At 67.7% G+C, this 46735-nt stretch carries 45 protein-coding genes and 1 tRNA gene (1 of these 46 only partly in view); 26 read left to right on the top strand and 20 right to left on the bottom strand.

All coding sequences use genetic code 11. The features are described from left to right. Positions 1-46: 46 nt before the first annotated feature. The 3 genes from ACYVI5_RS14070 to ACYVI5_RS14060 all read right to left on the bottom strand — a co-directional run bounded on the left by ACYVI5_RS14070 (position 47) and on the right by ACYVI5_RS14060 (position 3791). On the bottom strand, positions 47-1183 hold the full coding sequence (locus tag ACYVI5_RS14070) for a DUF222 domain-containing protein (protein WP_460580747.1): 1137 nt from the start codon (positions 1181-1183) through the stop codon (positions 47-49). A gap of 140 nt (positions 1184-1323) precedes the next feature. Further along, entirely contained in the window at positions 1324-2148 is an 825-nt protein-coding gene (locus ACYVI5_RS14065) for a hypothetical protein (protein WP_460580746.1), read from the bottom strand. A 14-nt stretch (positions 2149-2162) separates the two neighbouring features. Next, entirely contained in the window at positions 2163-3791 is a 1629-nt protein-coding gene (locus tag ACYVI5_RS14060; protein WP_460580745.1) for a PspC domain-containing protein, read from the bottom strand. Positions 3792-3905: 114 nt separating this feature from the next. Here ACYVI5_RS14060 and ACYVI5_RS14055 point away from each other — a divergent pair, with 114 nt between their 5' ends. From ACYVI5_RS14055 to ACYVI5_RS14020, 8 genes are all read left to right on the top strand, one after another. Continuing rightward, the gene (locus ACYVI5_RS14055) at positions 3906-5129 is read left to right on the top strand and encodes a PspC domain-containing protein (protein WP_460580744.1); all 1224 of its coding nucleotides are present in this window, start codon (positions 3906-3908) and stop codon (positions 5127-5129) included. Then, entirely contained in the window at positions 5126-5809 is a 684-nt protein-coding gene (locus ACYVI5_RS14050) for a transcriptional regulator (RefSeq protein ID WP_460580743.1), read from the top strand. Before ACYVI5_RS14055 ends, ACYVI5_RS14050 begins: the two co-directional genes overlap by 4 nt. Before the next feature lie 125 nt (positions 5810-5934). Beyond that, a tRNA-Trp gene (locus tag ACYVI5_RS14045) sits at positions 5935-6007 on the top strand. A 39-nt stretch (positions 6008-6046) separates the two neighbouring features. Then, the gene (secE, locus tag ACYVI5_RS14040) at positions 6047-6322 is read left to right on the top strand and encodes a preprotein translocase subunit SecE (protein WP_440294999.1); all 276 of its coding nucleotides are present in this window, start codon (positions 6047-6049) and stop codon (positions 6320-6322) included. 93 nt (positions 6323-6415) lie between these two features. Further along, complete coding sequence (gene nusG, locus ACYVI5_RS14035) at positions 6416-7429, top strand: transcription termination/antitermination protein NusG (RefSeq protein ID WP_460580742.1); 1014 nt, start codon at positions 6416-6418, stop codon at positions 7427-7429. A 140-nt stretch (positions 7430-7569) separates the two neighbouring features. After that, the gene (rplK, locus tag ACYVI5_RS14030; protein ID WP_440296397.1) at positions 7570-7998 is read left to right on the top strand and encodes a 50S ribosomal protein L11; all 429 of its coding nucleotides are present in this window, start codon (positions 7570-7572) and stop codon (positions 7996-7998) included. An 18-nt stretch (positions 7999-8016) separates the two neighbouring features. Continuing rightward, positions 8017-8706, top strand: a complete 690-nt coding sequence (rplA, locus tag ACYVI5_RS14025; protein WP_460534400.1) for a 50S ribosomal protein L1 — start codon at positions 8017-8019, stop codon at positions 8704-8706. A gap of 138 nt (positions 8707-8844) precedes the next feature. After that, positions 8845-10851 carry a S53 family peptidase gene (locus tag ACYVI5_RS14020; RefSeq protein WP_460580741.1) on the top strand — a complete coding sequence of 669 codons (2007 nt, stop codon included), beginning with the start codon at positions 8845-8847 and terminating at the stop codon, positions 10849-10851. 79 nt (positions 10852-10930) lie between these two features. Here ACYVI5_RS14020 and ACYVI5_RS14015 read toward each other — a convergent pair whose 3' ends face one another. Beyond that, positions 10931-11734 carry an alpha/beta fold hydrolase gene (locus ACYVI5_RS14015; RefSeq protein ID WP_460580740.1) on the bottom strand — a complete coding sequence of 268 codons (804 nt, stop codon included), beginning with the start codon at positions 11732-11734 and terminating at the stop codon, positions 10931-10933. Positions 11735-11783: 49 nt separating this feature from the next. Here ACYVI5_RS14015 and ACYVI5_RS14010 point away from each other — a divergent pair, with 49 nt between their 5' ends. After that, positions 11784-12221 (top strand): MarR family winged helix-turn-helix transcriptional regulator, encoded by a 438-nt coding sequence (locus ACYVI5_RS14010; RefSeq protein WP_460580739.1) that lies wholly within the window; start codon positions 11784-11786, stop codon positions 12219-12221. A 2-nt stretch (positions 12222-12223) separates the two neighbouring features. On the opposite strand, the gene ACYVI5_RS14005 is transcribed toward ACYVI5_RS14010, so the two are convergent. Genes ACYVI5_RS14005 through ACYVI5_RS13995 form a run of 3 tightly spaced genes read right to left on the bottom strand, consistent with a single transcriptional unit; the run spans position 12224 to position 13193 of the window. After that, positions 12224-12520, bottom strand: coding sequence for a DUF503 domain-containing protein (locus ACYVI5_RS14005; RefSeq protein WP_460580738.1), 297 nt, complete (start codon positions 12518-12520; stop codon positions 12224-12226). A gap of 23 nt (positions 12521-12543) precedes the next feature. After that, the gene (locus tag ACYVI5_RS14000) at positions 12544-12930 is read right to left on the bottom strand and encodes a type II toxin-antitoxin system VapC family toxin (protein ID WP_460534390.1); all 387 of its coding nucleotides are present in this window, start codon (positions 12928-12930) and stop codon (positions 12544-12546) included. Further along, complete coding sequence (locus ACYVI5_RS13995) at positions 12927-13193, bottom strand: type II toxin-antitoxin system Phd/YefM family antitoxin (protein WP_460580737.1); 267 nt, start codon at positions 13191-13193, stop codon at positions 12927-12929. The genes ACYVI5_RS14000 and ACYVI5_RS13995 overlap by 4 nt, the downstream gene beginning before the upstream one ends. 125 nt (positions 13194-13318) lie before the next feature. Here ACYVI5_RS13995 and ACYVI5_RS13990 point away from each other — a divergent pair, with 125 nt between their 5' ends. Beyond that, positions 13319-14074: a class I SAM-dependent methyltransferase gene (locus tag ACYVI5_RS13990; protein ID WP_460580736.1), complete on the top strand. Its 756-nt coding sequence runs from the start codon at positions 13319-13321 to the stop codon at positions 14072-14074. A 48-nt stretch (positions 14075-14122) separates the two neighbouring features. Here ACYVI5_RS13990 and ACYVI5_RS13985 read toward each other — a convergent pair whose 3' ends face one another. Together ACYVI5_RS13985 and ACYVI5_RS13980 are read right to left on the bottom strand one after the other, a co-directional pair. Continuing rightward, positions 14123-15490 (bottom strand): NAD-dependent succinate-semialdehyde dehydrogenase, encoded by a 1368-nt coding sequence (locus tag ACYVI5_RS13985; RefSeq protein WP_460580735.1) that lies wholly within the window; start codon positions 15488-15490, stop codon positions 14123-14125. Positions 15491-15610: 120 nt separating this feature from the next. Beyond that, positions 15611-17140 (bottom strand): helix-turn-helix domain-containing protein, encoded by a 1530-nt coding sequence (locus ACYVI5_RS13980; protein ID WP_460534384.1) that lies wholly within the window; start codon positions 17138-17140, stop codon positions 15611-15613. A gap of 235 nt (positions 17141-17375) precedes the next feature. Between ACYVI5_RS13980 and aceA the strand changes: the two genes are divergently transcribed. The 3 genes from aceA to ACYVI5_RS13965 all read left to right on the top strand — a co-directional run bounded on the left by aceA (position 17376) and on the right by ACYVI5_RS13965 (position 21195). Then, positions 17376-18743, top strand: a complete 1368-nt coding sequence (aceA, locus tag ACYVI5_RS13975) for an isocitrate lyase family protein (RefSeq protein ID WP_460580734.1) — start codon at positions 17376-17378, stop codon at positions 18741-18743. A 19-nt stretch (positions 18744-18762) separates the two neighbouring features. Then, positions 18763-20436, top strand: a complete 1674-nt coding sequence (gene aceB, locus ACYVI5_RS13970) for a malate synthase (protein WP_460580733.1) — start codon at positions 18763-18765, stop codon at positions 20434-20436. A gap of 162 nt (positions 20437-20598) precedes the next feature. After that, positions 20599-21195, top strand: a complete 597-nt coding sequence (locus ACYVI5_RS13965; RefSeq protein WP_460580732.1) for a GNAT family N-acetyltransferase — start codon at positions 20599-20601, stop codon at positions 21193-21195. On the opposite strand, the gene ACYVI5_RS13960 is transcribed toward ACYVI5_RS13965, so the two are convergent. Together ACYVI5_RS13960 and ACYVI5_RS13955 are read right to left on the bottom strand one after the other, a co-directional pair. Next, a complete protein-coding gene (locus ACYVI5_RS13960; protein WP_460580731.1) occupies positions 21192-21863 on the bottom strand; it encodes a YqaJ viral recombinase family protein in 672 nt (223 codons plus the stop codon). The two genes, ACYVI5_RS13965 and ACYVI5_RS13960, sit on opposite strands and share 4 nt — an antisense overlap. A gap of 116 nt (positions 21864-21979) precedes the next feature. Beyond that, complete coding sequence (locus ACYVI5_RS13955) at positions 21980-23167, bottom strand: ROK family protein (protein ID WP_460580730.1); 1188 nt, start codon at positions 23165-23167, stop codon at positions 21980-21982. Positions 23168-23328: 161 nt separating this feature from the next. Here ACYVI5_RS13955 and ACYVI5_RS13950 point away from each other — a divergent pair, with 161 nt between their 5' ends. The 3 genes from ACYVI5_RS13950 to ACYVI5_RS13940 are packed head-to-tail and all read left to right on the top strand — an operon-like array spanning position 23329 to position 26320. Further along, positions 23329-24078 (top strand): sugar phosphate isomerase/epimerase family protein, encoded by a 750-nt coding sequence (locus ACYVI5_RS13950; RefSeq protein ID WP_460580729.1) that lies wholly within the window; start codon positions 23329-23331, stop codon positions 24076-24078. Further along, entirely contained in the window at positions 24075-25214 is a 1140-nt protein-coding gene (locus ACYVI5_RS13945) for a Gfo/Idh/MocA family protein (protein WP_460580728.1), read from the top strand. Before ACYVI5_RS13950 ends, ACYVI5_RS13945 begins: the two co-directional genes overlap by 4 nt. Beyond that, positions 25214-26320 (top strand): Gfo/Idh/MocA family protein, encoded by a 1107-nt coding sequence (locus ACYVI5_RS13940; RefSeq protein ID WP_460580727.1) that lies wholly within the window; start codon positions 25214-25216, stop codon positions 26318-26320. The genes ACYVI5_RS13945 and ACYVI5_RS13940 overlap by 1 nt, the downstream gene beginning before the upstream one ends. Before the next feature lie 5 nt (positions 26321-26325). Here the strand turns inward: ACYVI5_RS13940 and ACYVI5_RS13935 are convergent, their stop codons facing one another. The 3 genes from ACYVI5_RS13935 to ACYVI5_RS13925 are packed head-to-tail and all read right to left on the bottom strand — an operon-like array spanning position 26326 to position 28925. Further along, entirely contained in the window at positions 26326-26580 is a 255-nt protein-coding gene (locus tag ACYVI5_RS13935; RefSeq protein ID WP_460580726.1) for a Smr/MutS family protein, read from the bottom strand. Between the two features lie 55 nt (positions 26581-26635). Beyond that, the gene (locus ACYVI5_RS13930; protein WP_460534358.1) at positions 26636-27307 is read right to left on the bottom strand and encodes an ABC transporter ATP-binding protein; all 672 of its coding nucleotides are present in this window, start codon (positions 27305-27307) and stop codon (positions 26636-26638) included. Between the two features lie 58 nt (positions 27308-27365). Then, positions 27366-28925 (bottom strand): ABC transporter permease, encoded by a 1560-nt coding sequence (locus ACYVI5_RS13925; RefSeq protein ID WP_460580725.1) that lies wholly within the window; start codon positions 28923-28925, stop codon positions 27366-27368. Positions 28926-29152: 227 nt separating this feature from the next. Here ACYVI5_RS13925 and ACYVI5_RS13920 point away from each other — a divergent pair, with 227 nt between their 5' ends. Together ACYVI5_RS13920 and ACYVI5_RS13915 are read left to right on the top strand one after the other, a co-directional pair. Then, positions 29153-29917 (top strand): response regulator transcription factor, encoded by a 765-nt coding sequence (locus ACYVI5_RS13920; protein WP_460534354.1) that lies wholly within the window; start codon positions 29153-29155, stop codon positions 29915-29917. 35 nt (positions 29918-29952) lie between these two features. Next, a complete protein-coding gene (locus ACYVI5_RS13915; RefSeq protein ID WP_460580724.1) occupies positions 29953-31755 on the top strand; it encodes a sensor histidine kinase in 1803 nt (600 codons plus the stop codon). 53 nt (positions 31756-31808) lie between these two features. On the opposite strand, the gene ACYVI5_RS13910 is transcribed toward ACYVI5_RS13915, so the two are convergent. Then, positions 31809-33470 (bottom strand): HNH endonuclease signature motif containing protein, encoded by a 1662-nt coding sequence (locus ACYVI5_RS13910; RefSeq protein ID WP_460580723.1) that lies wholly within the window; start codon positions 33468-33470, stop codon positions 31809-31811. A 252-nt stretch (positions 33471-33722) separates the two neighbouring features. Here ACYVI5_RS13910 and ACYVI5_RS13905 point away from each other — a divergent pair, with 252 nt between their 5' ends. Further along, positions 33723-34568, top strand: coding sequence for an NAD-dependent epimerase/dehydratase family protein (locus tag ACYVI5_RS13905; protein WP_460580722.1), 846 nt, complete (start codon positions 33723-33725; stop codon positions 34566-34568). Positions 34569-34608: 40 nt separating this feature from the next. Here the strand turns inward: ACYVI5_RS13905 and ACYVI5_RS13900 are convergent, their stop codons facing one another. Beyond that, positions 34609-35226 (bottom strand): TetR/AcrR family transcriptional regulator, encoded by a 618-nt coding sequence (locus ACYVI5_RS13900; protein WP_460580721.1) that lies wholly within the window; start codon positions 35224-35226, stop codon positions 34609-34611. A 105-nt stretch (positions 35227-35331) separates the two neighbouring features. On the opposite strand from ACYVI5_RS13900, the gene pdhA reads away from it, so the two are divergent. Genes pdhA through ACYVI5_RS13885 form a run of 3 tightly spaced genes read left to right on the top strand, consistent with a single transcriptional unit; the run spans position 35332 to position 38949 of the window. Continuing rightward, entirely contained in the window at positions 35332-36501 is a 1170-nt protein-coding gene (gene pdhA, locus ACYVI5_RS13895; RefSeq protein WP_460534319.1) for a thiamine pyrophosphate-dependent enzyme, read from the top strand. Next, positions 36498-37493 (top strand): alpha-ketoacid dehydrogenase subunit beta, encoded by a 996-nt coding sequence (locus ACYVI5_RS13890; RefSeq protein WP_460580720.1) that lies wholly within the window; start codon positions 36498-36500, stop codon positions 37491-37493. Before pdhA ends, ACYVI5_RS13890 begins: the two co-directional genes overlap by 4 nt. Before the next feature lie 25 nt (positions 37494-37518). Beyond that, positions 37519-38949, top strand: a complete 1431-nt coding sequence (locus ACYVI5_RS13885) for a dihydrolipoamide acetyltransferase family protein (protein WP_460580719.1) — start codon at positions 37519-37521, stop codon at positions 38947-38949. A 97-nt stretch (positions 38950-39046) separates the two neighbouring features. On the opposite strand, the gene ACYVI5_RS13880 is transcribed toward ACYVI5_RS13885, so the two are convergent. Continuing rightward, the gene (locus tag ACYVI5_RS13880; protein ID WP_460534313.1) at positions 39047-39529 is read right to left on the bottom strand and encodes a MarR family winged helix-turn-helix transcriptional regulator; all 483 of its coding nucleotides are present in this window, start codon (positions 39527-39529) and stop codon (positions 39047-39049) included. A 29-nt stretch (positions 39530-39558) separates the two neighbouring features. Further along, the gene (locus tag ACYVI5_RS13875; protein WP_460580718.1) at positions 39559-41340 is read right to left on the bottom strand and encodes an MDR family MFS transporter; all 1782 of its coding nucleotides are present in this window, start codon (positions 41338-41340) and stop codon (positions 39559-39561) included. Between the two features lie 343 nt (positions 41341-41683). Here ACYVI5_RS13875 and rplJ point away from each other — a divergent pair, with 343 nt between their 5' ends. From rplJ to ACYVI5_RS13855, 4 genes are all read left to right on the top strand, one after another. Continuing rightward, positions 41684-42199: a 50S ribosomal protein L10 gene (gene rplJ, locus ACYVI5_RS13870; RefSeq protein ID WP_460534309.1), complete on the top strand. Its 516-nt coding sequence runs from the start codon at positions 41684-41686 to the stop codon at positions 42197-42199. Positions 42200-42269: 70 nt separating this feature from the next. Continuing rightward, positions 42270-42662, top strand: a complete 393-nt coding sequence (gene rplL, locus ACYVI5_RS13865) for a 50S ribosomal protein L7/L12 (protein ID WP_440294071.1) — start codon at positions 42270-42272, stop codon at positions 42660-42662. Positions 42663-42876: 214 nt separating this feature from the next. Further along, entirely contained in the window at positions 42877-43386 is a 510-nt protein-coding gene (locus ACYVI5_RS13860) for a MarR family winged helix-turn-helix transcriptional regulator (protein ID WP_460580717.1), read from the top strand. A gap of 122 nt (positions 43387-43508) precedes the next feature. After that, entirely contained in the window at positions 43509-44711 is a 1203-nt protein-coding gene (locus ACYVI5_RS13855; protein WP_460580753.1) for an MFS transporter, read from the top strand. Positions 44712-44848: 137 nt separating this feature from the next. On the opposite strand, the gene ACYVI5_RS13850 is transcribed toward ACYVI5_RS13855, so the two are convergent. Beyond that, positions 44849-45964: a LacI family DNA-binding transcriptional regulator gene (locus tag ACYVI5_RS13850; protein ID WP_460580716.1), complete on the bottom strand. Its 1116-nt coding sequence runs from the start codon at positions 45962-45964 to the stop codon at positions 44849-44851. 4 nt (positions 45965-45968) lie between these two features. After that, positions 45969-46735, bottom strand: the 3' portion of a protein-coding gene (locus ACYVI5_RS13845; protein ID WP_460534303.1) for a carbohydrate ABC transporter permease. Its footprint extends 67 nt past the window's final position; only the last 767 of its 834 coding nucleotides appear in the window; the start codon falls outside the window, past its right edge; it ends in the stop codon at positions 45969-45971.

The following is a 46735-nucleotide window of genomic DNA, read 5'->3' as shown; positions in this document are numbered from 1 at the left end:
GACCATCATGAACCAAGCCCTGGCCCTCGCGGCCTAACCGAAACTGTCACCCATCCGTGCAGCAGTCCCCGGCGATCGCTTTGCGTTGTTGGGGGGTGAAGCAGCGTTGCGGTGACCACAACGACACGATCCGCCCCTCACGGATCAGGAGTTTTTGGATGCCGCCGGCGCAGGCGAACTGGGTGACCGCGGTCATCGGGATCGGCTCCTGAACCCCGTCGATCCACCCGGCACCACGACCCTCCCGGAGGTCGTGTTCGTCCACCGTGACCAGCACCGTGGGTGCAGCACCCCCCATCGACGCAACCTCCGCACTGCGAGCGGCGGCATCGATCAGGGACGCGAACGCGTCATGCCGCCGCTGCGGCGACGTACGGTCATCCAGGCCAGCCTCTGTCAGCTGGTCGCCGTTGAGGAAGGTGGGTTTCGATTTCGGGGACACCACGGCGGCGATGGCTTGTTCCAGTTTCCCGGAGATCTCCGGCATCAACTCCATCCGATACCTGATCAGCCCACCCCTCGTGCCCAGCCGGGTCAGCGCACGATGCCGCATCGCCTCCTCCGCATCCCCCTCCACCCCGTCCGGATCCAACGCGACCCGCCACACCGTCGCCTGCACCCGGGTCTGATCCGCCGTGAACCCCTCACCCAAGGCGGAAGCGACCAGGTCACGCTCGGCGGCGGCCCAGTCCTCCGGATCAGCACGATGCTCCACACCAGTCAGGGTGTTGACGATGATGCGGGCGGCATCCTCACCCAGATCCCCGGTAGCGACCGCTTCGGCGACGGCGGGGAACTTCGGCGGCAACAACCCACCGGTGACCGAACCCCGCACCGCCACCGCCTGCCCGAGCGCAGCACGCCGGGCAGCGGTCGCCTCCGACACCCCGGTCAACCGTGCCGTCAACTCCGCGGGGGTGCGGCACCCATTACGGGCGGAGAGGCGTTCCGCACCGAGACCCTTCGGGGAGCGTTCCAGAATCTCCCCAGCACAATGCGCACGCAACGCATCCACCTTCCGGCCCAGGGCCTCCACCGCACGGGTCGCGGTCAGCAGCACCTCGTCCTCGAGACCGTGCACACCCGTCGCGGGCAGCACGTCATCCAGCGCTGCGGTGAGCGCGTCGAACGCATCCGACAGTGCCGCCGTGGAGGCGGCGACCGGTGCGTTCGAGCTGTTCATACAACCAAGTCGAGCAGCACCCACCGACATTCCGAACCGACCCCTGACCAGGCGTTTCACCTGTGGACAACCCGGCCGAACGCGCGTCTGTGGACGGAAAGTGGAGCATGGAGCGTCCCGCAACCAGGGCCGCCCTGACGCTACCCGCGATCTCGGGTCTGAACTCTGCGCTGGGCGCCGCGAATCGCCGATGTACCCGCGATCAGCAGCACGGCGACGCCGAGCGCCACGACCTCGATCACCGCCCATGCAACAGGTGTGAGGGATGCCTGCCACGCGTCGAACGCGTACCTCGCGTCGGGAGAGGCGGAGACCACGATCACTGCGGCGGCGAATGCCATGACGAGAACGCCCCACACGATCGCTCCGACACGCACTCGCGGTCGCGCGGAGACCGCGGGACCCCAGGAAGCCGTCCCAGAGAAAGCGGGCCCGGAGAAAGCGCCGTAGGGAACCTCCGACGAACTCCCGGTTTGTGGGGAAGTTCGGTTTTGAGCAGTCGGAGTAGTTGGGCCGTACGAGCCAGATGGGTCCGCAGAACCGTGCGTGGCGTCTGTGAAGCCGTACCCGGAGACCGCAGGGATGCCGAGTACCGAATCGATCGAATCCGTCGGCACTGTGGCTGTCTCGGCAGCACTCGTGCTCATTGCCTCATCCGCGGGCTCGATGACCTCGGTCGGATTCGTGACGTCGGTGCTCTCGCCTGAACGGGCGGACTCAGCGCGTTCGGCCGTGCGGCCGGTGCCGCCGCTGTCAGCGGCGCTCGTCCCGTCGGCGGTATCTGTCTTGTCGGCGGTGCCTGTCTTGTCGGCGGTGCCTGTCTTGTCGGCGGTATCTGTCCCGTTGCCCGTGTCCGTCTTGTCGCCCGCGTCGGCGCTGCCGGCCGCATCCATCGTCTCGGCCGCATCCATCGTCTCGGTCGCGTCCGCCGCGACGTCTTCGGGCTTGTCGTCGTGTTGTGGCATCGCCGTCTCCTCGTTCATCGCTGGGCCGCCGGGTAGTAGTAGACGTTCACGTCGCCGGCGATCTGGTCGATCTGTAGATCGACCGTCGGAGTCGAGTGTCCGAACACGTAGGTGTGCGTCAGCCCCGAACCGCTCGACGGTGCGACCTCGTGCGTGTCGCCCTGGCCATCGAACCGGGCGGCGCTCACGGAGCTACCCGCCGTGTGCTGAACGACCACGACGCGCGCGCTGACGCCGTTCTGCAGCCGCACGGCGACATCGCCCGCGCCCTGCACGACATCCGCCGTCCTGGTGCCCGATGTGTCGTAGTTCAGCTCGAGCGATCCGACCGGCTGATAGATCGAGACATGCTGCGGGTTCCAGTACGTGGCGCGAGGCAGCAGCATCAGTTCGTGTCCGTGTGGCGGCACAGTCGCACCGAAGGTGGCCAGAACCAGCACGATCGACACGAACGTGAGGAAGCCGCTGCGGCGACGCAGGATGCCGGCCGTCACGATCGCGAGCCCGATCACGCCGGTCGCCACAGCGAGCGCGATCGCGAGCGCGTAGTCCGAGGCAGCGCCGACGAGTGCGATGGCGGCAGCGATCCCGCCCGCCACCAGAGCGACCCCGAGGGCGATGAAGACGTATGCGGCGCTCGTGCGCGGGTTCGCCGCCCGGCGACGTCTGCGGGCCTCCTCCGCCTCGGCTGCGAGCACCTGCGACTGCGCCCGCAGCTCGGCCGAGCGCTGCTGACGGATCGCCCTGGCATCGTCGCGCTGCGTCGTCCAGGCCGCGTAGTCCGCCTTCCACGCGTCCTGCCGGGCACGCCAGTCGGCGAGGTCGCCTTGGTCAGGGGCCGTGGCCGCCGAGGCCGAGCTCGCTGCTGTCGCATCCGTGCTGCGCGTTCCATACACGGTGCTGCCCGGCGCGGTGGAAGAGCCCGGCGCGGTGGAAGAGCCTGGCGCGGTGGAAGAGCCCGGCGCGGTGGCCCATGCCGGGGCAGCGTTCGCAGAGGCCGAATGTGCGGCGCCGGCACCGGCATCCGTCGGTGAGGTCGAGGGTGAGCTCGGTGAGGCAGAAGACGAGCCAGAAGAGTAGGGAGGACGTGAATCCGGAGCCGCCGACGGCATCCGGCCGTTGCGCACGGCCCAGATGATCACGCCAACGATGAGGGCGATCACGAGCAGTGTCCACAGCACCCGGCCGACCGACGAGAACCAGCTCAGCCCGCTCCAGAACTGAGCGCCCGCCCACCAGAAGCCCTGCGCGAACGGCAGGAACGAGAACAGCGCGATGACGATGATCGCGATGATCGGCGGGTCGAAGTGCCCCTTGATCAGGCGCTGCAGGTGGATGTCGCCCTGCGCATCAGGCAACATCAGCCACGCCGCTGCGTAGAGCAGGAACGCGGGGCCGCCGAGCACGGCCACCACCACGGCGATGCCGCGCACGATGATCGGATCGATGCCGAGTCGTGCGGCGACTCCGCCGCAGACCCCGCCGATCCATCCGTTCTGGCGCACGACCCCGAGGGATCGGAGCCAGCCGAAGAATCGCTCGCCCCCGCTGCCCTGGGCGCCGTTCTGTTGTGAGTACGCGGCGCCGTAGGAGTGCGCTCCGCCCGCTGCGTGGTCGTCGTGCTGACGGGGATGTTCAGACATGCTTCGATCGTGCCCGAGCCGCCGCTCGCTCCGCGATGGGGGATGCCCCTGATCGGTCCCTGAGATCCGTCGCCAGGGCGTACCCCGATTCCGCTCGGATGGTTGGATGCCAGTATGTCCACCCCCTCGAGCGGAGCCGGCCTGCGGCCGCCGCTTCTCCGGCCGCGCGAGTGCGCCCTGGGTGGAGTGTGCGTCGCCGTCGCCCGGCATCTCCGGTGGAGCGTGCGGACGACCCGATGGCTCGCGGTCGGGCTCGCACTGTGCGGAGGCGCGGGCATCCTGCTCTATGCGTGGCTGTGGGCGCTGACGCCGCTCGAGCCGGCCGAGACGGACGCGCACGGTCTCGTGCATCGCCGTGTTTCGGTGCCGTGGGTGCTGTTCGCGATCGCAGCCGCGCTGACCCTTCTCATGTTCGGTCTCGGCGGCTCGTTCCGTGCCGGGCTCACGGACCCGGCCGTGCTGTTCCCGATGATCATCGGCGTCATCGGGTGCGGCGTGGGCGCGGTGGCGTGGGACCAGCTCGTGGATGCCTCCGCTCCCCGTAACGAGGCCACCGCCCGCTGGCTGCGCACCGCGAGTGGCGTGCTGCTGCTGGCCGCCGGCATCCTCGGCATGCTCATCTGGGGTGGGGGAGCGCCCGGCTGGGCATGGATGCTTTTCCTTGCGGCCGTTCTCGCCGGTGTCGCGGTTCTGGCCGGAGCGTGGGCTCTGCGACTCTGGCGCGAGCTGATCGCCGAACGCACCAAGCGGGTGCGCGAGGAGGAGCGTGCCGAGATGGCAGCGCATCTGCACGACTCCGTGCTGCAGACGTTGGCGCTCATCCAGACCAGGGCGGGAGCTTCCAGCGAGGTCGCCAGGCTCGCGCGGGCCCAGGAGCGTGAGCTGCGCGAGTGGTTGTACTCCGGCGAGCGGCGGGACGACAGCGATCTGGTCACCGACCTGCGCGACACGGCGGCGGCACTCGAACTCGACTACCCGGTGCGGTTCGATCTGGTGGCCGTCGGCGAGACCGCCGAACGCTCCAGCGGCGAGGTTGCCGCGGCGGCGCGGGAGGCCATGCTGAACGCCGCCCGTCACGCAGGCGGCGACGTCAGTGTGTACGTCGAGGGCACGCCGCACTCGGTCGACGTCTTCGTGCGCGACCGAGGCTCTGGTTTCGACCTCCGTGACGTGCCTTCCGACCGCATGGGTGTTCGGGAGTCGATCGTGGGCAGGATGCGCAGGGCAGGCGGGCAGGCATCCGTGCGTCCGGGCGCGGGGAGTGTGGGGACCGAGGTGCGCATCCATCTCGAGTACGGCGCGGAACAGGGCGCCGAGTCCGGAGAGGAGCAGCAGTGACCGAGCCAAGCGGCCCATCGAGCGGGTCGGATGACATCACCGTGGTCATCGTCGACGACCATTCCATCTTCCGGTCGGGGCTGCGCGCCGACCTTGGAGCGGGCATCCGTGTCATCGGCGAGGCTGGAGACGTGGACTCCGCCGTGGAGACGGTCGCCGCGCTGCGGCCCGACGTCGTGCTGCTCGACGTGCACCTGCCAGGTGGTGAGGCGGGAGGCGGGGCCGAGGTAGCGCGACGGGCCGCACCTCGAGCGCAGTCGACGAGGTTTCTGGCGTTGAGCGTGTCGGACTCGGCCGAAGACGTGGTCGCCGTCATCCGCGCGGGCGCCCGGGGATACATCACGAAGGGCAGCTCCGGTGCCGAGGTGACGCGCGCCGTGCAGGCCGTCGCCGGCGGCGACGCGGTCTTCTCGCCACGGCTGGCCGGGTTCGTGCTGGATGCGTTCGGCACGGCATCCGGAGAGCAGGCGGAGAGCGTCGACGAGCTGGACCGCCTGACGGCCCGTGAACGCGAGGTGATGCGGCTCATCGCCCGCGGATACGCGTATAAAGAGGTGGCCGGTGAACTGTTCATTTCTGTGAAAACGGTGGAGACCCACGTCTCCGCCGTATTGCGCAAGCTCCAGTTGTCGTCGCGTCATGAGCTGACCGCGTGGGCCCTCGCGAGGCGTCTGCTGTGAGGCGATCGTCGCTTTGCGCTACCGTGCACCGCTCGCCTACACTTGACCGAGGTTGTTGAAGTCAGCCAAGCTTTTCTGCGCCCATTTTCGAATCGTTCGGAAGCGGTCACGACTTCGGCACGTAAAGGGCGGTGGCTCAATTGGTAGAGCAGCGGTCTCCAAAACCGCAGGTTGCAGGTTCGAGTCCTGTCCGCCCTGCAAGTCGGTGCTCGTGCACCGGCCCACGAAAGGTATGAGGTGGCCCGAAAAGTCATCGACGAGCCCAGCGAGGATGTCGTCGCGAACGCCAAGAAGGAGCGGGAAGCCAAGCGCAACCCCTTCTCTCGGATCGCACTGTTCATCCGGCAGGTCTTCGGCGAGCTGCGCAAGGTCGTCACACCGACGCGCGGAGAGCTGCTGAGCTACACAGGCGTCGTGCTGGTCTTCGTGATCATCATGATGGGCATCGTGTTCGGTCTCGACCAGCTCTTCGGGTGGCTCGTCATCCTCGTCTTCGGTGGCTCATCGTCCTGACGGCCGACACGGCCGCTGGGCGGGACGGCCTGGATGAATCGGCGGCGCGGGCCGTGACCTGCGCGACAACAGGAATGGATTGGTAAGAGCGAAGTGTCTGAACGAGAGCGCGACGACGTCGATTGGGCGACGACTGCCGAGCAGTCCGCCGAGGACGACGAGGCGCAGGAAGGCAACCAGCTGAAGTCCGCAGAGGACTCGTCGGATTCCGCCGAGCGGAGGGCACTGCACGTGACCGGCACCGACGGCAACGACATCGACCTCGATGCCGTGCTCGATGCGATCGCCGAGACCGCCGACCCCGAGGCCGACGCCCTCGTGGACGACGCGCTGGAGATCGACGACGCCGACGAGGCGGAGGCCGCGTTCGAGGCGATCGAGGACGAAGAAGAGGTGGACGGCGCTGACGATGCCGGCGAGGCCGCTGCGTCCGAGGAGTCCGACGACGCTTCGGCCGAGGAAGTCGAGGAGGCCGAAGAGGCAGAGGTCGACCCATACGAGGAGTTCAAGCGCGAGCTGCGCTACCTGCCCGGCAAGTGGTACGTCATCCACTCCTACGCCGGCTTCGAGCGCCGCGTGAAGCAGAACCTGGCCAACCGCACGGCATCCATGGGCATGGAGGACTACATCTTCCAGACCGAGGTGCCGATGGAAGACGTGGTCGAGATCAAGAACGGCCAGCGCAAGATGGTCAACCGTGTGCGCATCCCGGGTTACGTGCTCGTGCGTATGGATCTCAACGAGGACAGCTGGTCCGTCGTGCGCCACACCCCCGGTGTCACCGGCTTCGTGGGCAACGCGCACAACCCCACGCCGCTGCGCTTCGACGAGGCCTTCAACATGCTGAAGTCGCTCGTGCAGGTGGAGCCGGTCTCCACGGGCAAGGCCGCGGCGGGCAAGGGCACCAAGGCCGCTACGCGCGTCGCCCCGATCGAGGTCGACTTCGAGATCGGCGAGACCATCACCATCAAGGAAGGCTCGTTCGCGGGCCTGCCGGGCTCCATCAGCGAGATCAAGCCGGAGAGCGGAAAGCTCACCGTGCTCGTCTCCCTGTTCGAGCGCGAGACTCCCGTCGAGCTCAGCTTCGATCAGGTCACCAAGCAGTAGAACCCGCGGCGAGAGCACAGCCACGCATCGAGTAAGATTGCATGGTTTGCGCTCGCGCGCATTCGACACCACCATCCGGACAGTCCGGGTGCGTGGGAGAGCGGATGCTTACATGCATCCGTTCGTAGAAAGGACAATCAATGGCACCGAAGAAGAAGGTCACGGGTCTGATCAAGCTTCAGATCAAGGCCGGCGCCGCCAACCCCGCCCCGCCGATCGGTCCGGCGCTGGGTCAGCACGGCGTCAACATCATGGAGTTCTGCAAGGCGTACAACGCTGCGACCGAGTCGCAGCGCGGCAACGTCATCCCGGTGGAGATCACCGTCTACGAGGACCGTTCCTTCACGTTCATCCTCAAGACGCCGCCGGCCGCCGAGCTCATCAAGAAGGCCGCGGGCGTGGCCAAGGGTTCCGGTGTTCCGCACACCACCAAGGTGGGCAAGCTCACCGCCGCACAGGTTCGTGAGATCGCCGAGCAGAAGCTCGTCGACCTGAACGCGAACGACCTGGATGCGGCATCCAAGATCATCGCCGGCACCGCCCGTTCCATGGGCATCACGGTCGAGTAAGAAAGGTAGGTCAGAACCATGGCACAGAAGTCCAAGGCCTACCGGGCCGCCGCCGCCAAGATCGAAGACGGCAAGTACTACACCCCCGACGAGGCCGTTGCGCTCGCACGCGAGACCGGTTCGGCCAAGTTCAACTCCACGGTCGAGGTCGCGCTGAAGCTCGGCGTCGACCCCCGCAAGGCGGACCAGATGGTGCGTGGCACGGTCATCCTGCCGCACGGCACCGGCAAGACCGCTCGCGTCATCGTGTTCGCGACCGGCCCGGCTGCCGAGGCGGCCATCGCTGCCGGCGCCGACGAGGTCGGCGGCGACGAGCTCATCGAGCGCGTGGCCGGCGGCTGGACCGACTTCGACTCCGCCGTGTCTACGCCGGAGCTGATGGGCAAGGTCGGTCGTCTCGGAAAGGTGCTCGGCCCGCGTGGCCTCATGCCGAACCCGAAGACGGGAACCGTCACGCCCGACGTGGCCAAGGCCGTCTCCGACATCAAGGGCGGAAAGATCGAGTTCCGCGTCGACAAGCACGCCAACGTGCACTTCGTCGTGGGCAAGGCCGGATTCACCCCGGAGCAGCTCTCCGACAACATCAAGGTCGCGCTTGAAGAGGTCGTGCGGCTCAAGCCGTCGGCCGCCAAGGGTCGTTACATCCAGAAGGGCGCCGTGTCGACCACGTTCGGTCCGGGCATCCCGCTGGACGTGAACGCGATCTGATCGACTGAAGCACTCGTACAAAGGGCTCCGCATTGCGGGGCCCTTTGTCGTGTCCCCCTTGTGAGGCACATATGCGCGGGCATAGTGTCCGATTCGTGCGCGCCGATGGGGATGCGCACACCGATCGGAAGGAATGGGATGACGACACGAGCAAGTCGCCGCATGCTCACGAGGCGTGCGACGGCGATCCTCGCAGCTGGCGCAAGCATCATTGCGCTGTCAGCGACAGGCATTTCCGCGGCGGACGCCGCAACCACCGTCGACTACGCCGGCTCGGTTCCGAACTGGGCGACGAGTGCGAACGACAGCGGGACTCCCGCGGCCGACACGAGCGTGGAGGGCGAGCTCTACCTCAAGCTCCGCGATCAGCAGGGCGCATCGAACCTGGCGATGGCGGTCTCCACGCCTGGCACCAGGCAGTACCGGCACTGGCTGAGCCCGCAGGCGTGGATCGCGCGTTTCTCTCCGACGCAGAGAACCTACGACGCGACGTTGGCGTATCTCACGTCGAAGGGGCTCACCATCACGGGCACCCCTGACAGCAGGCAGTACATCGTCTACCGGGGAACACCGGAGGAGATGAAGGCCGCGTTCGGCACCACCCTCCACACGTACTCACACGACGGGCGGCAGCTCATCGCGCCGTCCACCGCGCCGTCGCTGCCATCGCAGATCGGGGCATCCGTGAGCGCGGTGAGCCTCGACCAGTCGCGCACCCTCACCCGGCCCGACTCGATCAAGCAGGGCGACATCCCGTCGACAAGCGGACCGAGCACGCCGAAGCCGCGGATGTTCGCCGGCACTGCCCCCGTGGTGAATGCTCCGTGCTCCACCTACTGGGGTCAGAACACTGCGACAGTGCCCGCCGCGTACAACGGCCAGACGCAGTACCCGACGAACATCTGCGGGTACGTGCCGAAGCAGTTGCGCTCCGCCTACAACCTGGACACCTGGTCGAGGTGGGGAGTGGACGGCTCCGGGCAGACCGTGGCCATCATCGACGCGTATGCGTCGCCGAGCATCCAGTCGGACGTGAACCAGTACTCGGCGCAGAACGGCGAGCCGCAGCTCGCCCCCGGTCAGTACCAGCAGATCGTGCCGGATCCGAGCGAGTTCGTCGACACGGCTCTCTGCCAGGAACCGAGCGGATGGCAGGGCGAGCAGACCCTCGACGTCGAGGCAGTGCACGCCATCGCCCCGAAGGCGAACGTGCTGTACGTGGGCGGGTTCGACTGCGAGGGCGGGCTGGACATCGCCATGTCGAAGATCCTCGACCACAAGCTCGCGAACATCGTGAGCAACAGCTGGGGCGACGTCGGTGAGGATGTTCCCGCCGACGTGATCGCGGGGCAGCAGAACCTGCACATCCAGGCGGCAGGTGAGGGCATCGGGCTGTACTTCTCCAGCGGCGACAACGGAGACGAGGCGGCGAACCTGGGTTACCCGTCGCCGGACTTCCCGGCATCCTCTCCGTACGTCACGTCGGTAGGCGGCACATCGATCGGAGTGGACCAGAAGGGCAAGCTGGTCATGGAGGTCGGCTGGGGCGTTCAGGCCGATGTCATCAAAAAGGATGCCGACGGCAACCTCTCCTACACCGATCCGCTTCCCGGCTCGCTCTTCGCGGGCGGCGCAGGCGGTGGCGTGAGTGCGGTGAACGCGGAGCCCGCATACCAGAAGGGCGTCGTGCCGGACGCGCTGTCGAAGGGCAAGCGCGTCTCGCCCGACCTGGCGGCGCTCGCCGACCCGTACACCGGGTTCGAGATCGGCATCTCGCCGATCGTCGATGACAGCACGCTCGCCACGGGTGACTACATCAACGAGACCTACGGCGGAACTTCGCTCGCGTCTCCGTTGACGGCGGCGCAGGTCGCGTTGGCGCAGCAGCTGACGCACTCGACGATCGGGTTCGCCAACCCGACGTTGTACGGGCTCGACCGCATCCTGCCGTCGGCGTTCCGTGACGTGCAGCCGCCGTCGCAGGAGGTCGCAGTCGTCTACACGAGCAAGACGAGCGGACGCTCGTTCCTCATGACGCTGAACCACGACACGTCGCTGAGCGTCACCAAGGGATACGACGACGTGACGGGCATGGGCGCCATGTCGTTCGACCTGGCGCATCTGCTGGCCCAGGGCAGACATTAGTCAGGGCGGACGCTGATCTCTCCGGAAAGGCGGACGGGCCGGTCCTTCGGGGCCGGCCCGTCCGTGCTGTTTCTGTCGTTCAGGCGGGGATGCTGGTGAGCTTCGAGACGAACGGGTCAAGCTTGCCGAAGAGCGCGCCTGCGTTCTCGAGTTGCGGCAGGTGGCCCGCCCGCTCGATGACCGCGAATTCTGCGCCCGGGATGGCCGCAGCAAGGGCACGTCCATACGCGGGTGTGACGACCCGGTCCGCCTCGCCCCACAGAACTGCGGCCGGAACCGAGATCGCCGCCAAGCGCGCAAGCAACGCCGGATCGTGCATGTAGGGATCCCCGGCGACGGCGCGGATCGTCGCCTGGTTGGCGGCCTGGGCCTCGTGCTGTTCCGTCGTGAGAGTCGCGGGATCGAGGTATCCGCGCTTCGGATCGAACCACGCGAGCTCGGCGAGTCCGCGGGCGTCGAGCGCCGAGACATCCGCAATCGGTTCACCCTCCACGGTGATGCCCGTTCCGTTGATGACCGCGATGCCGGAGAGTACCCCTGCGTAGCGCTGGTCGCTCACCGCCGTCGCGGCCATCTCCAACGCCATCCAGCCGCCCAGCGACGAGCCGATCACGATCGTCTCGTGCAGGCCGAGCACGAGAAGCGCGTCGAGGTAGCCGCGAGCCAGCGTCGGGATGCCGTCGATCGCATCCGGGCGCGGTGTGCCGTTCCAGCCCGGGAGGGTGGGTGCGAGCACCGGATGCTTGCTGGCATAGTGCCCGGCGATCGGCGCGACGGTCGCCGGGCCGCCTCCTCCGTGGAGCACGAGTACGGCATGGTCGGGTACGTCAGGTCCGAGACCGAGCGTGGAGGTGGTGGCATCGATGACGAGTTGTGATTCCATCCGTGATCCAATCAACATGTTTATATAAGTGTGTTGATACGATAGCACCGTGAACGAGAGGTCAGGACCTCAGGACGAACAGGCGGATCAGCTCGAGCAGCTGGGGCGCGCCATCAAACAGGTGCAGTATCGCGACCACCGCGCGATGGATGCCGCGTTGCGTGAGGTCGGCGTGTCACTGGTGCAGTGGGATGCGCTGCGAGCGATCGATCGGATGCCCGGCGCATCGAGTCACGACCTCGCCGTGGCCACGTTCCAGAGCGATCAGGCGTTCGGCACGCTCGCCACGCGCCTGCTGAGCCGAGGCCTGATCGAAAGGCGCCCCGGCCGCGGTAGAAGGATCGGATTCGAACTCACGGCGGAGGGACGCGCGGCACTTGCAGATGGACGCGAGGTGGCCTCCCGAGTCTGGGAGGGTCTCTTCGGCGGGCTATCGGCCGCGGAACGTGTGCGGTTGCTGAAGCTGCTCGATGCGCTCAGCGGTTGAGGTCAATCGTCGCTGGCGTGCAGGCCGTGGTGCGCGGACAGCAACGTGACTTCCGGATGCTCGTCGGCGAGCATCCGTTCCGCTCGGCTGAGCACGTCGCGCACGTGTCCCGCGTCGCGGGCGACCACGGCGACGCCGATCGTGGCTCGGCGATGGAGGTCGAGCGTGCCGACTTCGGCGACCGCCGCTTCCGTGCGGCGACTGAGTTCCGCGATGAGCGGCCGAACGACGGCGCGCTTCTGCTTCAACGAGTGCACGTCCCCGAGGAGCACGTCGAATTCGACCCATCCGATCCACATCGGCTCGAGTCTGGCACGTGGGGTCAGCCCTCGCTCAGCGGGTGGATCGGCAGTCCAAGCGTGCGCGCGGCACCCGTCAGTTCCCGGTCGAAGCTGAGCAGCCCGGTGATGGTCTTCGCAATGCCGTGGGCCGTCGCGAGGTGAAGAGCATCCAACGTTCGCAACCCGCTGTGCAACTGGACCGCCGAATCAAGAGTCTCGTCGTCCAGGGGGAGTAGAGCCACTCGGGCGAGCAGTTCGTCGACGTCCGCGGGTGTCAGCTTCCGCCGGTCAGCGACTGCGTGAAGTTCGACCGCCAGAAGACGGGACGACGTGAACTCGACGTGGCGTGCGAAGAGATCCTGCACTGCCTCGGTCGCTCGTTCATCGATCAGGGTCTTCACGGCTGCGGACGTGTCGAGGTAGATCACGAATGATCCCTGCGGATGTCGTCAAGGATCTCCTGCGACGAAACGTCGCTGCGAACCGGGACGAACGGCAGCGGGCCGCTCTTCGTCGCAAGCCTCACCTTGCCGGCCGCAACGAGTTCCTCCCACCTGGACATGGGCTTCGCGGGCACGATCTCTGCTATCGGAACACCACGGTCGGTGATCGTCAGTCGTTCCCCCGCTGCGACACGCGCCAGAACCCGGGCGGTCTGCTGGTTCAGTTCGGTCTTCGTCACACGAGCCACTTCACCAGTCTAGTCGCTTCTACTAGAAGTAGTAGATAGGGAGTTGTGGACGGTGTGGGCACCGCTTCGGCTGTGGGTGGTGAGCTTCTCGAGGGCTTCGCCGCGGAGGGTGGTTGGATGACACGGTGACCGACGTCTTCAGCGAGAAGCTTTCGCAGTGGCGTGCGTACACCGAGACTCCGTGGGCGCGGATCCGCTACGCGACCGTTGCCGAAGTGCTGCGCCGGCAGTGCGACGCGCTCGGCGACCGCATCCGGGTGCTGGATGTCGGTGGCGGCGACGGCATGGACGCTCTGCCGCTGGCGAAGGCCGGACACGACGTCACCGTCGTCGACCCTTCACGGGCGTGGCTGGCTGAGGCCCGGCGTCGGGCAGACGAAGAGGGCGTCGGCATCAGCACGGTTCTCGCCGGGCTCGACGATCTGCCGCACGGCGAGTGGGACCTCGTGCTGTGCCACTTCGTGCTGCGCTACCGCCCCGCTGAGGCGCCGGATGTCGCGGCACTGGCCGGCCGTGTGCGCGCGGGCGGCCGCCTGTCGGTGATGGACGTGAATCCCGTCGGCCACGTGCTCCGGGCGCTGGTCAACGACGGGCCCGCTGCCGCGGCCTCAGAACTGCACGCAGAGAGGCTCGAGGTCAAGACGTTCAAGACCGATGCCCGCAAGGTCGACGTCGATCAGGTCCAGTCTGACGCCGCTGCCGCCGGGCTGACTCTGGTCGGCCGCTACGGCAACCGGATCGCCAACGACCTGCTGATCGACAACACGGCGAAGTACGACCCGGCATTCTTCAGCGAGCTGCTCGACCTCGAGTTGGAGCTCTTCGACCGGGAACCGTTCAACCGTATCGGGCTTGCGTGGCAACTCGTCCTCGAGCGCTGAGCGCCGGCGGCGCGGCCCGATATCCGCGCCCGTTCGGCCGAAGCGACCTCAGCCGATGCGGATCAGCTTCTTGTTCACGAACTCGTCGGCGCCCAGCCTGCCCATCTCGCGTCCCGTTCCGGAGCGCTTCACACCGCCGAACGGCAGTTCCACGCCGTCGGCGAGCACGACGTTGACGAAGACCATGCCCGCCTCGATCTTGTCGGCGACGCGTTGCGCCTGTTCGAGGTCTGTCGTGTACACGTAGGAGCCGAGACCGAATGGGATGTCGTTGGCCACCTCGACTGCCTCGTCCTCGTTCGCCACCCGGTACACGGAGGCGACCGGACCGAAGAACTCCTCCTGACGGACCGGGTTGTCCGGTGCGATGTCGGTGAGGACGATCGGGGCGAAGAAGTTGCCGTGGCGCTCGCCGGTGGCATGGAGCTTCGCTCCGTTCTCGACCGCACGGTCGAGCTGGCTCTGCAGCCGATCGGCCGCCGCCGTCGAGGAAACCGGCCCGAGCGGCGAGGCAGGGCTCGTCGGATCGCTCGGCTGAGACTCGGCGAGCTTGGCGGTGAGCTTCTCCACGAACGGTTCGTAGAGGTCGTCCACCACGATGAACCGCTTGGCGGCGTTGCAGGACTGGCCGCTGTTGTCGAGACGTGCGGCGGCGGCATCCGCTGCGACCTTGTCGAGGTCGTCGGCCGACAGCACGATGAAGGGGTCGGATCCGCCGAGCTCGAGCACGACCTTCTTGAGGTTGCGTCCGGCGATCTCGGCGACAGCCGCGCCTGCGCGCTCGGACCCGGTCAGGGAGACGCCCTGCACGCGACGGTCGGCGATGACCCACTCGATCTGCCCGTTCGTGGCGAAGATGTTCGTGTATGCGCCGTCCGGGAAGCCGGCATCGTGGAAGATCCGCTCGATCGCAAGGGCCGATTCCGGGCACTGCGGTGCGTGTTTGAGAAGGATGGCATTGCCGATGATGAGGTTGGGGCCGGCGAACCGCGCCACCTGGTAGTAGGGGAAATTCCACGGCATGATCCCCAGCAGCACGCCGAGCGGAGTGCGGCGGATGATCGCCGAACCCTCGCCCGCGAGCAGCTCGATGGGCTCGTCCTCGAGCACCTTGGGGGAGACATCCGCGTAGTAGCGGTAGATGTCAGCGGCGAAGTCGACCTCGGCGAGCGCCTGCTCGACGGGCTTGCCCATCTCGCGCACGATGATGGCGGCGAGCTCCTCGCGGCGTTCCGAGTGCAGGTCACCGACCTTGCGGATGAGCTCCGCACGCTCGGCCGGCGTCGTGCCGCGACCCCAGCTGCGGTAGGCGGCATCCGCTCGTCCGATCGCGTCGCGTAGCTGCTCATCGGTGATGGTGGGGTATTCCTTGACGGTCTCGCCCGTCGCGGGGTTGACCACGGCGTAGTCGCTCATGGGAGTCCTTTCTCCGTCTGCGGCACACTTCTTCCAGCCTAAGCAGCGGGGTGGGGACTCCGGCCGCCTCTGGCGTCCGGAATGACGGACGGCGGCAGGCGATTCGTCCGTTGCCTTGCTTCAGTTCGCGACGGCCGGCGCGTGCGCCTGCAGGAACTCGTACACCTCCGTCTCATCCACTCCCGGAAAGCTGCCCGTCGGCAGCGCCGCCAGCAACGAGGTGGGAGTACGGGCGGCGGGCCACGCGTAGGCGGCCCAGGCATCCGCCAGTTCCGCTGGAGCCTTGTGGCAGCAACTCTCGTCGGGGCAGCGGGATTCTGCGCGATTCGCCGTATCGCGACCGCGGAACCACTTCACGTGCGCGAACGGCACACCGACGCTGACGGAGTACTCGCCCTCCTTGGCCTTTTCGATGCGCGACGTGCACCAGAAGGTGCCGGCGGGAGTGTCGGTGTACTGGTACCAAGGACTGAACCGGTCGGATGCGTCGAACACCGTGCGCGCCGTCCAGTTGCGGCACACCGTCGTGCCCTCGATGGCGCCCGTGGCATCAGACGGAAAGCGCACGGAGTCGTTCTCGTACGCCTTCACGATGGTTCCCGACTCGTGCACCTTCATGAAGTGCACCGGGATGCCCAGCCGCATCGTCGCGAGGTTCGTGAAGCGGTGCGCCGCCGTCTCGTACGACACGGCGAAGGCGTCGCGCAGATCCTCCATGGAGATGCGGTGCAGATTCTTCGCCTCGGTGAGCTGGCGAACGGCATCCTTCTCCGGCAGCAGCACGGCGGCGGTGAGGTAGTTCGTCTCCACGCGCTGCCGCAGGAAGTCGGCGTAGCTTCGTGGCTCGTCGTGACCGAGCACCTGACTCGCGAGCGCCTGCAGAACCGGCGAGCGGGAGTCCCGCGACGGCTGCTGCTGCACCGGAAGGTAGACCCGGTGGTGGCGCCGGTCGGTCACCGAGCGCGTGGCGTACGGCAGGTCATTGACGTAGTGCAGGCTGTAGCCGAGCCGGGCCGCGATGTCGCTCACCGTCTGCTGGGAGACCGGTCCGCCGGTGTGGCCGGCCGCCTCCAGCAGATCGGATGCCTGCCGCTCGAGCGCTGGGTAGTAGTTGTCGCGAGCACGCATCTCTGCACGCAACTGGGCATTCGCCCGCCGCGCCTCCTCTGGCGTCGAAGCGCGCTCCCTGTGCAGTCGCTCGATCTCGCCGTGCAGCCCGAGCAGCGCCTTGAGCACGTCGTCGCTCATCGACTTCGCCGCACGGATGCCCGGCAGCCCGAGTGAGGCGAACACCGGTCCGCGAACCGCCCGTTCGACCGCGATCTCCAGCGCCGCACGCTCGTTCGGCGCCTCAGCGCGCACGAGCTCGTCCACCGAGGTGCTCAGCGCATCGGCGATGCCGCGCAGCATGGAGAGACGCGGTTCTCGCTTGCCGTTCTCGATCATCGACACCTGCGACGGTGCCCGCCCGATCGCCGCCGCGAGGTCGTCGAGGGTCATGCCGAGCTGCTGCCGGCGCTCCCGGATGCGGCGGCCGAGAGTGAGGGCGTCCAGTTCGTCCGGCTCCGTCGAGCGCGCAGTAGCGACGACTCCGGCTCGGACCGCCCGGGCTTCGGCGCTCCGGCTGCGGTGGTCCGTGGCGGTGATCATGTGCCGATGCTGTCACTCCGCGGAGTCCGCGTCGGTCTGGAGTCGGCAGAAGAATGCCGGTTCTTCTGCGATTCCAGAGGAAGCCGTGGATTTTCCGGCGATCAGAAGTCGTGCACACCTTCTTCTTCCGAATCCGAGATCGCCGGCCGTCGCCGGCCGCAGTCTTGTCGCAACGCATCCGCTGGTCGCAATGAACGCGACCAGTACGTGACCACCAGACGCGAAGGGGACCACGATGACCGAGCAGAACGCGAGTGGACCGCGAGGCGAGCGGCGGAGCGTCCGCCCCGGCGATCAACGGCAGACGGCAGCGGAGCTGCAGCTGGAGTGGAGCGCCGACCCACGCTGGGACGGCATCCGCCGCGACTACACGGCCGACGACGTCGTCGCGTTGCGCGGTCGCGTCGGCGAGGAGCACACGCTGGCCCGTCGGGGCGCCGAACGGCTGTGGGAACAGCTGCAGCGCACGGAGATACCGGCTCCCGACGGTACGTGGGCCAGTGACCCGCACTGGATTGCCGCGCTCGGTGCCTTGACCGGGAACCAGGCGGTGCAGCAGGTGCGGGCGGGACTGCAGGCGATCTATCTCTCCGGATGGCAGGTCGCGGCAGACGCGAACCTGTCGGGCCACACGTATCCCGATCAGAGCCTGTACCCGGCGAACTCGGTGCCTGCGGTCGTTCGGCGTATCAACAATGCGTTGCTGCGTGCCGACCAGATCGACGCCACGAGCGAATCGCCGTCCGGGATCGACTGGATGGCGCCGATCGTCGCGGATGCCGAGGCCGGCTTCGGCGGGCCGCTGAACGCCTACGAGCTGATGCGCTCCATGATCGAGGCGGGTGCGGCCGGCGTGCACTGGGAGGACCAGCTGGCCAGCGAGAAGAAGTGCGGGCACATGGGAGGCAAGGTGCTCGTGCCCGCCTCGCAGCACATCCGCACTCTGAACGCGGCCCGTCTCGCGGCGGACGTGGCAGGGGTGCCGACCATCGTGATCGCGCGAACGGATGCCCTCGCCGCCACACTGCTCACCAGTGACCACGACGAGCGCGACCGGGAGTTCCTCACCGGCACGCGCACGCCTGAGGGCTTCTACGAAGTGCGGAACGGCATCGATCCGGTCATCGCCCGCGGGCTCGCGTACGCGCCGTACGCCGACCTGTTGTGGGTGGAGAGCTCGAAGCCCGACCTCGAGCTCGCCAGAACGTTCGCCGAGCGCATCCACGAGGACTTTCCGAACAAGCGGCTGGCGTACAACTGCTCGCCGTCGTTCAACTGGAAGCGGCATCTGGACGACGACACCATCGCACGGTTCCAGCGTGAGCTGGCCGCGATGGGATACGCGTTCCAGTTCATCACGCTCGCCGGTTTCCACGCCCTCAACCACTCGATGTTCACACTGGCGCGCGACTACTCGCAGCGGCAGATGAGCGCGTACATCGAACTCCAGGAGGCCGAGTTCGCATCCGAACGCGACGGCTACACCGCCACCCGCCACCAGCAGGAGGTGGGCGCCGGCTACTTCGACCGGATCGCCACGGCCCTGAACCCGGCCAGCGCAACGCTCGCGCTGGCCGGTTCGACCGAGCAAGCACAGTTCTGACATCGCAAAGGAATCGACCATGAACACCAAGGAGACCCACGAGCCCCGCATCGAGGTGACCGCGCCGCGCGGCGACCGCTACGACGAGATCCTCTCGCCGGGAGCGCTCGGCTTCCTCACTGAACTGCACGATCGCTTCGCCGGCCGCCGTCATGAACTGCTGGCCGAGCGGATGCGCCGCCGCGTCGAGATCGCGAACGGTCGCGATCCGCAGTTCATGCCCGAGACGGCATGGATCCGCGATGACCCGAGCTGGCGTGTCGCCGGGGCCGGTCCTGGCCTGGAGGACCGCCGCATCGAGATCACCGGTCCCACGGATCGCAAAATGACGATCAACGCGTTGAACTCGGGCGCGAGGGTGTGGCTGGCCGACCAGGAGGACGCCACCAGCCCGACCTGGCCGAACGTGATCGAGGGACAGCTCTCGCTGTACGACACCGTGCGCGGCACCATCGGCTACACGAGCCCAGAGCGCAGGGAGTACCGCGTCACCGCCGAGCGCACGCCGACCATCGTGATGCGCCCGCGCGGCTGGCACCTGTGCGAGAAGCATCTGACGTTCGTCGACCGGCAGGGCCGCAGCCTGCCGGCATCCGGAAGCCTCGTCGACTTCGGCCTCTACTTCTGGCACAACGCGCAGCGGCTGGTCGACGCGGGCCAGGGCCCGTACTTCTACCTGCCGAAGATCGAGCACCACGATGAGGCTCGTCTGTGGGATGACGTCTTCCGCTTCGCGCAGGAACGCATCGGGATGCACGTCGGCACCGTGCGTGCGACCGTACTGATCGAGACGCTGCAGGCCGCGTTCCAGATGGAGGAGATCCTCTACCAGCTGCGCGAGCACTGCGCAGGACTCAACGCCGGTCGCTGGGACTACCTGTTCAGTGTCATCAAGACGTTCCGCTCTCGCGGCCGCGCGTGCGTGCTCCCGGACCGCTCTCAGCTGACCATGACGGTGCCGTTCATGCGCGCGTACACCGAGCTGCTCGTCTCCACCTGTCACCGGCGAGGCGCATATGCCATCGGCGGCATGAGCGCCTTCATCCCGAATCGTCGCGACCACGAGGTGACCGAGCGTGCGTTGGCCAAGGTCGCAGAGGACAAGCGGCGCGAGGCGGGAGACGGGTTCGACGGCACGTGGGTGGCGCATCCGGACCTGATCGCCACGGCACAAGCGGAGTTCGACGCTGTGCTGGGTGACAAGCCGCACCAGCTGGAACGCACGCGCGACGAGGTGCGGGTGCAGGCATCCGATCTGCTCGGCTTCGGCGCAGCAGGCGCCGAGGTGACGCTGGCGGGCGTGCGCGACGACGTCTCGGTGACGCTGCGATACGTCGAGGCGTGGCTGCGCGGCACGGGCGCCGTCGCGATCGACAACCTCATGGAGGATGCCGCCACCGCGGAGATCGCGCGGTCACAGCTGTGGCAGTGGATCGAGAACGCAGTGGTCACGCGTGAGGGGGTGCTCGTCGAGGTACCTCTCATCCACAGGCTGCGCGACGAGATTCTCAACGAGTTGCCTCGCACTCCCGAAGACCGGTTCGACGACGCCGCCGAGGTGCTCGAACGGGTGGCGCTGCGGCCGGAGTACCCCACCTTCCTCACCGTGGTCGCATACACGCGATACCTCGACGAGCACGGTCAAGCTCAGGCGATGCCGGAACCGGCGCAGGAGGTTGCCGCCGCTGCATGAGCGGCTTAATCGCATCGTACGATCGGCCGGATGAGCGGCGGGGGCGTGCAGTCGCTACGCACGGTTGGCCGGAAATGATCCGATCCGCCGGACGACGGCGACGTTTCGTTCCGGCCGATCGTGCGATTTCCGGCCTACCGCGTGAGCCCTTAATGTTTCTGCATGAGCGAAGCGACGATCCGACGAGCGACGTCAGCGGATGCCGACCGGCTCGCGTTCGTCGCGGCCGTGACCTTCCCCTTGGCGTGCCCTCCGCACACGACGAGAGAGGATGCCGCGGCTTTCGTCGTCGAGCACTTCGCCGCCGACGCATTCCGCGGATACCTGACCGATCCCGATCGCATACTGCTGATCGCGGAGGAGGACGGCCATGCCGTCGGCTACACGATGCTCGTGCTGGGCGAGCCGCACGATGAGGATGTCGCCGCCGCGATCACGTTGCGCCCCACGGTCGAGCTCAGCAAGTGCTACGTGCTGCCCGGGCACCACGGGCGCGGTGTCGCGGCTCGCTTGATGCAGGCATCCATAGACGCGGCCCGCGAGCGCGGGATGGCCGGCATCTGGCTCGGGGTGAACCAGGAGAACGAGCGCGCGCAGCGGTTCTACGCGAAGAGCGGGTTCCGTCGCGTCGGCGTCAAGCGCTTCCGGGTGGGTGAGCGCTGGGAAGACGACTACGTGTTCGAACAGCCACTCGCAGTGGAGGCGCACTCCGTGCGTGATGCGCGGGCGCGTCGTGACCGGGGCCCGTCGACGGCCTAGACCCTGCCGGATGCGAGCACGCCGATGAGCTGGCCGGCCAGCCGCACCAGCAGCTCGATCTCGTTCTCGTCGCGGTCGACCCAACGGCACTGCGGGTCGCCGACCGGCACGAAGCCGTCGTGTCGTTCCCAGACGAAGAGCGTGCGCTCGGCGCCGAGCACGTATTGCTGCCACCACACCTGGCGAAGATAGTGCCGAGGGATGCTCCGCCACGGCTTGTTCGTCGTCTTGATCTCTGCGAGCTCGAGGCGTCCGGTATCGCGCGCCGCCAGCCCGTCCGGTGTGGCGAGATGCCGGCGATCGCGTACCGCGTGAAACAGCGCATCACTCGGCGAGATGCCGTGCTCCCGCAGCACCCATTCGGCGATCTTCGGTTCTCTCGCCTTGCCGTGCTCGGTGAAGACGTTGCCGCTGAAGCCCGACCCGTGCACCTTCTGCCGCGCCGCAGCCAGCACGGATGCCTGCGTCGACAGCTTCGCGACATCCGTCGCCGTGATGCCTCGGGCCCGGGCGCGCAACCATGCGACCCGGTCGGATGCGTGCGCGAGGATGCGACGCTCATGCGGCAGAAGCGGCGGCGTGACCCGCGCGGCATCCGGCGTGGTGCCGTCCGGGCGCAGCGTGGCCTCCAGCTCCTCGTCGAACAGAGAGAGCATGGTGTCGGTCACTGCTCCATTGTGCCGCGTGCCCTCTGTCATCGGCGCCCCGCTGAACGCGCGTCGAGCGATCGGACGGTCTCCTTCAGACCAAGCCGGTGCCGTGAGCGAAGGAGGTCGATCAGCCCTCACGCCGGGTCGAGCAGGTGCTGGGCGACCATGATCGCCGCGCCCAGCACGCCGCCCGTCTCCCCGGCGGAGGCCGGCACGATCTGCAGGTGCTGGGTCGCCAGCGGTGTGGACTGCCGGTACACGACCTCGCGCACCCCGGCCAGCAACTGTTCACCTGCTCGGGCGATCGAGCCGCCGACGACGACCACCGAAGGATTGAACAGGTTCACGCACGTGGCGAGCACCTCACCCAGGTCTCGTCCGGCCTGACGGATGCCCGCGACGGCATCCGCGTTTCCTGCTCGTGCCAGCGCTAGCACGTCGGCGCTGGAACCAGCCGGTGTGCCCCGTTCGGCGATGTACCGCGCGATCGCCGGGCCGCTCGCGAGTGCCTCAAGGTCGGCATCTTCGTCGCCGTGGCGCGGGGTGTCACGGGTGAACGGGACGCGCACGTGGCCGAGGTCGCCTGCCGAACCGGCCGCGCCTCGCTGCAACCTCCCGCCCGCGATGATGCCGAGGCCGATGCCGGTGGACACCTTGACGAAGAGCAGGTCGCTTTCGAGCGGCCACGACACGGCGTGCTCGCCGAGCGCCAGCACGTTCACGTCGTTGTCGACGAGCACGGGAACGTCGAACGTGCGCCGCACGTACTCCGGAACATCGAAGCGATCCCAGCCGGGCATGATGGGCGGGTTGATCGGCATACCGGTGGAGTGCTCGACCGGGCCGGGGAGCCCGATGCCCACTCCGGCGAGTTCCGAACGGGGCCTGCCGCTCGCCTTCACGAGACGCTTGGCGGTGCCGAGCGCCCAGTTCAGCACTGGCTCGGGACCATCGGCGATCGTGAGCGGCGCTGACTCCGAGACGAGCACGGTGCCGGCGAGGTCGGCGGTCGCGATCACCCCGTGCGTGGCTCCGAGGTCGATCGCGAGGACGAAGCGCGCTCCCGCATTGAACGCCACCCGCGCGGGCGGACGCCCGCCGGAAGACGCCGCATCGGGCGCAGGCACGATGAGACGGGCATCCATGAGCGCGTCGATGCGGGATGCCACGGTGGAGCGGGCGAGGCCGGTGCTCTCAGCGAGTTGAGCCCTGGTGCGCGGAATGCCGTCGCGCAGGATCGCGAGCAGGTCGCCGGCATCCTTCGGCACGAGGCTCCCCGGCGACGAGCGCGCCGCAGCCGTGTGGGGAGAGGGCGCCGACATAGACCGATTGAAGCACACGCGGCGAGCACAAGGCAGAAGTCGGCGGCAACGGCGCGACTTTTGCTTGACTGACGACAGAAGTGTGATTCAATCGATTCGACCGCGGAGATGCCGACGAGAGACATCCCTGACACAGCGGCCTCACCGCAACGAGGAGAAACGTGACCACCTCACCTCTTTCCGTGCAGCTCTACACCGTGCGTGAAGCGCTGCAAGACGACCTCCAGGGCACCCTGAACAAGCTCGCCGAGGTGGGCTTCACGCAGGTCGAGCCGTTCGCCTTCACGGACTTCCCGGGACTCGGCGAGGCGCTGTCGTCCGCCGGGCTGAGCGCGCCGACCGTGCACGTGCACTTCCTCGGCGAGAGCGACGAGGAGATCGGCGCGATCTTCGACGCGGCGCACGAGCTGGGCATCCAGACCGTCATCGACCCGCACGCCCCCGACGAGCTGTGGAAGACGGCCGAAGGCGTCGAGGGCATCGCGGCGCAGCTGAACCACGCGGCGAAGCTCGCGGCGGAGCGCGGACTTCGCGTCGGCTACCACAACCATGCGCACGAGTTCGAGAACAAGATCGACGGGCAGAACGCACTGGAGTACCTCGCGTCCAGGCTGGACCCGGAGGTCGTGCTCGAGCTCGACACGTACTGGGTCGCCGTCGGCGGTGAGAACCCGGTCGAGGTGCTCGGCCGGCTCGGTGATCGGGTCGTGGCTCTGCACATCAAGGACGGGCCCGCGACGAAGGAGACCAAAGACCAGGTCGCCGTCGGCGCAGGCACCCTGCCGATCCGCGAGATCATCGAAGCCGCACCGGGCGCGCTTCGCGTCATCGAACTCGACGACTCGCGCGACAACCGTTTCACCGCTGTCGCCGACAGCTACGCATTCCTCACGAAGGAGGGTCTTGCATGAGCGAGTCCACGAGCGCCGCAGAAGGCACTGCCGGGTCTGCGAAGACCGGCCCCGTCGGAGTCGGCGTCATCGGCGCGGGCAACATCTCGACGCAGTACCTCACGAACCTCACGTCGTTCCCCGATGTCGACGTGCGCTTCGTCGCCGACATCATCCCCGAGGCGGCAGCTGCTCAGGCGGAGAAGTTCGGCATTCCGGCGCACGGATCCACCGAGGAGCTGCTGGCCGACCCCGAGATCGAGATCGTCGTCAACCTCACCCTCCCTCGGGTGCACGCCGAGGTCGATCTGCAGGTGCTCGCCGCGGGCAAGCACGTATGGAGTGAGAAGCCGATCGCACTCGACCGCGAGAGCGGCCAGCGCGTGCTCGCCACGGCGAGAGCGGCTGGACTGCGTGCGGCGTGCGCGCCAGACACCTTCCTGGGTGCGGGCATCCAGACCGCGAGACGAATGCTCGAGGCCGGAGCGATCGGCGAGCCGCAGACCGCGCTCACCATCATCCAGAACCCCGGCCCGGAGTCGTGGCACCCGAACCCGGCCTTCCTGTTCCAGGAGGGCGCCGGCCCCCTGTTCGACATCGGCCCGTACTACGTCACAACGCTCATCCAGCTGTTCGGGCCGGTGAAGCGCGTGGCAGCGGTGGCCTCGAAGGCGAAGCCGGTGCGCACCATCGGCTCGGGCCCGCTGGCCGGGCAGACGTTCGAGGTGACGGTGCCGACGCACGTCACGGCCGTGTTCGAGTTCGAGAGCGGCCAGACGTCGCAGAGCATCTTCAGCTTCGACTCGAAGCTGGGGCGCACGCTGTTCGAGGTCACCGGTGTCGACGGCGCACTCGAACTGAACGACCCGAACATGTTCGTCGGCGACCTCGTGCTGCACACCGACGGCGAGCCGGAGACGATCACGATCGAGGGCGAGAAGTCGGCGCGGGGCACCGGCGTCGTCGAGCTCGCGCGGGCCATCCGCGCCGGCGTTCCCGAGCGAGCGAGCGGAGAGCAGGCGCTGCACGCGCTGGATGTGATGGTGTCCACGATCGAGGCTGCGGAGCGCGGCGAGTGGGTGGATGTCGAGAGCACGTTCACGCCCACCCCTGCGCTGCCCGAAGGGTGGGACCCGGCCGAGGCCACGCTCGTCTGATGGCGGCGAACGCGCAGAGCCGGGCGGGCGCCGGCCCGATGGGCGTTGGCATCGTCGGCGGCGGGTTCATGGCGACCGTTCACTCCAGGGCAGCGCGAGCCGCCAGGGGGCGCCTGGTGGGTGTGGTCTCGTCTCGTGCTGAGCGTGCGGTGCGCGCCGCGGAGGAGCTGGGCATCGAGCACGCCTTCGGGTCGCTCGACGACCTGATCGCCGACAAGCGCGTCGGGGTGGTGCACATCACCACCCCGAACGCCGTGCACGCCCGGCAAGCACTCGCCGTGATCGCCGCCGGCAAGCACGTCGTCTGCGAGAAGCCGCTGGCCACGACGGTCGAGGACGCCCGATCGCTGACGCAGGCCGCGGCCTCCGCCGGCGTCGCCGCCACGGTGCCGTTCGTGTACCGCTACCACCCGCTCGTGCGGGAGGCGCGCGCCCGCTTCGCCTCCGGCGAGACGGGCCGGCTGCTCACGATCGCGGGTTCGTACCTGCAGGACTGGCTGCTGGAGACCGGCGACGACAACTGGCGCGTCGACCGCGCGGCAGGCGGCCGGTCCCGCGCGTTCGCGGACATCGGGTCGCACCTCGTCGACCTGATCGAGTTCGTCACCGGCGACCGCGTTTCGAGGGTGGCGGCCACGAAGCGCACGTTCTTCGAGTCGCGCGCCGAGCACACGGCGATCACGACGGAGGATGCCGTCGCCGTCGCCGTGCAGACCACCGGCGGAGCGATCGGTACCCTGCTCGTGTCGCAGGCGGCGCCCGGACGCAAGAACCGGCTGCACGTGGAATTGGCGGGATCCGCGGAGTCCGTCGTGTTCGATCAGGAACAGCCGGAGACGTTGTGGGTGGGCCGCCGTAAGGGTTCGTTGCTCATCCCCAGGGACGCCGACCAGCTCGCCCCCGATGCCGCGCGCCTGGTGGCGACTCCCGCCGGGCATCCGCAGGGCTACCAGGATGCCTTCAACGCGTTCGTCGCCGACAGTTACGCTGCGATCGCCGGCGAGGCGCCAGAGGGACTGCCGCTCTTCGCGGACGGACTGCGCGCCGCGATCGTGGCCGAGGCGGTCATGGACTCCGCCGATACCGGCGCCTGGGTCGAGGTGTAGCGCCCTCACTTGAACCGGAAGTGCACGAAGATGCGCCCGAAGTTGTCGGAATCCTTCTCCACGCGGTGGTAGAGCGCCTTGATCTCCTTCTGATCCAGAAAGCGCAGCACCCGCTTCTTCAGCTGACCCGACCCCTTGCCAGGGATGATCTCGACGAGCGTCGCCTTCTTCTCGATGGCATCGTCGATGATCCCCCGCAGCGCGCGATCGATCTCGCCGCCGCGGTTGTAGATGTCGTGCAGGTCGAGCTTCAGCTTCACGGGCGCCACCTCCACGGCATGCAGTCACGGTACGCCCTGCGCTGAGCGGGTGGTGCTACGCGACCTCCTTCACCTTGCCCTGCTTGATGTGCAGGCGCCGCTGAGCGCGTCGAGCCACCGCGGAGTCGTGCGTGACGATCACCAGGGTGAGACCGCGGTCGCGCCAGAGGCCCTCGAGCAGGTCCATGATCTCGTCGCGCGTCTCCTCGTCGAGGTTGCCGGTGGGCTCGTCGGCCAGCAGCACCTCGGGCTCCTTCACGAGCGCACGCGCGATGGCGACGCGCTGCTGCTGACCGCCGGAGAGCTCGGCCGGCCGGTGGTCGCCGCGGTCGCCGAGCCCCACGGACTCCAGCGCCTTGGTCGCCCGATCCCGCCGCTCCGCTGCCGGAACCCCGAGGGGCACAAGAGCTGTCTCCACGTTCTCCAGCGCCGTCAGCGTCGGGATGAGGTTGAACCCCTGGAAGACGAAGCCGATCTCCTTGCCGCGGATGCCGGTGAGCTTGCCATCCCCGAGTTTGCCCAGGCTCGACTGCTCGAGCTCCACGGTTCCCGACGTCGGCCGGTCGAGTGCGCCGAGCATCTGCAGCAGCGTGGACTTGCCGCCGCCCGTGGGGCCCTGGATCGCGACGAGCTGCCCGTCCGGAATGTCCAGCGTGACGTCGTTCAGCGCCGTCACCTTGCGCCCCTTGCCGGGATATTCCTTCGTCACGTTCTTCAGCGTGTACATGTGCGTTCCTTCGTTGGTCTGACGTCTTCGACGGATGCTCGTGGCTGCTTGACCATGCTCACTGCACCGACCGCAGAGCCTCGGCGGGACGCAGGCGCGAGGCGCGCCATCCGCCGATCGCGCCGGCGAGCAGGCCGCCGAGAATGGCGAGGCCGACAGCGATCACGATGATCCAGACGGTGATGGGTGCGGACAGATCCACCTGCGTGCTCGAGGAGGCGGCGGCTCGCGCGGCGCCGCCGAACCCGCCGCCGAAGCCCCGTCCACCGAATCCACCGCTCGTCGAGCCTGTGGAGGTGGATCCGCTGCCCGTACCGCCGAATGCGCGGCGGGCGCCCGCCGCGAGCGCACCGCCGAACCCGCCTCGCGAGACGCCGCCGGTGAGCGTCGGGGAGATCACGTTGACGACGAGTACGCCGATCAGCCCGATCGCGATTCCGGCGATCCCGCCGATCACGCCCTGCACCACGGACTCGCCTGCGACCTGGCCCACGATGCGGCGGTTCGACCATCCGATCGCCTTCAGGGTGCCGAACTCGCGGGTGCGTCGCGTGACGCCGGAGATCGTGAACAGGATCGCGATCAGGAACGCCGCCGCGAGCACGATGACCGAGAGCCAGGTTCCGAGGTTGGAGACCAGCTGGCTGGCGCTGCCGAGCGATCCGGAGACGTTCGAGGCGAGATCCGCCTGGGTCGACACCGTGGTTCCGGGGAGCACCTTCTGCAGTGATGTCTTCAGCGAGTCCACATCGGCGGCCGACGTCGCGGTCACGTAGATGGTCGAGACCTTGCCGGACTCACTGGAGAGCGACTGCGCGACATCCAGCGGAACGTACACATTCGAGGCGGTCGCCGAATCGGAGCCGGTGGGCTTCACCGTGCCGACGATCTTGAAGTCCTTGCCGCCGATGCTGATCGTGTCACCCACGGAGAGGCTCTTCGTCTTCGCGTAGCTTGCGTCGAGCACCGCGACATCCTTGCCCTTGTCGGACGAGGTGAGTGTGCGACCCTTGCCGAGCGCCGTGGAGGCGACCGGACCGACCGCCTTGGCGCCCGGCGTGATCCCCATCACGCTGAACGAGTTGACCTGGAACGAGCTGCCGCCCTTGCCGTCCGAGCCGCCGGTGGCTCCGGATCCGCCGGTCGACCCGCTCTGCCGACCCTCCGCGCCGCGCTGGCCGAAGTCGGGGAGCGTGCCCTTGAAGCTCGTGTTCTGGAGCGAGAGCGCGGCGGATGCGCCGGCGACGCCCGACGTCTTCTGCACCTTCGCCAGCGCCGAGTCGCTCATGGTGTTCGTTCCGAAGCCGACGCTCAGCCGCGAGGAGTCCACCGTGCGACTGCCGTCGCTTGACTGCGCACCGGAGTTCGCGCCGAAGTCGAATCTCGGTCCCTGTGCCTGGCCGCTGCCAGCAGTCGGGGCGCTGACCGGCTTCGTGATGGTGACATCCGTCCCCACGCCATACACCGACTGCAGCACCTGAGCCTGCGCGTTCTTCACGCCGGCGGCCACCGAATTCACGATGATGACGAGCGCGATCGCCAACGCCATCCCGATGGCGATGATGATGGTCTGTCTGCGGCGCCCGAGCAGCTCTCGGCGCAGATAGGTTGCGAACATGGTTGTCCTCCGTGGGTCTGGAGGAACCGTAGGCATCCGTATTGTGGCGTCGCTATGCCGAGGTTGTGCGTTCACCTTGCGACCGCCGGCCTGGCTGCGAAGGCTCGTGTACTGGCGGGTTGGGCCGTTCCCGGGCTGAGCGGTTCTTGAGAGCCGGATGGCTGACTCTCAGACTCCGCATAAGTGCAGCACAGTCGTCTCGGACGGTGCTCTCGATAATGGGAAGCATGTCCACCTCTCTCGCCAGCTCCGAGCGCGGCCAGCTTCGGTCCGCGCCGGCACCGTTGCACCACGCGGACGGCTCGCCGATCCGCATCCTCGTCGTCGACGACGAGCACACCCTCACCGACCTGCTGCAGATGGCCCTGCGCTACGAGGGCTGGGAGGTGAAGTCGGCCGCCAGCGGCCAGCAGGCGCTCACCGTGGCCCGCGAGTTCAACCCCGACGCGGTGGTGCTCGACATCATGCTCCCCGACATCGACGGCCTGCAGGTGATGGCGAGGATGCGCGAGAGCGGCGGAGAGACGCCGGTGCTGTTCCTGACGGCGAAGGATTCGCTGGACGACCGCATCGCCGGGCTGACCGCCGGCGGCGACGACTACGTGACGAAGCCGTTCAGTCTCGAGGAGCTCGTGGCAAGGCTCCGGTCGCTGCTGCGCCGCTCACGAGCCCTGATCGCGGATACGCAAGACCCGCGCATCGTCGTCGGCGACCTCGTGCTCGACGAGGACTCCTACGAGGTCACCAGGGCGGGCGAGGGCATCTCGCTCACCGCGACCGAGTTCGAACTGCTGCGCTACCTGATGCGCAACCCGCGCCGCGTGTTGTCCAAAGCGCAGATTCTCGACCGGGTGTGGAGCTACGACTTCGGCGGAACCTCCAGCGTCGTCGAGCTGTACATCTCCTACCTGCGCAAGAAGATCGACGCGGGCCGTTCGCCGATGATCCACACGGTGCGCGGGGCAGGCTACATGATCAAGGCGGCGGAGTAGGTCCACCGCCTACCCGTTCCCGGCAGGAGCGAACCATGAGTACGACGGCCTCACCGGGTACGCCGAACCCGTATGCGGGCGGCGCTGCGGCGGGACCGAGCCGGGAACCTCGGGCGGGGGGATCGTGGTGGCGCAGGATGCTGCATCCGCTTCGCCGCACGACACTGCGCACCAAGCTCGTCTTCTCCGTGGTTGCGCTCGTCGCCGTGCTCGGCGTGGTGGTCAGCCTGGCGAGTGCGCTGTTCCTGCGCAGCTACCTCGTCGGACAGCTCGATCATCAGGTGGAGTACGCCGCGCAACGTGCATCCTTCGCCGCGCTGCGATCGCTCAGCGAACCCGGTGGAGTGACCGCGAAGCAGCTTCTCGGCGACGTGGTGAGCACGCCGGGTCTGAGCGCGGGAACCGTTGTTGCCGTTGTCAGCGATCAGGGCGACGTCAGCGCCGTCTACCTGAGCCCGCGCGATCCCACGGCACCTCAGCAGAAGACGTCGGGCAACGCGAATGCGAACATCGCGGCGATCGCCCCCGGCAGCCACCCCGTCGACGTCGATCTGGGCGGCACGCTGGGACAGTTCCGCATGGAGGCCGTCCAACTGCCGTCCGGAACGCTGGTCATCGGGCTGCCGTTGTCCGAGGTGAACGCGACGACCGCCCAGCTCCTCACGATCTTCTTGCTGGTCACCGCCGTCGCCATCGCGGTGGCCGGGGGATTGGGACTGCTCATCGTCGTGCTCGCGCTGCGCCCGCTCGACCGCGTGGCCGCCACCGCGACCGCCGTGTCGCGGCTTCCGCTCGACCGGGGCGAGGTGGCGCTCGGCGTGCGTGTGCCCGAACAGGACACCGACCCGCATACCGAGGTGGGGCGCGTGGGAGCGGCGTTCAATCACATGCTCGGGCACGTGGCATCCGCTCTGTCGTCGCGCCAGGCGAGTGAGAACAAGGTGCGGCAGTTCGTGGCGGATGCCTCGCACGAGTTGCGCACGCCGCTCGCCTCGATCCGTGGTTATGCCGAGCTCACGAGGCGGGCCCCGGAGCAACTGCCAGCGGACACGGTTCGCGCGCTCGGCCGCATCGAGTCGGAGGCGGAGCGGATGACCGCGCTCGTCGAAGACCTGCTTCTGCTCGCACGCCTCGACGAGGGCCGTGAGCTCGACCACGATCCGGTCGACCTCTCACGCGTCGTCATCGACGCGGTCTCCGACGCACACGCCGCAGGCCGTGACCATAGCTGGACGGTCGACCTTCCGCCGGAACCGGTCACGGTGCTCGGCGACGCCCCGCGCATCTACGAGGTGATCGCGAATCTGCTCACCAACGCCAGGGTGCACACGCCGGAGGGAACGAGCGTCGCGACAGCGCTGACCGTGGATCGCGGGGCGCAGCGTTCGTTCGCCGTCGTGACGGTCACGGATGACGGCCCGGGCATCCCGGACGACCTGCAGTCCACGCTGTTCGAGCGGTTCGCGCGCGGAGACTCGTCGCGATCGCGGCACACCGGCTCGACCGGCCTCGGGCTTGCCATCGTGCGCGCCGTGGTGGAGGCGCAGGGTGGCATCGTAGAGGTGGAGAGCGAGCCGGGCGAGACCCGGTTCACGGTGCGGTTGCCGCTGGCTGAGACGTCCTCTGCGGGTGAGGCTGACTTCGAGGAACCCCTGGCATCAGGTGATTGTCCAGACCCCGAGAAGCTGCTTGCGTCGGAGGATGACCAGAAGTCCGGAGAGTCGCTGGCGTCGGACGAGCAGGGCGTCAAAGAGTCGCCGACACCGGACGAGCAGGGCGTCAAAGAGTCGCCGGCACCGGACGATGAGCGCCGTGGGTTGAGTTCCGCCGCTGGTTGAGCTGAACCGGATGGTGCGCTCCACGCTCGACCAGCGATCCACCGGCGCGGGCTTCACGTGCGGGTGGCGAAAGCAACGGGTGGTGGCGTTGTCGTTTGGCCAGGGGTTGTCGGACGCCGTCGCAGGCTTCGCCGTCGGTGGTGGATCCATCCGGCTGATTTCGAGTGGAGTTCGATCGGGACGCGTTCGGGGTCGATTGAGGCCGGTGGGATCAGCAGATATCTCGTTCCGGTCGGTGGGGTGTCTCGTTCGATCTTCCAGCCCTTGTTGTGGAGCAGGAGGTGGTGGAAGCGGCAGAGCAGCACGCCGTCTGCGACGTCGGTGCGGCCGTGGTCTTTGTGCCAGGTGATGGTGTGGTGGGCTTCGCAGGCCCAGGCCGGGCTGTCGCATTCCGGCCAGACGCATCCGCCGTCGCGGGCGCGGAGTACGGTGCGTTGCTTGGAGGTGAAGAGTCGTTGTTCGCGGCCGAGATCGAGCGGGTTTCGGCAGCTGTCGATGATCAGCGGCTGGGAACCGGCGTCGCAGAGCCGACTCTCGACGACGGCCAGGGGTATCGCGTCGTCGCTTCCTTCGAGGTGGCCGATGCCGCCGATACCCGATGGTGAGTCCTCGTCCCCGGCGACGAGGACGCGCACCGCGGGCCGATGTGTGCGGAACGTCGTCGAGTCATCGCACTCGGCCCCGCATCGCAGGATGTCGAGCATGGTGTCGAACGCGAGTTGCTCGTTCGTGCGCGGGTCGTTGACCACAGTGTTCGCCCAGGCTCGCTCGGCTTCGGAGACGAATCGTGGACCACCGCGGCGCGGGCTCAGCGCAATGTCCAGCAACTGCGTCGCGAACACACCGGACTCATCGTCGAAGATCACATGGGCGGTCAGCTGGCCGTCGTTGTTGCGGCGCATAATCCAGGACCGCTTGTCGTAGCGCCTTTGCCAGCGTTCCTGCACGCCGGCGGGGTCGATCTCGTCGCGCATCCGGCGCGCTGTACGGAACAGTTCATCGACATGCGTCTTTCGTGCGTCGTGCACGAGTTCGGATGCCGCCGCCCGGAGCGTTTCGATGTCGCAGGTGCGACTCGGCTCACCCAGCCCGCGCACGATCGCGTCGCCTGCAGCGGGCGTGATGGTGCCTTCTTCGACGGCGGAGGTCACGGGACGACTCCAGGGGAGCACGGCGGGCTCCTTCGGCGCGTCCGAAGCATCATGGCCGTTTGCGCTCGCGCCTGCCCCAGGGCCGGAGCCGTCACCCGTCGGAGAATCGCCGCTCGAGCCGTCGTCTGCTGAGCCGGCGCCCGCCAGGCGAAGGAGCCGCTCTGCCGCGTCGGCCTCACCCATTGCCCCACCGAGCCGAACCTGGCGTGCGGCTTCGCCTCGGCTGGCGCCGGTTACCGACTGGACGAAGCGCACCGCGTTTCGATGCCCGTTCCGCTGCGCGAGTCCTGCCTGTCCTTGCGACCACTCGGATCGCTTCGCGGCGACCCCGGCGGCGACCGTGATGATCGTGTCGAACTCCGCGCGACCATGCGCGGCATCCGACATCAGCTGCGCGAGTGAGTCGTCATCCAGCGCCGTGACCTGCTGCACCAGCGAAGGCCGATTTGCATCGTTCTCTTCCCCGCCGGACTCTGACGTTCGACGCCCGTCCGCGGCGGAGCGCAGAAGAACGGAACACGCACGCTGCGTGGCTTCTTCCAGACGCTCCACCGTTGAGGACATGCGTCCATCCTACAGAACAAGATCGAACAGAGCAACGAGTGTGGACAACAGTCGGCCAGGATGAACTGTGGACGGAAAGTGCTGCAATAAGGGCGCTAACCGAAGAATAGACCGAAGCTATATTCGAAACTAGAGCGACATTCGCGATAGAGATGGTGTGATTGCCCGTGCGGCAACGTACTGGTTTGCTCTGGCACCGGCGAATTCGATCAGCGGCACTGCGCGTGAGGCCACGGTGCCAGAATGTCGCTCATGCGTATCGCTCTCACTGGTGGATCAGGCAAGCTCGGACGAACGGCGGTGCGCGTGCTTCGCGACGCCGGCCACGACGTCACGTCGTTCGATGTGACAGGCATCCGCGGCCCCGGTTTTCTCCAGGTGGATCTGACCGACTACGGCCAGGTGGTGGACGCGCTCGCCGGAGTGCACGAGGGCACGAGGCAGATCGGATACGACGCGATCGTGCACCTCGGCGCGATCCCGGCCCCCGGCATCCGCAGCGACGTCGCCACGTTCGAGAACAACATCCTGAGCACATATCACGTGTTCCAGGCGGCACGCACGCTCGGCATCCGCAACGTCGTCTACGCGTCGAGCGAGACCGTACTGGGCCTTCCGTTCGACGAGGATCCGCCCTACCTGCCGATCGACGAGGAGTATCCGGGACGTCCGGAGTCCACGTACTCGCTGGTCAAGCACCTCGAAGAGACGATGGCGCGACAGTTCACCCGGTGGGATCCGACGCTGAAGATCATCGCCCTGCGGTTCTCCAACGTGATGGACCCGGAGGACTACGCCGCCTTCCCCGAGTACGACGCCGACCCGAAGAACAGGCGCTGGAACGCGTGGGGCTACATAGACGCGCGCGACGGCTCGCAGGCCATCCTGAAGGCACTGGAATCACAGGCGCAAGGCTTCGACGTCTTCATCATCGCCGCGGCCGACACCGTGTCGAACCGACCCAACGCCGAGCTGGCCGCCGCGGAATTCGGTAGCGTTCCGGTCGCCCGGGATCTCGGCGAGCATGACACCCTGCTCTCGATCGACAAGGCGCGGCGCCTGCTCGGCTACGAGCCGCAGCACTCCTGGCGCGACTGAACTTGGGGTGCCGCCTTCCCGGCGGGGCTGTCCTGCCGGGTCAGCGGGAGCCCAACCCCAGCCGGTGCAGAGCCTGGCGGGCGATCCGAGCCGCCTCCGCTTCGCTCGCCGCTCCGCGCACGCCGAGCAGCCTCTGGCGATGACGCTCGCCGAGCAGCAGGGAGAACAGCGCAGACGCGAGCCCGCCGGCATCCGCGTGGCCATCTCCCACGATGTGCGCGCGCAACGCAGCGATGTGACGCGCGTCGGTGTGCTCGTAGAACGCTCGCGCGAGCTGGGGAAGCCGGGGTGCCTCGGCGATCACCAGCCGGTGCAATGCGACGAGCTCATCGGAGTGGATGCGGAACACGATCCTCGTCGCCAGTGACTGCAGGGTCTCGCCGACCGTGTCCGGGCCCTGGCTGATGCCTCCGGCGAGCGCGTCGACCATCGCGGCGAAGAGGCCCTCCTTGTCGCCGTAGTCCGTGTAGATGGTGCGCTTGGTGACACCGGAGGCCCGTGCCAGCTCATCGAGTGTCGCTCCCTGGTATCCGCGCTCGAGGAAGACGGGCAAGGAGCGCTGCAGCATCCGCTCGCGTCGCTCCTCCCGTTGCTCGGCGGTGGGACGCCCCCTGCGGTGCTGCGCGCTGCCGTCTGAGGCGGTGCTCTCCATGGTCATCCGCGCCCCCTGCGTCGCACTTCGGCGTATGATGTCGCCTGTAATGATACTCACCGGTGTCATTTACCACAGGCGTTCACGAAAGCGCCGGGAGGAGAACGATCGATGGCCGATCCGGCCCGGACGACACGCAGCGCGTCCGCACGCACCAAGACCACCACACGCAGCACCCGGTCCCGGTCGAGCGATTCCGGCTCGGCGAAGACCACTCAACGCCGTCCCAAGCTGGATGATGCGCGCCGGAAGCGCCTCACCGACTACTACCGCGACATGCTGCTGATCCGCCGGTTCGAGGAGAGGGCGCAGCGCGCCTACACCGAGGCTCTGATCGGCGGTTACTGCCACCTCAACCTGGGGGAGGAGGCCGCGATCGTCGGACTGCTCGGCGAGCTGAGCTCCGGCGACTACCTGTTCACGAACTACCGGGAGCACGGCTACGCGATCACCCGCGGCATCGACCCGCGCAAGGTGATGGCCGAGCTGTACGGCCGGGTCGACGGCGTCTCCAAGGGGTGGGGCGGTTCGATGCACATGTTCGACGTGACGCACCGGCTGCTTGGCGGCTACGGCATCGTCGGCGGCCAGTTGCCCATCGCCACCGGCGCGGCGCTCGCGCTCCAGTACCAAGGGCGGCCAGAGATCGTGATGTGCACCATGGGCGACGGCACGACGGCGACCGGAGCCTTCCACGAGTCGGTCAACCTGGCCGGACTGTGGGATCTGCCCATCGTCTACGTGATCATCAACAACGGCCTCGGCATGGGCACCGACGTCGAGCACTCCTCGGCGGAGCCGGAGCTGTACAAGCGCGGCGCCGCGTACCGCATCGAGTCCGCGCGTGTGGACGGCCTCGATCCCGTCGCGACGGCCGCGGCCGCGAAGCACGCTGTGGAGGTCGCGCGCGGCGGCCGTCCTTACCTGCTCGAGGTGATGACGGAGCGACTGCGCGGCCACTCCGTCGTCGACCCCGCGAAGTACCGCAACGCCGAAGAGGTGGAGGCGCTGAAGGAGCATGACCCGGTGCACACGTTCGCAGCGGAGTTGAAGAAGAATGGCGTGCTCGACGACGAGGCGATGAAGAAGATCGAGACGGATGTCATGGCCGTCGTCGACGACGCCGCCTCGTTCGCCGCATCGAGCCCGCAGCCCGATGCATCCACCCTGTTCGACTACACCTACGCCACCGAAGTGCCGAACGACTCCCGCCGATACCCCGGGCAGGCGCTCTACCCGGCGCTTCCCGTTCCGGCGCTCACGACCGGAGGCGTCGCATGACCGAGATGACCTACCGCCAGGCACTGCACGACACGCTGCGCGACGAGCTTCTTCGCGACGAGAACGTCATGCTGATGGGCGAGGAGATCGGCATCTTCGACGGGTCGTACAAGATCACCGCCGGCCTGCTGAAGGAGTTCGGGGCACGGCGCGTGCGCGACACCCCCATCTCCGAGGGCGGTTTCACCGGGGCGGCGATCGGCGCTGCCATGCTCGGTCTGCGCCCGGTCGTGGAGATCATGACCATCAACTTCTCGCTCCTCGCGCTGGACGAGATCGTGAACCACGCCGCCAAGATCCACGGAATGTTCGGCGGGCAGCTCAGCGTGCCCATGGTCATCCGCACCCCGGGCGGTGGCGGCCAGCAGCTCGGTGCATCCCACTCCCAGAACATCGAGCTCTACTACGCGTTCGTGCCCGGCATGAAGGTGGTCGCCCCATCGACGCCGGCCGACGCGAAAGCGCTTCTGCTGGCATCCATCCGCGACGACGACCCGGTGCTGTTCCTGGAGAACCTCGCGCTGTACAACACGAAGGGCGAGGTGCCCGACGATGTCGAACCGGCCACGATCGGCAAGGCGAAGGTCACCAGGGAGGGCAAGGACCTCACTCTGATCGGGTACTCGCGGATGGCCGTGGTCGCGCAGCAGGCGGCGGAACGCCTCGCGGAGACCGACGGCCTCGACATCGAGGTGATCGACCTGCGCAGCCTTCGGCCCCTGGACCGTGACACCATCATCGAGTCGGTGAAGAAGACCAACGCCGCTGTCATGCTCGAAGACGACTGGCTCACCTATGGCATCGGCGCGGAGATCGCCGCCTCGATCTCCGACGGAGCCTTCGACTACCTGGATGCCCCCGTGCGCCGCGTCGCGATGGCCGAGGTTCCCATGCCGTACGCGAAGCCGCTGGAGACCGCGGCCCTCCCGTCGTTCGACGATGTCGTGAATGCCATCCGCGAGACGCTCGACGCCGTGGGGCGCCGGCGCTGACCGTCGGCCAGATCAAGGAATCGACATGAAACAGATCACAATGCCGCGCCTCTCCGACACGATGGAGGAGGGCGCCATCTCCACCTGGCACAAGAACGTCGGGGATCACGTGGATGCCGGTGACGTGCTGGCCGAGATCGAGACCGACAAGGCCACGATGGAGTTCGAGGCGTACGAGGCCGGCGTGCTCACTGCGATCCTGGTGCCGGAGGGCGAGACGGTGACGATCGGAACGCCGATCGCCGAGCTCGACGGAACGCCCGGAGGTTCGGGCGACACCGGTGCCGCACCGAGCGCGGCGCAGACGACCACTCCGGAAGAGACGACCGCCGTGGCCGTGAAGCCGGTGAACGCGGAGACGCCGACGCAGCCGCCCGCTACCGGAACAACGGCCGCGGGCACCTCGTTCACCGAGGCCGTTCCCGCGTCGGGGCCGGCCGCGCCGGCTCCCGCAGGGTCGTCCGTTCCCGAGGTCCCGACCCCAGGTGCCTCCGGCGTGAACTCGCGGGAGCGGTTGCTCGCCTCGCCCGTGGTGCGCACCATCGCGAGGGAGCACGGCATCGACCTTCGCGCGGTGACGGGCTCCGGGCCCGGCGGGCGGATCATCCGAGCCGATGTCGAGAACTTGATAGGCGCACCGACGCCGGGTCTGCCTGCCGCTGAGGGAGCGACCGCTCCGGTGGCGCCGCCCGACGCGGTAACCGCTCCGGCTGTGCCGGCATCGCAGGGTGCGCCTTCGTCGCTGGACGAGCGCCGCGGCACCGAGCAGGTGCCGATGGACTCGGTGCGCCGGGTGATCGCGCGGCGTCTCGCGGAGAGCGCCCGGAGCATCCCGCACTTCGCCGTCACGGCGGTCGCGGGTGCCGAAGAGCTGATGACCATGCGCGCCACGCTCAACGAGCGCCTCGTGGCAGCAGGCCGGCAGAAGATCAGCGTCAACGACCTGCTCGTGCGGGCCGCTGCGCTCGCGCTGCGCGAGCATCCACTGGTCAATGCGAGCTACCCGGGCGACGACTCCACCGCCATACAGGTGCACCACCGCATCAACATCGGGATCGCCGTCGCCTCCGATCACGGGCTTGTCGTGCCCGTCATCGACGATGCCGACACGAAGTCGGTCGGGCGACTGGCAGAGGAGTCGAAGCGGCTGGTGAAGCTTGCACAGGACCGCAAGCTCACGCCGGCGCAGATGAGCGGCGGAACGTTCACCATCAGCAACCTCGGCATGTACGGGGTGGAGGAGTTCACCGCGATCATCAACCCGCCGGAGGGCGCCATCCTCTCGGTCGGCGGCACGAAGGTGGAGCCGGCCGTGGTCGACGGGCAGATCGTGCCCCGGCATCGCATGCGCTACACGCTGAACAGCGACCACCGGATCATCGACGGCGCTCTCGCCGCCCAGTGGCTGCAGACCTTCACGCGGCTCATCGAGGATCCCTGGACGATCCTCGCCTGACGGAGCACGTCGGATGCTCGGAGCCGGGCCGGTCGACTGTGCCGGCTCCGAGCTGGGCCGGTTCGTCGCCGACGGGTGCGTCCCGCAGCGCACGGGATCAGAACTCGTTCAGCCGGTGCAGCAGCCGCGCGAACAGGCGCAGCTCCTCGACATCCCAACCCGAAAGGCCCGAGCGCAGCTCCTCGCGATTGCGCTCGAAGAGCTGCTTCAGCCGCTTCTGCGCCTCGTCGGTGAGCGCGAAATAGGTGGCGCGACGATCGGCGGGGTCCTGCTCGCGGCGAAGCAGTCCCAGCTGCTCCAGCTGCGACGCTTGACGGCTCACGAGGCTCTTGTCGGCATAGAGCACCTCGGCCAGCGCGCCGGCGTGCATCGGCCCGGATCGCGAGAGCGTCGTGAGCATGAGGTAGCCGGCGGGCTGGATCTCCGGATGCAGCTGAAGCGCCTGCGCCCGCATGCGGTTGCGCAGCTTCACGAAGAGCGTGCTGAACTCCCGCTCGACCGACTCGATCGCGCCGTCGAGTCCGGCGCCGGGACTGCTGCCTGCGGTCCCGCCACCGGCGGCGCGATCGCTCTCGGTCATGGTGGGCATCATATCCAGGCGATCTCTCGCTACTGATCCGAGCGGATGCCTGAGGCCGCGTCGGATCCGTCGTGCGCGGCGCGCGGGGTGTGCGCGATCGCATCCACCGCCTCCAGCGACTGCCCGCCGATCAGGGCATCGGCGTCGTCGATCAACTCGACGGCGGCGGTAGCGAACGCACCAACGCGCGGAACGGAAGTGGCGGCATCCTCATCGTGCTGACGCTCGATCGTGGTCTTCGTGCCGAGCTTGTTGTTCGGCAGCAGGCACACCGCGACGAGCGTGATGACGGCGAGGGGTACGGCGATCAGGAACACGAACGCAACGGACTGGCCGTACGCAGACTCCACGATCACCCGCACGCTCTGCGGCAGCGAGGAGACGTTCGGGATCGTGCCGCTCTGCAGCGACTTGGCGAGCGCGGCACCCGCGGGACCGAGCTTCATGATCGCCGACGTCAGCTCCTGCGACTTGTCGGCGAGGTGGTTCGCGACCTGGGTGCCGAGCACCGATCCGAGCACCGAGACGCCCGCCGTGCCGCCGAGGCTGCGGAAGAACGTGACCGCAGCGCTCGCGGCTCCCATCTCGGCCGGCGCGACCACGTTCTGCACGATGAGCACGAGATTCTGCATCACCATGCCGACGCCCGCACCGAGCACGAACATGTAGATGGACAGCACCACGTAGTTGGTGTCGTAGTCGATGGTGCCCATGAGCACGAGCCCGGCGATGAGCAGGATGCTGCCGACCACCATGTACGACTTCCACTTGCCGGTTCGGCTGATGATCTGGCCGATCACGACCGACGACACGAGCAGGCCGACGATCATCGGCAGCGTGAGCAGGCCGGACTGCGTCGGCGTGGCGCCGCGCGCCAGCTGCATGTACTGGCCGAGGAACACCGAGGTGCCGAACATGGCCACACCGACCGAGATGCTGGCGATCGCCGAGAACGTGAACGTGCGGTTCTTGAAAAGCCGCAGCGGGATGACCGGCTCCTTCACCTTGAGCTCCACGAGCACGGCGGTGATGAGTGCGACGGCCGCTGCGGCGACCATCCAGAAGCTGGTGGCGGATGCCCACTCGAACTGGCCGCTCTGCCCGGCCAGCGAGACCCAGATCAGCAGGATCGAGACGCCGGCGGCGATCAGCACGGCACCGAGGTAGTCGATCGACACCTTCTGCTTCGGCTTCTTCGGCAGGTGCAGCGTGGTCTGCAGCAGGATGATCGCGAGGATCGCGAACGGAACTCCGATGTAGAAGTTCCAGCGCCAGCCGACCGAGTCGGTGAGCACGCCGCCGATCAGCGGGCCGCCCACAGTTCCGACCGCCATGATGGCGCCGAAGACGCCCATGTACTTTCCGCGCTCGCGTGGGCTGATGATGTCGGCCATGATCACCTGGCTGAGCGCCGTGAGACCGCCTGCACCGACGCCCTGCAGCACGCGGAATCCGATCAGCATGCTGGTGTCCTGCGAGAACCCGGCGAGCGCTGAGCCGATCACGAAGATGGCGAGCGAGAGCTGGATGAGCAGCTTGCGGTTGAACAGGTCGGCCAGCTTGCCCCAGATGGGCGTGGTGACGGTCGTGGCCAGCAGCGTGGCGACGACGACCCAGGTGTAGGCGGTCTGGTCGCCCTTCAGGTCGGCGATGATCTTCGGCAGCGAGGTCGAGACGACGGTTCCGGCCAGGATCGACACGAACATGCCGAGCAGCAGACCGGAGAGCGCCTCGAGTACCTGCCGATGCGACATCTTGGCGGGACCGGATGCCTGCGACTCCGGCTCCGTCTTCGTGGCGGCGTGCGTCATGGAACTCCTTGCGATGGGAACGGACTAGTTCACATTAGTCAACTAATGAGTTTTGTCAACTATTCCGCGTCGTCCGGCGATTTGGGCATCCGTGGCGCATCGCGTAGGCTTGATGAAGCCCAAGACCGCCGGTCATCGGCGTGCTCGCACGTCGATCGAAGGTTCTCGAACGATCAGCAGATCGGATCGAGACGGCCCGCGCAGGCGAGATCGAGACGAAGTCCGCTTCAGTGCGGGCATCCGACACGCTCCGTGCCTGCGCATGGAGCTTTTTTCTTTCTCCGGCCGGTCCGAAGGCGGCGCGCAGCATCCGCCGCGCGTCTCGTAGGTAAGAGGAGTGGCCATGGCGAACAAGGAAGCCACGGTTGCCGAGCTCGAGGAGAAGTTCAAGAGCTCGACCGCCGTTCTGCTGACCGAGTATCGCGGTCTGTCTGTTGCGAAGCTTCGTGAGCTTCGCAGGTCCATCAGCGCAGACGCGACCTACGCCGTGGTGAAGAACACGCTGACCAAGATCGCGGCGAACAACGCCGGCATCTCGGCGTTCGACGACGAGCTCGCCGGACCGTCCGCGATCGCCTTCGTGCACGGTGACCCCGTGAACGTCGCCAAGGGTCTGCGTGACTTCGCCAAGGCGAACCCTCTTCTCGTGGTCAAGGGCGGCTATTTCGATGGCAGTGCCCTTTCCGCCGAAGAGGTAGGCAAGCTCGCCGACCTCGAGTCCCGTGAGGTGCTGCTGGCCAAGCTGGCCGGTGCCTTCAAGGCCTCGCTGTTCGGAGCCGCATATCTGTTCAACGCACCGCTGTCGAAGGCCGTTCGCACGGTCGACGCGTTGCGCGAGAAGCAGGAGTCCGCAGCGTAGGCATCCGCTCGCCCTTCGGGGTGAAGGATGCTCGCCGCGGTGAGTACACGAAAAAACCAAGGAGAAGAAAATGGCTGCAAAGCTGTCCACCGAGGAGCTGCTCGAGCAGTTCAAGGGTCTGACGCTCATCGAGCTGTCGGAGTTCGTCAAGGCGTTCGAGGAGACCTTCGAGGTCACCGCCGCTGCGCCCGTCGCCGTTGCTGCCCCGGCCGCCGGTGGCGCCGGTGCCGCTGCCGAAGAGGTTGAGGAGAAGGACTCCTTCGACGTCGTCCTCGAGGCTGCCGGTGAGAAGAAGATCCAGGTCATCAAGGTCGTGCGTGAGCTGACCTCCCTCGGTCTCGGCGAGGCGAAGGCCGTCGTCGACGGTGCTCCGAAGGCCGTGCTCGAGGGCGCGAACAAGGAGACCGCTGACAAGGCGAAGGCCGCTCTCGAAGAGGCCGGCGCGACCGTCACGCTCAAGTAGTACCTGCCCCGCTAGGGGCCGCAGGTTCTCAGAACCGCAGAAGGGCGTCATCCCTGTTCGGGATGGCGCCCTTCGTTGTGCTCGCTCGGTGCACCGACACTAGGCGTATGCGCTGACACTAGCCGTGATGCACGTAGCGTCAGCGCATACACGTAGTCTCGCCGGGAGGGAGGCATGACTTGAAATACATAGCCTGGCTATATATGATTGTTTCATGCTTACCGAACCGATCTCCCTTCAGCTCAGGGATGAGACGGGCAGCGAAGCCGAACTGCGATACCTTCTCAGCGATTTCGTGCAACTCTCCGGCCGTGTGACCCGCCTCGCCCACCGACTCTCCGGTGGCCCGGAGGGTCCGGCCACCTGGCGCACGCTCGCGGTGCTTCAGCAGTCCGGGCCGATGCGCCTCGGCGAACTCGCCGCAGCCAGCCAGGTCGCGCAGCCGACGATGACCAAGATCGTCGCCGGCCTCGTCGAGCGCGAGTGGGTGAAGCGGATCGCGGATGCCGACGACGCCAGAGCATGGCAGATCGGCATCTCGGCGAAGGGCATCATCCAGCTGACCGAGTGGCGCAACACGCTCGCGACCGCCCTGCTCCCGTACTTCCAAGACCTCACCGACGACGACCGTCGCGTTGTGCAGCACGCGCTGGAGCTCGTGCTTCCGCGCATCGCGCAGGTGTCCACATCGACGGAATCACCCTCACGAAAGACGAACGACTGAGCCCGATGACGCAGACCGACATCCCTTCCGATACCAACTCCATCCCGACGCCCCGCACCGCGCACAGCACGGGGCACAGCGGCGCAGAGCACTCGGGCGGTGCGAGCATCCTGAAGCAGCCGATGGCCGTCTGGGCTGTCGCGTTCGCGTGCGTCGTCTCGTTCATGGGCATCGGCCTGGTCGACCCGATCCTCCCGGCGATCGCGGCCAGCCTGAAGGCCACCGCGGCGCAGACGGAGCTGCTCTTCACCACCTACCTGCTGATCACCGGTGCGGCCATGTTCTTCACGAGCTGGCTCTCCACGCGTATCGGCACGAAGAAGACGCTGCTCATCGGGCTCGCCGTCATCGTCGTGTTCGCAGCCCTCGCCGGCGCCAGCGGGTCGGTGTGGGAGATCATCGGATTCCGTGCAGGCTGGGGCCTCGGGAACGCTCTCTTCATCTCGACCGCATTGGCGGCCATCGTCGGCGCGGCGTCCGGGGGAGCGTCGCAGGCGATCATCCTGTACGAGGCGGCACTCGGCCTGGGGATGGCGCTCGGCCCGCTCGTGGGCGGACTGCTCGGAAACGTGTCGTGGCGCGGACCGTTCTTCGGCACAGCCACGCTGATGGCGGTCGGTTTCCTCGCCATAGTCACCATGCTGCGCGCCCGCGACGAGAAGAAGCCGGTGCCGACCAAGCTCACCGCGCCGTTCCGCGGGCTGGCGAGGCCGGGCCTCGGCGTCATGGCCGCCGCAGCGCTGTTCTACAACATGGGCTTCTTCGTGCTGCTGGCCTACACGCCATTCGCTCTCGCAGACCTCGGACTGGATGCCGCAATCCCGCTCGGACTCATCTTCACCGGCTGGGGTATCTGCCTGGCGATCGCGTCGGTGTGGCTCGCACCCGCACTCACGAACCGGATGCGCCGCACGACCGTGCTGACCATTGTCATCCCGCTGCTCGCGATCGACCTGCTCCTCGTCGCCCTCTTCGTGAAGTCGATCGTCGCGATCATCGTGCTCGTCATCGTCGGCGGCATCTTCCTGGGCATCCTGAACACGGTGCTGACGGAGTGCTCGATGGAGGCGACGGATCTGCCCAGGCCCGTTGCGTCGTCGGCCTACTCGGGGGTTCGGTTCATCGGCGGTGCGATCGCCCCGCCGGTGGCCGCTGCCCTCGGCAACGCGTTCGGTGCCGCCGTGCCGTTCCTGTTCGGTGCCGTGGTGCTCGTGATCTCGACGTTCATCATCATGTTCGGACGCCGCGCGCTGCGTCGTGCGGACGGCGCGGTCGAAGGCGCTGAGCAGGAGGCGGAGGCGATCGGTATCGGCGACGCCGACTGAGCTGGCCTGCTGATTCGTGGCGACGCGCCAACCGCGTGACACGGTCGACCGGAAACCCGACGATGCGCCGGACCTATCAACTCGATACGTCCGGCGCATCGAGTGATTTCCGGCACACCGTACGCTCGGGTCGGCAGCTATGCCGCGGGTGGCGATGCCGGGGCGAGTCGAGGCTCCGACGTCGAGGTGACAGCCGGCGCCGCCGGCGTCGACTCCGCAGGAGCAGCGGTGCTGCCGCGCACGACCAGGTGCACGGGCATCCGCACCGAACGCTTGGGTGCGCTGTTCGTTCGCAGCTCCTCGAGCAGCATCCTGGCGGCAAGCGCACCCTGCTCGAACGGGTTCTGCGCCACCGTGGTGAGCTCGAACGGCGCGGCCAGCCGGTGGTCGTCGATGCCGATGATCGAGAGATCGCCGGGAACCTGCAGCCCGGCGCTTCTGGCCGCCACCATCGCCCCGATGGCCATCTCGTCCGAGTCGGCGAAGACCGCCGTCGGCCGCGGACCCGGGCGCTCGAGAAGTTCAGCCACGGCACCCCTGGCGGTTGCGAGGTCGAATGCTCCGTGCACGGTCCAGTCCGGGCGGTTCGGCAGCCCATGGGCGGCGAGGGCTTCCTGGAATCCGCGCCGGCGCTGTTCCGGCGCATCCTTCGTGTATCCGGGTATCACGTCGCCGGCGACATGGGCGATGTCGGTGTGACCCAGGCCGATGAGGTGCTCGGTCGCCATGCGGGCCGCACCGAGCTGGTCGATGGCGACGTGTCGAAGACCCCGCACGGCACCGCCCACGATCATGGTCGGATGCCCCGTGGATGCCAGATGCCGGCGCTCCTCGGCACTGAAGTCGATGCAGAGCGCGATGAGGGCATCCGTTCGCTTGCGCAGGATGCTGCGGTCGAAGACCCGCTCCCGCCCGCCGTGGCGATCCCCGAGATTGAACAGGATGAGGTCGTAGCCCGCCCGCCGCAGCACGGCGTCGACACCCTCGAGCACGGTCGAGTAGAACCAGAGGTCGAGCGTGGGAACGACGACGCCCATCGCCATCGTCCGGCCGGACGCCAGACCCGCGGCGCTCGACGACGGTACATATCCGAGGTCGGCCGCAGCCTGCCGCACGAGCGCGCGGGTCGTCTCTGACACGTTCGGCAGCCCGCGAAGGGCGCGCGAAACCGTCGCCGTCGACACGCCCGTCGCTCTCGCCACATCGTTGATGCTGCTGGACGCGGGCAGCGGACGCGGGAGCGAGGCATCCATTCGATCAGCCCTTGACGGCCCCGGAGGTGAGGCCGGACACGACGGACTTGCGGAACACGAGCACGAGGATGGCGATGGGCACGACGGCGACGGCGCTCGCGGCGAAGATCGCCCCGTACGGCGTCACATGCGCGTTGCCGAACAGGGCGATGCCGACCGGGATGGTGCGGAAGGCATCGGCGCTGTTGAACGACAGCGCCATCAGGAACTCGGTCCAGCAGGCGGTGAACGCGAAGATGCCCGCCGTGAACAGGCCAGGCAACGCCATCGGCAGCACGATCGACCAGACCGTGCGGATCGGTGACGCCCCGTCGATGCGGGCCGACTCCTCCATGCTCTTCGGCACGCCGATGAAGTAGTTGCGCAGGATCCAGATCGCGAACGGCAGGTTGATCGCCGCGTAGGGCACGAACAGCGCCTGATAGCTGTCGAGCCAGCCGATGTCGCGCATCAGCAGATACAACGGCGCGATGAGCGCGATCGCCGGGAAGACCGAGAGCACCAGGAGCGACACCATGATCGGGAACCTGCCGCGCATCGGCAGACGGCCGAGGGCGTACCCGGCGAGGGTGCCGAGCACGAGCACGATCACGGTCGCGATCACCGAGACGATGACCGAGTTGAGGATGTAGTGGGCGAATCCGTGGTCGACGAAGGCGATCGCGTAGTTCTCGACGCTGGGCGGCGTCGGGAACCACTGCGGCGGCTGCGACGAGACGCCGGCCGTCGTCTTGAAGCTGGCGGCGAGCATCCAGTAGATGGGCGCCATCA

The organism is Humibacter ginsengisoli, from assembly GCF_054780095.1.
Note: the sequence above shows the minus strand (reverse complement) of the source record. Positions and strands in the feature narration are given on the sequence as shown.

Coding starts and splice junctions, on each gene's coding strand:
- ACYVI5_RS14070 (WP_460580747.1), bottom strand. CDS start 1,183: ATGAACAGCTCGAACGCACCGGTCGCCGCCTCCACGGCGGCACTGTCG.
- ACYVI5_RS14065 (WP_460580746.1), bottom strand. CDS start 2,148: ATGCCACAACACGACGACAAGCCCGAAGACGTCGCGGCGGACGCGACC.
- ACYVI5_RS14060 (WP_460580745.1), bottom strand. CDS start 3,791: ATGTCTGAACATCCCCGTCAGCACGACGACCACGCAGCGGGCGGAGCG.
- ACYVI5_RS14055 (WP_460580744.1), top strand. CDS start 3,906: ATGTCCACCCCCTCGAGCGGAGCCGGCCTGCGGCCGCCGCTTCTCCGG.
- rplK (WP_440296397.1), top strand. CDS start 7,570: ATGGCACCGAAGAAGAAGGTCACGGGTCTGATCAAGCTTCAGATCAAG.
- rplA (WP_460534400.1), top strand. CDS start 8,017: ATGGCACAGAAGTCCAAGGCCTACCGGGCCGCCGCCGCCAAGATCGAA.
- ACYVI5_RS14020 (WP_460580741.1), top strand. CDS start 8,845: ATGACGACACGAGCAAGTCGCCGCATGCTCACGAGGCGTGCGACGGCG.
- ACYVI5_RS14015 (WP_460580740.1), bottom strand. CDS start 11,734: ATGGAATCACAACTCGTCATCGATGCCACCACCTCCACGCTCGGTCTC.
- ACYVI5_RS14005 (WP_460580738.1), bottom strand. CDS start 12,520: ATGTGGATCGGATGGGTCGAATTCGACGTGCTCCTCGGGGACGTGCAC.
- ACYVI5_RS13985 (WP_460580735.1), bottom strand. CDS start 15,490: ATGAGCGACTACGCCGTGGTCAACCCCGCGACGGGCGAGACCGTCAAG.
- ACYVI5_RS13980 (WP_460534384.1), bottom strand. CDS start 17,140: ATGATCACCGCCACGGACCACCGCAGCCGGAGCGCCGAAGCCCGGGCG.
- aceA (WP_460580734.1), top strand. CDS start 17,376: ATGACCGAGCAGAACGCGAGTGGACCGCGAGGCGAGCGGCGGAGCGTC.
- aceB (WP_460580733.1), top strand. CDS start 18,763: ATGAACACCAAGGAGACCCACGAGCCCCGCATCGAGGTGACCGCGCCG.
- ACYVI5_RS13965 (WP_460580732.1), top strand. CDS start 20,599: ATGAGCGAAGCGACGATCCGACGAGCGACGTCAGCGGATGCCGACCGG.
- ACYVI5_RS13955 (WP_460580730.1), bottom strand. CDS start 23,167: ATGTCGGCGCCCTCTCCCCACACGGCTGCGGCGCGCTCGTCGCCGGGG.
- ACYVI5_RS13945 (WP_460580728.1), top strand. CDS start 24,075: ATGAGCGAGTCCACGAGCGCCGCAGAAGGCACTGCCGGGTCTGCGAAG.
- ACYVI5_RS13940 (WP_460580727.1), top strand. CDS start 25,214: ATGGCGGCGAACGCGCAGAGCCGGGCGGGCGCCGGCCCGATGGGCGTT.
- ACYVI5_RS13930 (WP_460534358.1), bottom strand. CDS start 27,307: ATGTACACGCTGAAGAACGTGACGAAGGAATATCCCGGCAAGGGGCGC.
- ACYVI5_RS13925 (WP_460580725.1), bottom strand. CDS start 28,925: ATGTTCGCAACCTATCTGCGCCGAGAGCTGCTCGGGCGCCGCAGACAG.
- ACYVI5_RS13920 (WP_460534354.1), top strand. CDS start 29,153: ATGTCCACCTCTCTCGCCAGCTCCGAGCGCGGCCAGCTTCGGTCCGCG.
- ACYVI5_RS13915 (WP_460580724.1), top strand. CDS start 29,953: ATGAGTACGACGGCCTCACCGGGTACGCCGAACCCGTATGCGGGCGGC.
- ACYVI5_RS13910 (WP_460580723.1), bottom strand. CDS start 33,470: ATGTCCTCAACGGTGGAGCGTCTGGAAGAAGCCACGCAGCGTGCGTGT.
- ACYVI5_RS13905 (WP_460580722.1), top strand. CDS start 33,723: ATGCGTATCGCTCTCACTGGTGGATCAGGCAAGCTCGGACGAACGGCG.
- ACYVI5_RS13900 (WP_460580721.1), bottom strand. CDS start 35,226: ATGACCATGGAGAGCACCGCCTCAGACGGCAGCGCGCAGCACCGCAGG.
- pdhA (WP_460534319.1), top strand. CDS start 35,332: ATGGCCGATCCGGCCCGGACGACACGCAGCGCGTCCGCACGCACCAAG.
- ACYVI5_RS13890 (WP_460580720.1), top strand. CDS start 36,498: ATGACCGAGATGACCTACCGCCAGGCACTGCACGACACGCTGCGCGAC.
- ACYVI5_RS13885 (WP_460580719.1), top strand. CDS start 37,519: ATGAAACAGATCACAATGCCGCGCCTCTCCGACACGATGGAGGAGGGC.
- ACYVI5_RS13880 (WP_460534313.1), bottom strand. CDS start 39,529: ATGACCGAGAGCGATCGCGCCGCCGGTGGCGGGACCGCAGGCAGCAGT.
- ACYVI5_RS13875 (WP_460580718.1), bottom strand. CDS start 41,340: ATGACGCACGCCGCCACGAAGACGGAGCCGGAGTCGCAGGCATCCGGT.
- rplJ (WP_460534309.1), top strand. CDS start 41,684: ATGGCGAACAAGGAAGCCACGGTTGCCGAGCTCGAGGAGAAGTTCAAG.
- rplL (WP_440294071.1), top strand. CDS start 42,270: ATGGCTGCAAAGCTGTCCACCGAGGAGCTGCTCGAGCAGTTCAAGGGT.
- ACYVI5_RS13860 (WP_460580717.1), top strand. CDS start 42,877: ATGCTTACCGAACCGATCTCCCTTCAGCTCAGGGATGAGACGGGCAGC.
- ACYVI5_RS13855 (WP_460580753.1), top strand. CDS start 43,509: ATGGCCGTCTGGGCTGTCGCGTTCGCGTGCGTCGTCTCGTTCATGGGC.
- ACYVI5_RS13850 (WP_460580716.1), bottom strand. CDS start 45,964: ATGGATGCCTCGCTCCCGCGTCCGCTGCCCGCGTCCAGCAGCATCAAC.